Origin of the sequence: Nonomuraea sp. NPDC003709 (genome assembly GCF_040610775.1) — a bacterium.
Classification (GTDB): Bacteria; Actinomycetota; Actinomycetes; order Streptosporangiales; family Streptosporangiaceae; genus Nonomuraea; species Nonomuraea angiospora_A.
On sequence record NZ_JBEXMW010000020.1, the window covers coordinates 137,273 to 191,168 of the forward strand.

Annotated in this window: 57 protein-coding genes, 1 tRNA gene and 1 pseudogene (1 of these 59 only partly in view); 33 read left to right on the top strand and 26 right to left on the bottom strand. The window is 68.7% G+C overall.

The window, feature by feature from the left end; all coding sequences use genetic code 11:
* Window positions 1-672 precede the first annotated feature (672 nt).
* Window positions 673-1,086, top strand: a complete 414-nt coding sequence (locus ABZX61_RS45740) for a Fur family transcriptional regulator (protein WP_185070409.1) — start codon at window positions 673-675, stop codon at window positions 1,084-1,086.
* Between the two features lie 312 nt (window positions 1,087-1,398).
* On the top strand, window positions 1,399-2,337 hold the full coding sequence (locus ABZX61_RS45745) for a folate-binding protein (RefSeq protein ID WP_355204295.1): 939 nt from the start codon (window positions 1,399-1,401) through the stop codon (window positions 2,335-2,337).
* A gap of 125 nt (window positions 2,338-2,462) precedes the next feature.
* Here ABZX61_RS45745 and dtd read toward each other — a convergent pair whose 3' ends face one another.
* Window positions 2,463-2,888 carry a D-aminoacyl-tRNA deacylase gene (gene dtd, locus ABZX61_RS45750; RefSeq protein WP_355204298.1) on the bottom strand — a complete coding sequence of 142 codons (426 nt, stop codon included), beginning with the start codon at window positions 2,886-2,888 and terminating at the stop codon, window positions 2,463-2,465.
* Window positions 2,889-2,948: 60 nt separating this feature from the next.
* Between dtd and ABZX61_RS45755 the strand changes: the two genes are divergently transcribed.
* Complete coding sequence (locus tag ABZX61_RS45755) at window positions 2,949-3,857, top strand: asparaginase (protein WP_355204301.1); 909 nt, start codon at window positions 2,949-2,951, stop codon at window positions 3,855-3,857.
* 7 nt (window positions 3,858-3,864) lie between these two features.
* Here ABZX61_RS45755 and ABZX61_RS45760 read toward each other — a convergent pair whose 3' ends face one another.
* The gene (locus ABZX61_RS45760) at window positions 3,865-5,472 is read right to left on the bottom strand and encodes a DUF2207 domain-containing protein (protein ID WP_355204304.1); all 1,608 of its coding nucleotides are present in this window, start codon (window positions 5,470-5,472) and stop codon (window positions 3,865-3,867) included.
* Window positions 5,473-5,500: 28 nt separating this feature from the next.
* Window positions 5,501-6,589 (bottom strand): FAD-dependent monooxygenase, encoded by a 1,089-nt coding sequence (locus tag ABZX61_RS45765; RefSeq protein ID WP_355204307.1) that lies wholly within the window; start codon window positions 6,587-6,589, stop codon window positions 5,501-5,503.
* A gap of 109 nt (window positions 6,590-6,698) precedes the next feature.
* On the opposite strand from ABZX61_RS45765, the gene ABZX61_RS45770 reads away from it, so the two are divergent.
* Complete coding sequence (locus ABZX61_RS45770; protein ID WP_355204310.1) at window positions 6,699-7,610, top strand: GntR family transcriptional regulator; 912 nt, start codon at window positions 6,699-6,701, stop codon at window positions 7,608-7,610.
* Here ABZX61_RS45770 and ABZX61_RS45775 read toward each other — a convergent pair.
* From ABZX61_RS45775 to ABZX61_RS45800, 6 genes are all read right to left on the bottom strand, one after another.
* Window positions 7,607-8,341, bottom strand: coding sequence for an alanyl-tRNA editing protein (locus ABZX61_RS45775; protein WP_355204313.1), 735 nt, complete (start codon window positions 8,339-8,341; stop codon window positions 7,607-7,609). The genes ABZX61_RS45770 and ABZX61_RS45775 overlap by 4 nt on opposite strands.
* A 25-nt stretch (window positions 8,342-8,366) precedes the next feature.
* The gene (locus ABZX61_RS45780) at window positions 8,367-8,735 is read right to left on the bottom strand and encodes a DUF2516 family protein (RefSeq protein ID WP_192789781.1); all 369 of its coding nucleotides are present in this window, start codon (window positions 8,733-8,735) and stop codon (window positions 8,367-8,369) included.
* A gap of 119 nt (window positions 8,736-8,854) precedes the next feature.
* Window positions 8,855-9,256, bottom strand: coding sequence for a hypothetical protein (locus ABZX61_RS45785; protein WP_355204316.1), 402 nt, complete (start codon window positions 9,254-9,256; stop codon window positions 8,855-8,857).
* Window positions 9,257-9,259: 3 nt separating this feature from the next.
* Complete coding sequence (locus ABZX61_RS45790) at window positions 9,260-9,751, bottom strand: helix-turn-helix transcriptional regulator (protein WP_350733238.1); 492 nt, start codon at window positions 9,749-9,751, stop codon at window positions 9,260-9,262.
* A gap of 63 nt (window positions 9,752-9,814) precedes the next feature.
* Window positions 9,815-10,720: a M56 family metallopeptidase gene (locus tag ABZX61_RS45795; protein ID WP_355204319.1), complete on the bottom strand. Its 906-nt coding sequence runs from the start codon at window positions 10,718-10,720 to the stop codon at window positions 9,815-9,817.
* Complete coding sequence (locus tag ABZX61_RS45800; RefSeq protein ID WP_350733241.1) at window positions 10,717-11,073, bottom strand: BlaI/MecI/CopY family transcriptional regulator; 357 nt, start codon at window positions 11,071-11,073, stop codon at window positions 10,717-10,719. Before ABZX61_RS45800 ends, ABZX61_RS45795 begins: the two co-directional genes overlap by 4 nt.
* A 104-nt stretch (window positions 11,074-11,177) precedes the next feature.
* On the opposite strand from ABZX61_RS45800, the gene ABZX61_RS45805 reads away from it, so the two are divergent.
* Genes ABZX61_RS45805 through ABZX61_RS45815 form a run of 3 tightly spaced genes read left to right on the top strand, consistent with a single transcriptional unit; the run spans window position 11,178 to window position 13,950 of the window.
* Complete coding sequence (locus tag ABZX61_RS45805) at window positions 11,178-11,654, top strand: DUF305 domain-containing protein (RefSeq protein ID WP_350733243.1); 477 nt, start codon at window positions 11,178-11,180, stop codon at window positions 11,652-11,654.
* A 3-nt stretch (window positions 11,655-11,657) separates the two neighbouring features.
* Window positions 11,658-13,430 carry a cytochrome c oxidase assembly protein gene (locus ABZX61_RS45810; RefSeq protein ID WP_355204323.1) on the top strand — a complete coding sequence of 591 codons (1,773 nt, stop codon included), beginning with the start codon at window positions 11,658-11,660 and terminating at the stop codon, window positions 13,428-13,430.
* 16 nt (window positions 13,431-13,446) lie between these two features.
* A complete protein-coding gene (locus ABZX61_RS45815; protein WP_350733246.1) occupies window positions 13,447-13,950 on the top strand; it encodes an O-acetyl-ADP-ribose deacetylase in 504 nt (167 codons plus the stop codon).
* Here the strand turns inward: ABZX61_RS45815 and ABZX61_RS45820 are convergent.
* A complete protein-coding gene (locus tag ABZX61_RS45820; protein WP_355204326.1) occupies window positions 13,923-14,771 on the bottom strand; it encodes a class I SAM-dependent methyltransferase in 849 nt (282 codons plus the stop codon). The genes ABZX61_RS45815 and ABZX61_RS45820 overlap by 28 nt on opposite strands.
* Window positions 14,764-15,507: an SDR family NAD(P)-dependent oxidoreductase gene (locus ABZX61_RS45825; protein ID WP_350733249.1), complete on the bottom strand. Its 744-nt coding sequence runs from the start codon at window positions 15,505-15,507 to the stop codon at window positions 14,764-14,766. The genes ABZX61_RS45820 and ABZX61_RS45825 overlap by 8 nt, the downstream gene beginning before the upstream one ends.
* 161 nt (window positions 15,508-15,668) lie before the next feature.
* Here ABZX61_RS45825 and mshA point away from each other — a divergent pair, with 161 nt between their 5' ends.
* The 4 genes from mshA (at window position 15,669) to ABZX61_RS45845 (ending at window position 19,508) form a co-directional block, all read left to right on the top strand.
* Window positions 15,669-16,907, top strand: coding sequence for a D-inositol-3-phosphate glycosyltransferase (mshA, locus tag ABZX61_RS45830; protein ID WP_350733436.1), 1,239 nt, complete (start codon window positions 15,669-15,671; stop codon window positions 16,905-16,907).
* Window positions 16,908-16,956: 49 nt separating this feature from the next.
* A complete protein-coding gene (locus ABZX61_RS45835; RefSeq protein WP_355204330.1) occupies window positions 16,957-17,436 on the top strand; it encodes a YbjN domain-containing protein in 480 nt (159 codons plus the stop codon).
* A gap of 23 nt (window positions 17,437-17,459) precedes the next feature.
* A complete protein-coding gene (locus tag ABZX61_RS45840; RefSeq protein ID WP_355204332.1) occupies window positions 17,460-18,203 on the top strand; it encodes a phosphoglyceromutase in 744 nt (247 codons plus the stop codon).
* 498 nt (window positions 18,204-18,701) lie between these two features.
* Entirely contained in the window at window positions 18,702-19,508 is an 807-nt protein-coding gene (locus ABZX61_RS45845; RefSeq protein ID WP_355204335.1) for a carbon-nitrogen hydrolase family protein, read from the top strand.
* Window positions 19,509-19,697: 189 nt separating this feature from the next.
* Here the strand turns inward: ABZX61_RS45845 and ABZX61_RS45850 are convergent, their stop codons facing one another.
* Both ABZX61_RS45850 and phoU read right to left on the bottom strand, forming a co-directional pair.
* The gene (locus ABZX61_RS45850; RefSeq protein ID WP_355204337.1) at window positions 19,698-19,973 is read right to left on the bottom strand and encodes a hypothetical protein; all 276 of its coding nucleotides are present in this window, start codon (window positions 19,971-19,973) and stop codon (window positions 19,698-19,700) included.
* A 333-nt stretch (window positions 19,974-20,306) separates the two neighbouring features.
* Complete coding sequence (gene phoU / locus ABZX61_RS45855; RefSeq protein WP_355204340.1) at window positions 20,307-20,951, bottom strand: phosphate signaling complex protein PhoU; 645 nt, start codon at window positions 20,949-20,951, stop codon at window positions 20,307-20,309.
* Between the two features lie 124 nt (window positions 20,952-21,075).
* On the opposite strand from phoU, the gene ABZX61_RS45860 reads away from it, so the two are divergent.
* Both ABZX61_RS45860 and ABZX61_RS45865 read left to right on the top strand, forming a co-directional pair.
* Complete coding sequence (locus ABZX61_RS45860; protein WP_350733258.1) at window positions 21,076-22,257, top strand: ATP-binding protein; 1,182 nt, start codon at window positions 21,076-21,078, stop codon at window positions 22,255-22,257.
* Window positions 22,254-22,946, top strand: coding sequence for a response regulator transcription factor (locus tag ABZX61_RS45865; protein WP_185070431.1), 693 nt, complete (start codon window positions 22,254-22,256; stop codon window positions 22,944-22,946). Before ABZX61_RS45860 ends, ABZX61_RS45865 begins: the two co-directional genes overlap by 4 nt.
* A gap of 63 nt (window positions 22,947-23,009) precedes the next feature.
* Here the strand turns inward: ABZX61_RS45865 and ABZX61_RS45870 are convergent, their stop codons facing one another.
* Window positions 23,010-23,588 (bottom strand): copper chaperone PCu(A)C, encoded by a 579-nt coding sequence (locus ABZX61_RS45870; protein ID WP_350733260.1) that lies wholly within the window; start codon window positions 23,586-23,588, stop codon window positions 23,010-23,012.
* A gap of 275 nt (window positions 23,589-23,863) precedes the next feature.
* On the opposite strand from ABZX61_RS45870, the gene ABZX61_RS45875 reads away from it, so the two are divergent.
* The 4 genes from ABZX61_RS45875 (at window position 23,864) to ABZX61_RS45890 (ending at window position 25,675) form a co-directional block, all read left to right on the top strand.
* Window positions 23,864-24,346, top strand: coding sequence for a CarD family transcriptional regulator (locus ABZX61_RS45875; protein WP_043624891.1), 483 nt, complete (start codon window positions 23,864-23,866; stop codon window positions 24,344-24,346).
* A 17-nt stretch (window positions 24,347-24,363) separates the two neighbouring features.
* Window positions 24,364-24,834: a 2-C-methyl-D-erythritol 2,4-cyclodiphosphate synthase gene (gene ispF / locus ABZX61_RS45880; RefSeq protein ID WP_355204346.1), complete on the top strand. Its 471-nt coding sequence runs from the start codon at window positions 24,364-24,366 to the stop codon at window positions 24,832-24,834.
* 185 nt (window positions 24,835-25,019) lie between these two features.
* Window positions 25,020-25,307, top strand: coding sequence for a GlsB/YeaQ/YmgE family stress response membrane protein (locus ABZX61_RS45885; RefSeq protein WP_350733263.1), 288 nt, complete (start codon window positions 25,020-25,022; stop codon window positions 25,305-25,307).
* A gap of 98 nt (window positions 25,308-25,405) precedes the next feature.
* Window positions 25,406-25,675, top strand: coding sequence for a GlsB/YeaQ/YmgE family stress response membrane protein (locus ABZX61_RS45890; protein WP_355204349.1), 270 nt, complete (start codon window positions 25,406-25,408; stop codon window positions 25,673-25,675).
* 59 nt (window positions 25,676-25,734) lie between these two features.
* Here the strand turns inward: ABZX61_RS45890 and ABZX61_RS45895 are convergent, their stop codons facing one another.
* Window positions 25,735-26,667 carry a DUF2637 domain-containing protein gene (locus ABZX61_RS45895; RefSeq protein ID WP_355204352.1) on the bottom strand — a complete coding sequence of 311 codons (933 nt, stop codon included), beginning with the start codon at window positions 26,665-26,667 and terminating at the stop codon, window positions 25,735-25,737.
* 58 nt (window positions 26,668-26,725) lie between these two features.
* Here ABZX61_RS45895 and ABZX61_RS45900 point away from each other — a divergent pair, with 58 nt between their 5' ends.
* The 8 genes from ABZX61_RS45900 (at window position 26,726) to ABZX61_RS45935 (ending at window position 34,701) form a co-directional block, all read left to right on the top strand.
* Window positions 26,726-27,112, top strand: a complete 387-nt coding sequence (locus tag ABZX61_RS45900) for a PPOX class F420-dependent oxidoreductase (RefSeq protein ID WP_355204354.1) — start codon at window positions 26,726-26,728, stop codon at window positions 27,110-27,112.
* A gap of 64 nt (window positions 27,113-27,176) precedes the next feature.
* Window positions 27,177-28,568: a cysteine--tRNA ligase gene (cysS, locus tag ABZX61_RS45905; protein ID WP_355204357.1), complete on the top strand. Its 1,392-nt coding sequence runs from the start codon at window positions 27,177-27,179 to the stop codon at window positions 28,566-28,568.
* Between the two features lie 1,012 nt (window positions 28,569-29,580).
* A complete protein-coding gene (locus tag ABZX61_RS45910) occupies window positions 29,581-30,648 on the top strand; it encodes an LLM class flavin-dependent oxidoreductase (protein WP_355204360.1) in 1,068 nt (355 codons plus the stop codon).
* Window positions 30,645-31,337, top strand: coding sequence for an alpha/beta hydrolase family protein (locus ABZX61_RS45915; RefSeq protein WP_355204362.1), 693 nt, complete (start codon window positions 30,645-30,647; stop codon window positions 31,335-31,337). Before ABZX61_RS45910 ends, ABZX61_RS45915 begins: the two co-directional genes overlap by 4 nt.
* Before the next feature lie 4 nt (window positions 31,338-31,341).
* Window positions 31,342-32,022, top strand: a complete 681-nt coding sequence (locus ABZX61_RS45920; protein ID WP_350733276.1) for a winged helix-turn-helix transcriptional regulator — start codon at window positions 31,342-31,344, stop codon at window positions 32,020-32,022.
* A gap of 30 nt (window positions 32,023-32,052) precedes the next feature.
* On the top strand, window positions 32,053-33,015 hold the full coding sequence (rlmB, locus tag ABZX61_RS45925) for a 23S rRNA (guanosine(2251)-2'-O)-methyltransferase RlmB (protein ID WP_355204364.1): 963 nt from the start codon (window positions 32,053-32,055) through the stop codon (window positions 33,013-33,015).
* Between the two features lie 20 nt (window positions 33,016-33,035).
* Window positions 33,036-33,108: transfer RNA gene (locus ABZX61_RS45930), tRNA-Thr, on the top strand.
* A gap of 435 nt (window positions 33,109-33,543) precedes the next feature.
* Window positions 33,544-34,701 carry a hypothetical protein gene (locus ABZX61_RS45935; RefSeq protein ID WP_355204367.1) on the top strand — a complete coding sequence of 386 codons (1,158 nt, stop codon included), beginning with the start codon at window positions 33,544-33,546 and terminating at the stop codon, window positions 34,699-34,701.
* Between the two features lie 326 nt (window positions 34,702-35,027).
* Here the strand turns inward: ABZX61_RS45935 and ABZX61_RS45940 are convergent, their stop codons facing one another.
* The 5 genes and pseudogenes from ABZX61_RS45940 to ABZX61_RS45960 form a co-directional block, all read right to left on the bottom strand.
* Entirely contained in the window at window positions 35,028-35,219 is a 192-nt protein-coding gene (locus ABZX61_RS45940) for a hypothetical protein (protein WP_350733286.1), read from the bottom strand.
* A 17-nt stretch (window positions 35,220-35,236) separates the two neighbouring features.
* Window positions 35,237-35,350: pseudogene (locus tag ABZX61_RS45945) on the bottom strand (hypothetical protein); the annotation flags it as partial.
* 45 nt (window positions 35,351-35,395) lie between these two features.
* The gene (locus ABZX61_RS45950; protein ID WP_350733288.1) at window positions 35,396-35,551 is read right to left on the bottom strand and encodes a hypothetical protein; all 156 of its coding nucleotides are present in this window, start codon (window positions 35,549-35,551) and stop codon (window positions 35,396-35,398) included.
* Window positions 35,552-35,639: 88 nt separating this feature from the next.
* Window positions 35,640-36,467: a hypothetical protein gene (locus ABZX61_RS45955; RefSeq protein ID WP_355204371.1), complete on the bottom strand. Its 828-nt coding sequence runs from the start codon at window positions 36,465-36,467 to the stop codon at window positions 35,640-35,642.
* Between the two features lie 562 nt (window positions 36,468-37,029).
* Window positions 37,030-40,524 (bottom strand): WD40 repeat domain-containing serine/threonine-protein kinase, encoded by a 3,495-nt coding sequence (locus tag ABZX61_RS45960; RefSeq protein ID WP_355204374.1) that lies wholly within the window; start codon window positions 40,522-40,524, stop codon window positions 37,030-37,032.
* Between the two features lie 294 nt (window positions 40,525-40,818).
* On the opposite strand from ABZX61_RS45960, the gene ABZX61_RS45965 reads away from it, so the two are divergent.
* From ABZX61_RS45965 to ABZX61_RS45980, 4 genes are all read left to right on the top strand, one after another.
* Window positions 40,819-41,310: a DUF2975 domain-containing protein gene (locus tag ABZX61_RS45965; RefSeq protein WP_355204376.1), complete on the top strand. Its 492-nt coding sequence runs from the start codon at window positions 40,819-40,821 to the stop codon at window positions 41,308-41,310.
* Entirely contained in the window at window positions 41,310-41,531 is a 222-nt protein-coding gene (locus ABZX61_RS45970) for a helix-turn-helix transcriptional regulator (RefSeq protein ID WP_355204379.1), read from the top strand. The genes ABZX61_RS45965 and ABZX61_RS45970 overlap by 1 nt, the downstream gene beginning before the upstream one ends.
* A gap of 904 nt (window positions 41,532-42,435) precedes the next feature.
* Window positions 42,436-43,809 carry an MFS transporter gene (locus ABZX61_RS45975; protein ID WP_355204382.1) on the top strand — a complete coding sequence of 458 codons (1,374 nt, stop codon included), beginning with the start codon at window positions 42,436-42,438 and terminating at the stop codon, window positions 43,807-43,809.
* Between the two features lie 233 nt (window positions 43,810-44,042).
* Window positions 44,043-46,043 (top strand): WD40 repeat domain-containing protein, encoded by a 2,001-nt coding sequence (locus ABZX61_RS45980; protein ID WP_355204384.1) that lies wholly within the window; start codon window positions 44,043-44,045, stop codon window positions 46,041-46,043.
* A gap of 387 nt (window positions 46,044-46,430) precedes the next feature.
* Here ABZX61_RS45980 and ABZX61_RS45985 read toward each other — a convergent pair whose 3' ends face one another.
* On the bottom strand, window positions 46,431-46,892 hold the full coding sequence (locus ABZX61_RS45985; protein WP_355204387.1) for an NUDIX domain-containing protein: 462 nt from the start codon (window positions 46,890-46,892) through the stop codon (window positions 46,431-46,433).
* A gap of 105 nt (window positions 46,893-46,997) precedes the next feature.
* On the opposite strand from ABZX61_RS45985, the gene ABZX61_RS45990 reads away from it, so the two are divergent.
* A complete protein-coding gene (locus tag ABZX61_RS45990) occupies window positions 46,998-47,399 on the top strand; it encodes a hypothetical protein (protein WP_355204390.1) in 402 nt (133 codons plus the stop codon).
* 195 nt (window positions 47,400-47,594) lie between these two features.
* Window positions 47,595-48,737 (top strand): NAD(P)/FAD-dependent oxidoreductase, encoded by a 1,143-nt coding sequence (locus tag ABZX61_RS45995; protein WP_355204392.1) that lies wholly within the window; start codon window positions 47,595-47,597, stop codon window positions 48,735-48,737.
* Between the two features lie 4 nt (window positions 48,738-48,741).
* Here ABZX61_RS45995 and ABZX61_RS46000 read toward each other — a convergent pair whose 3' ends face one another.
* From ABZX61_RS46000 to ABZX61_RS46010, 3 genes are read right to left on the bottom strand one after another with little or no spacing between them, the layout of a single operon-like run.
* Complete coding sequence (locus tag ABZX61_RS46000; protein WP_355204394.1) at window positions 48,742-49,785, bottom strand: hypothetical protein; 1,044 nt, start codon at window positions 49,783-49,785, stop codon at window positions 48,742-48,744.
* Window positions 49,755-50,126: an alpha/beta hydrolase gene (locus ABZX61_RS46005; protein WP_355204397.1), complete on the bottom strand. Its 372-nt coding sequence runs from the start codon at window positions 50,124-50,126 to the stop codon at window positions 49,755-49,757. The genes ABZX61_RS46000 and ABZX61_RS46005 overlap by 31 nt, the downstream gene beginning before the upstream one ends.
* A gap of 51 nt (window positions 50,127-50,177) precedes the next feature.
* Window positions 50,178-51,080 carry an SDR family NAD(P)-dependent oxidoreductase gene (locus tag ABZX61_RS46010; protein WP_355204400.1) on the bottom strand — a complete coding sequence of 301 codons (903 nt, stop codon included), beginning with the start codon at window positions 51,078-51,080 and terminating at the stop codon, window positions 50,178-50,180.
* 61 nt (window positions 51,081-51,141) lie between these two features.
* Between ABZX61_RS46010 and ABZX61_RS46015 the strand changes: the two genes are divergently transcribed.
* Both ABZX61_RS46015 and ABZX61_RS46020 read left to right on the top strand, forming a co-directional pair.
* Window positions 51,142-52,086, top strand: a complete 945-nt coding sequence (locus ABZX61_RS46015; RefSeq protein ID WP_355204402.1) for an AraC family transcriptional regulator — start codon at window positions 51,142-51,144, stop codon at window positions 52,084-52,086.
* Window positions 52,087-52,121: 35 nt separating this feature from the next.
* Complete coding sequence (locus ABZX61_RS46020; protein ID WP_355204405.1) at window positions 52,122-52,712, top strand: AAA family ATPase; 591 nt, start codon at window positions 52,122-52,124, stop codon at window positions 52,710-52,712.
* Here ABZX61_RS46020 and ABZX61_RS46025 read toward each other — a convergent pair.
* Complete coding sequence (locus ABZX61_RS46025) at window positions 52,697-53,419, bottom strand: phytanoyl-CoA dioxygenase family protein (RefSeq protein WP_355204406.1); 723 nt, start codon at window positions 53,417-53,419, stop codon at window positions 52,697-52,699. The genes ABZX61_RS46020 and ABZX61_RS46025 overlap by 16 nt on opposite strands.
* 10 nt (window positions 53,420-53,429) lie before the next feature.
* On the bottom strand, window positions 53,430-53,896 hold the 3' portion of the coding sequence (locus tag ABZX61_RS46030; protein ID WP_355204409.1) for an alpha/beta hydrolase. Its footprint extends 403 nt past the window's final position; 467 of the gene's 870 nt are visible here — the last part of the coding sequence; its start codon lies off the right edge, out of view; it ends in the stop codon at window positions 53,430-53,432.

A 53,896-nucleotide genomic window follows, 5' to 3' on the forward strand; every position in this document is an offset into this window, starting at 1 on the left:
AGGTCTCGGTGGTTGGGTGCGTAACCCGGTCGTGCCGAGGTCCCGGTGGCTGGGTGAGTAACCCCGGTGGCGCTCTGCGGCGGTCGAGGTCTCGGTGGTTGGGTGCGTAACCCGGTCGTGCCGAGGTCCCGGTGGCTGGGTGAGTAACCCCGGTGGCGCTCTGCGGCGGTCGAGGTCTCGGTGGTCGAGGGTGTAACTCGGCCGTGCGGAGGTCTCGGTGGCCGGGTGAGTGGCTCCGGTCGTGTCGAGGTCGCCTCGGTGGCCGGGTGAGTGGTCCCGGTCGTGCTCTTGGAGCCGGTGCCGGCCACGCCCCGAAGCGTCAGGCGGGGCTTTCACGAGTGGGGCGTCCGTCCGGCAAGGTGCGTGCAACGGCTCGGCTTCCCGACGTGGACATGAAGAAGGGCCCCAGGCGAACTCCACCTGCTCGGCAGGTGGGCCGGATGGACCAAAGACGGGATCATGGTCCCGCCCTCCGGCTGCCAGGGGCCCCGGTGGTTGCCTCGTATTCGCATACGTCACGAGACAACAGTCCGCAGCGTTAGCGGACAACCACCTCGCTAGCCCAACTATGATTCACCATTGCTTGGACCACCTCCTTTCCGCGTACCAAAGACGCTATGCGCTTCTGCGCGAAAGGGGCAAGTGAATATCGCCGGGCCGTACACTCAGGGCATGACGGAGACGCAGTGGCATGAGGAACTCCGCGCCAAGGGCTACCGGGTCACCCCGCAGCGCCAGCTCGTCCTTGAGGCGGTCAAGACGTTGGAGCACGCCACGCCCGAGGAGATCTGCGTCAAGGTCCGCGAGACCGCGCGTGGCGTGAACATCTCCACGGTCTACCGGACGCTGGAGCTGCTCGAAGAGCTCGGCATGGTGACCCACACGCATCTGGGCCACGGTGCGCCGACCTACCACCTGGCCGCTGAGGCCGATCACGTGCACCTGGTGTGCCGGGGGTGCGACGAGGTGTTCGAGGTACGGCCCGAGCTGGCGGACGGGCTGGTCAAGGGGCTGGACGAGGAGCTGGGGTTCGTCGCGGACGTGCACCATCTGACCGTCTTCGGACGGTGCCGCAACTGCCGGTAGCGGACGGGAGGACGGCCGCCCTCGGGCGTTGTCGTGACTGCCGGGAGCCGGGGCGGTGGTCGTTAACGGTCGTTGAGCGGCTGCCGCAGGTGGGTGAGTGGGGTGGTCGTTTGCCGCTATTTGGCGACTGCCGTGGATACGCGAGTGGCCGGGCCCGGGTCTCGGGCGGCTGCCTAAGGTACGTGTTTCCGGTTGTCGGGTGGCTGCCGTAAGTAAGTGAGTGGTCGCTTCCGGTTGTCGGGTGGCTGCCGTACGCGGGCGAGTGGGTGGGGGTTTTCGGGCGGTGGCGTGAGTGCCGATAACCTGGAGGGCATGCGTAGCCCTCTGCTCGATCTCCCCGGTGCCGTCGCGGCCGATGGGCCGGATTCCGACGTTGCCGCGCACTACGGCGATCTGTTCGCCGAGCAGCGTGCGCTGGCCAAGGGTGAGGCGGTCGTCGACCGCAGCAACCGTGAGGTGGTCCGCATCTCCGGCGTAGACCGGCTGAAATGGCTCAACGACCTCACCTCGCAGAAACTCGACACCCTGAAGCCAGGCGAGTGGACGCAGACGCTCGATCTCGACCTGCAGGGTCACGTGCTGCACCACCTGACGCTCGTCGACGACGGTGAGAGCATGCTGGCCCATGTCGAGCCGGGCACCGCGCAGAGCCTGATCGACTATCTCGACCGGATGCGGTTCATGCTGCGGGTCGAGGTGTCGCGGGCCGACGACCTGGCCGTGCTGTCCACGGCCACGGAGGACTTCCTGGTGCCGCGCGACGAGCTGCCCGACCACCTGGGCAAGCCGTTGGCGGGGTTGTGGGCGTACGAGGCGCTGCGGATCGAGGCGCACCGGCCACGGCTGGGGTTCGACACCGACCACAAGACGATTCCCCATGAGGTGGGCTGGATCGGTGCGGCCGTACACCTGACCAAGGGGTGCTACCGCGGCCAGGAGACGGTCGCCCGGGTGCACAATCTCGGGCACCCGCCGCGCCGCCTGGTGTTCCTGCACCTCGACGGCAGTGTCGACACGCTGCCGGCGCACGGTGATCCGGTGATCTTCGAGAGCCAGGAGATCGGTGTGGTCGGGTCGGCCGCCCGGCACCACGAGCTCGGGCCGATCGCGCTCGCGGTGGTCAAGCGGACGGTGCCGGTGGACGCGCCGCTGCTGGCCGGTGGGGTGGCGGCCGCGCAGGAGGTCATCGTGCCGCCGGACGCGGGACGCAACGTCTCCATCGACCCGGCCCTCCGCCGCCGCATCCGCTGAGGGCCCTCCCGGCGGCAGACGCCCGGGTGAGGCTCTTCTGGTGACAGGCGCCGAGGTGAGGGCTCTCCGGGTGGCAGGCGCCGAGGTGAGGGCTCTCCCGGGGGCAGGCGCCCGGGCGTGGGCGGTCAGAAGTCGAGGATGAGGGTGATCGGGCCGTCGTTGACGAGCGACACCTTCATGTCGGCGCCGAAGACGCCCGTCTCCACGTGCGCCCCCAGCCGGCGCAGCTCCTCCACCACGGCCTCCACCAGCGGCTCTGCGACCGGCCCGGGGGCGGCTGCCTGCCACGTCGGCCGCCGTCCCTTGCGGGCGTCCCCGTACAGGGTGAACTGGCTGATCACCAGAAGCGGCGCCGACACGTCCGAGCAGGACTTCTCGCCGTGCAGGATGCGCAGGCCCCAGAGCTTGGCGGCGAGTTTGGCGGCCTCGGCCCGCGTGTCCGTGTGGGTGACGCCCACCAGCACCAGCAGGCCGGGCTCGTCGATGGCCCCGACGGTCTGACCGTCGACCATCACCGACGCCGAACTCACTCTCTGCACCACTGCTCGCATGGCAACCCATTCTGGACCAGGAAGAAGGGTTCGTAGACTCATGCCGAAAGGGGAAGCGAAATGTCGATGATTGTGGAAGTTGTCCGGTCCGGGTTCGTGGAGTCCACGCATCAGGCTCGCATGCTGACGGTGGACGCGGGAGGACGCCCGGTCGAGGCGAAGGGCGCGGTGCATGTTCCCGCGTCGCCACGGTCGTCGATGAAGCCGCTCCAGGCGCTCGGCATGCTCCGTTCCGGGCTCGGGCTGGAGGATGAGCTGCTGGCGCTGGCCTGCGCCTCGCACTCGGGCGAGCCGTTCCACGTGGACGGCGTCAGGAAGATCCTCGCGGGCGCCGGGCTGGAGGAGTCGGCGCTGCTGTGCCCCGAGGACTACCCATATGACCGGAGTGCCACGGAATGCGGCCGCGTCTACATGAACTGCTCGGGCAAGCACGCCGCCATGCTGGCCACCTGCGTGCTGAACGACTGGCCCACCGAGTCCTACCTCGAGCCCAGGCACCCGCTCCAGCGGGCGATCCGCGAGACCGTGGAGGACCTGACGGGGGAGCGGGTGGCGGCTTCCGGGGTGGACGGGTGCGGGGCGCCGCTGTTCTTCGTGTCGATGCTCGGCGTGACGAAGGCGTTCAGGGCGTTCCCGATGTCGTCTCCCGACTCGTACGAGCGCAAGATCTTCGACGCGATGAGCACCTACCCCGAGTGGACCTCGGGCACCGACCGCCCCGAGGCCAAGCTGATGCGCGCGCTGCCCGGGCTCATGCTGAAGGCGGGGGCGGAGGCGTTCGACGCGTTCGCGTTCGAGGACGGGCGCGCGGGCACCGTCAAGATCGAGGACGGGTCCCAGCGCGCCCGCGTCCCGGCCACGGTCGCGGCCCTGCGCTCGCTGGGCCTGGACGCGCCGGAGCTGGCCGAGCTGGCCGCCCCGCCGGTGTTCGGCGGCGGCCGGCCGGTGGGTGAGCTCCGGTTCCGATAGAAGGACGTCAGAGGGTGCGGAACTGGCGGGCGGCGGAGATGGCGCCCGAGGTCGTCGTGGTGAACGTCCGCATCGACCCGGCGAACTTGGACAGGTCCCACTCCGCGGGCCCGTGGTACCAGTACAGGTTGTCGGACTGGTGGCCGTTCCCCGTGACCGAGGCCACCACCCGCGACCAGTGCTCCACCCCGTCGAAGATCACCGCATAGGGCAGGTAGCGGGAGAACAGCTCCACCCGGTGCTGCTCCGGCACCTCCCCCAGCTCGCCGGAGAACAGGTACTGCCGGAAGCCCATCGTGTGCGCCAAGGCCGCCGAGCCCTTGGCCGTCTTGGCCGGCATGTACTGCCCGCCGACGGCCAGCGCGCCGCCCGCGATGATGACGGCCAGACCCAGCAGCCCGTACGTGGTGAACCAGGCCAGCCCCGCCGTGGCCAGCACGCCGACCGCGATGAGCACCACGCCGATCGTCGTCCACCTGGTGCGCTCGGTGTCGGGCCGGCGGGCGAACCAGCCCTGCTTGACCACGTCGGCGTACAGGGCGTCGCGCACCTTGCCCAGGTGGGCCGCGAACGAGCCGGACAGCTGCGACAGCAGCACCGCGTCCCGCCCGTCGAAGATGGCGTCGTACAGGGCGCGCTCGTACGGCAGCAGCGCGTTGACCGGCGCGTTCGGCAGCCTGACCAGCATCCAGTCGGGCGCGTCGTACGTCTGGCGCGGCTGCTCGTCGATCCGCAGGTAGCCGCGGACCGCGAGGTCGACGATCGTCGCGGTCACGTCGACCACGTCGGCCTGTTCGTCCACCAAGGTGCCGATCTGGCCGGGCCGTACCCCGTCGGGCGGGGAGAAGTGGCCGTTCTGCACCGGATCGACCGGGCCCTGCGCGTGGCCGGCGGCCCTGGCGTCACGGCCGCGCGTCCAGTAGAGCAGGGCGACGCCGCCGAGCAGCAGCACCAGCAGGCCGGCCAGGGCGCCGCCGGTGACGATGTTCAGGGTGAACGCCGAGGCCAGCGAGAAGCGCCTCTCCAGGATGGGGACGCCGGAGCTGGACCCCTTGGGGTAGCCGACGACCACGGTCAGGGCCTGGCTGGGGGCGATGTTCTCCTGCTCGAAGTCGGCCTCGGTGGCCGAGTGGTCCATGGAGGCCGAGGTGCAGCCGATGGCCGAGGTCAGCTCGCCGGCGAAGCAGGACAGGTTCTGGACCTGCCCGGGGCCGTTCACCTTGACCGTCGCCTTGGCGACCTGCTGGCTCCAGCCGTTCACCGCGAACCAGCGCAGCTCCTCGACACCGCCCGAGGTGGTCACCGTCCCCTTGACGTCGTACTCGACCGTTCCGTCGCCCTTCACGGTGAGCACGTCGCCGGCGAGGGTGCCGCCCTTGACGTTCGAGATCTGGTAGACGCGGTCGTTGCCGTCGTCGTACCGCGTCCTGGTGATGAACGTCCGCTTGAGCTCACCCGACGCCCCGCTGATCTTCTCGACCACGTGCAGGGTGCCGTTCTTGCCGAGGGTCATCGTCACCTCGTCCGTGATCCCGGCGCTCGCCGCGTACGCGGGTACGGCGGTCAACGTCAGAGCGGTGGCTCCGAGGGCGGCCATCGTGAGTCTGATACCCATGGCGGCAAATCGTATCGGTTCGTGACTGTCAGTCCAGCGTGATGCTGGTTGCCGCCCGCTGAACGCTTTCCGGCGAGGCGCCCTGGCCGGGGTTCTCGTGGGCGAGCGCCTGGTTCTGCGCGACGTACGGGCGCATGCGCTCCTCGTACCGGTCGAAGGCCCCGATCGGGTCCCTGCCGAGCTCCTGCGCCAGCACGTACGCCCCCACCAGCGCCAGGCTGGTGCCCTGCCCCGACAGCGGCGAGGCGCAGTAGCCCGCGTCGCCGACCAGCGCGACCCGGCCCTTCGACCAGCGCTCCATCTTGACCTGGGCCATGGCGTCGAAGTAGAAGTCGTCGGCCTTCCACATGGCCTCCAGCAGCTTGGGCACCTCCCAGCGCAGCCCCGAGCAGCGCTCCTGGATCAGGCGCTTCTGCTGCTCGACGTCGCGGTGGTCGTAGTCGATCGGACCCGCGCCGAAGCCCAGGTTGACCCGTATCACGGTGGCGTCCCGGTCGCTGAAGACGGCGCCTCCCGTGTCGCCCTCGCGGAACCAGGTCTGCCAGTGGTCCAGGCCGAGGAAGTTGTCGGCGGTGAAGATGGAGACGTACATGCCGAGGTGGCTGAGGAACTGCGCCTCTGGGCCGAAGGTGAGCCTGCGCACGTTGGAGTGCAGGCCGTCGGCGCCGAACACGTAGTCGTAGCGCCCCCGGCCGCCGCTCTCGAACGTCACGTCCACGCCGTCGGCGTCCTGGTCGAGGGTGGCGATCGAGTCGCCGTACACGTACTCGGCGCCCGAGACCGAGGTGAAGATGGCGGTCAGGTCGTCGCGCATGATCTCGATGTCCGGGCTGTCGAACCGGCCGCCGCTGACCGTCTCCTCATAGCTGCGCATGAGCTCGTTGCCGTCGCCGTCCACCATGGACATGCCGCGCATGGTCGTCCGCAGAGCCTTGATCTGCTCGATGACGCCCATCTTCGCGACCACGTCCAGCGCGGCGCCCCTGATGTCGATGGCCTGACCGCCCTTGCGCGGGGCCGGGGCCCGCTCGACGAGCGTGGTCTCGTACCCGTGCCGCCGCAGCCAGTACGCCAGGACGGGGCCGCCGACGCTCGCGCCCGAGATGAGGACCTTCATGATCTGCTCCTTGTTCGCAGGTGTTGACGTTGTACGCTGAATGTACGAAGTACGGACAGCAGCTCGCAAGGGTAAGATGGCAGGATCTGTACTAGTACAGGAGGATGAGATGGCAGCCCCCTACGCCGAGATCGTCGCCGACATCAAGCGCCGCATAGCCGACGGCCGGCTCCGCCCAGGAGACCGCGTCCCGTCCACCAGACAGCTCGCCAGGGACCGGGGGGTCGCCCTGGCCACCGCCGCCAAGGCGCTCGCCCTCCTGGCCCAGGAGGGCGTCGTGGTCGCCGAGCCGCGCGTGGGGACGATCGTGGCGGAGCCGCGCGGGGGCAGGGCGGCGGCCCGGCGGCCGGATATTTCAGGAAACGAGATGACGCGGGAGCGCATCGTACGGGCCGCCGTCGAGATCGCCGACGCCGAGGGCCTGCCCGAGCTGACCATGCGCGGCGTCGCCGACCGGCTCGGCATGGCCACCATGTCCCTCTACCGCCACGTGGGCGGCAAGGACGACCTGGTCCTGCTGATGGTCGAAGCCGTCGTCGACGAGTTCCCGCTGCCGGGGGAGCCGCCGGACGGCTGGCGGGCCAGGCTGGAGGTGTCGGCGCGCCTCCAGTGGGTCGGCTACCGCGCGCACCCGTGGATGGCCGGCGTCACCTCGCTGACCAGGCCGCTGCCCTCGGCCAGCCTGCTCAGGCACACGGAGTGGGTCATGGCCGCGCTGGCGGGCACGAGGCTCGACGCCACGGCCAAGATGCACGTACACACCCTGCTCTACAGCTACGTGCAGGGCATCGCCGCCAACCTCGAGCTGGAGCGGCAGGCCCAGGCAGCCACGGGGCTCAGCGCCGACGAGTTCATGGCCGGGCAGGAGGAGCACCTGCGCTGGATCGCCGAGTCCGACGAATATCGCGCCTTCGCCGGGGTCGTGGCCGAGCTGAACGGCGACTTCGACCTCGACCTGGACCGGCTCTTCGAGTTCGGGCTCGGGCCGCTGCTCGACGGCCTCGCCAAGGTGATCGACTAGTCGGAGATCTGGATGCGCAGCCGGCGGAAGCCGCGGCCCTTGCTCTCGATCTTGGCCACCTTGATGTGGCCGATCTGCTTGGTTGAGGCCACGTGGGTGCCGCCGTCGGCCTGGGTGTCGAGGCCCACGATGTCGACGATCCGCACGTCCTGGACGGTCTCGGGGACCAGGTTGGTGGCCGTGCGGATGATGTCGGGGATGTCGAACGCCTCCTTGCGGGGCAGGACGCGTACGTCGATGCGCCGGTCGGCGGCGATCTCGGTGTTGCAGGCGTCCTCGACGGCCTCCTTGAACCCGGGGGGCACCTCGGGCAGGTTGAAGTCCATCCGCGCGCTGAGCTCGTCCATGTTGCCGCCGGTGACGAGGCAGCCGTAGTCCCTGAACACCACCCCGCACAGCACGTGGAGCCCCGAGTGCGTACGCATGAGGGCCGAGCGCCGCTCGTCGGCCACGGCCGCCTCGACCACGGTGCCCACCGGCGGGATCGGATCGCCCTCGGCCGGGATCAGCTGGAGATCGTCGCCCTTGCGCACCCCCACGACGCGCGTCTCGACGCCCTGCCAGATCAGCACTCCGTGATCCGCCGGCTGGCCGCCGCCGCCCGGATAGAACGCCGACCTGTCCAGCACGATCCCCTCGGGCGTCGCGTCCAGCACGACGGCCTCGAAGTCGCGGAGAACCTGGTCGGACAGTTCCAACCGCTGCGTGCGCCCGTGGAGGTCGTAGGTCATGTCGGCAGCCTAACGCCCGGGTCGATCACCAGGGGCCGTAGGGACCGTTGTTGCCCCGCCCGCCCATGCCCTTGACGGCCGGCTTGACGTCCACGATGTAGATCGTGGCGGCGATGGCCGCCACGATCGAGAAGAAGCCCAGCGCGCCCAGGCCGATGAAACCGGCGCCGCCGACGATGAGGAAGTCGATGAAGTAGCTCCAGGCGCCGCCCACCGAGAACAGCGTCGCCAGCGCCAGGATCAGCAACCAGATGTTCTTCTGCAGCTTGCCCGCCGAGACGAAAGCGCCGGTCGGCACCCGTAGCGCGTGCACGAGCGCGTACGCCGACATGCCGAAGATGACGGCGGCGAGCACCAGGAAGAGGAGATTGAGGACACTGTTGATCAAATTCATGTTGTTGGCTCCGCACAACGCCGCAATGAAATCGGCTTCAGCCTAATAGGCGACCCTGACAGACGGGCACCCCAAAGCGGAAAGCCCGCCTCCCTCGGGAGACGGGCTTTCGCGTCAGCTCAGGCCCTCGCCTTGGTGGTGCGGGGCTTCCTGGCCGGGGTGGCGGGCTTGGCGGCCTGCGCCACCTCTTCGAGCTCCAGCGCGGCGTCGCCGCTCGTCTTGCTGACGACCCGGCGGCCGCGCGTGGCGAAGTCCTCGTAGGCCTCGGTGGCCCTGCCGGCGAGCTGGTCGGCGTACCCGCGGGCCTTCTCCGGGAACTCCTTGGCGAAGCTCTCGGCCTTGCCGGCGTACACGCGGGCCATCTCCGGCAGGTCCTTGGTCAGCTCGGTGCGGCGCGACTGCAGCTTCTGCAGCTGGTCGGGCAGCTCGCGGAGCTTCTCGACCGCGAAGTCGCCGACACCCGCGACGGCGTAGAACGGCTTGGACTCCGTAAGCTTCTTGACCTCGGTTGCGAGCGTCATGGGTTAACCTTCCTTGGTTTCCTGGGTGACGTTGCCGTTGCCGGAGGTCGCCGTATAGGGCTCAAGAGCGGCGAGAAACTCCTCTGACAGCGGTTCGTCGTCCGATCCGGAGTCGTGCCGGGGGCGAGCATTCTGGGAGGTCTGCTCGTCTTCGGCGCGCTTCTCCTTACGGAACGACTCATAGATATCAATCAGCACCTGGCGTTGCCGTTCGCTGAGGTGCGTGTCGGCCCTGATCGCCGTGATGACGTCGCTCGGCGGCTCGCGGTCCTCGATGAGGCCCGCCTGCACGTAGAGCGCCTGCGAGGAGATGCGCAGACCTTTGGCGATCTGGTTGAGGATCTCCGCGCTCGGCTTGCGCAGCCCACGCTCGATCTGGCTCAGGTAGGGGTTGGAGACCCCTGCCGCCGCCGCGAGCTGGCGCAGCGAGATCTTCGCCTGCTGCCGTTGCTCGCGGATGTATTCACCGATCGAGTCGACCTTGGGTAGTGCCATGCCTCATAGTCTGCCCCGTAGTGCTTGCAATTGCAAACGGAACGGTTAACGCCAGCAAGCACGTCAGAGCTGGAAGACCCACAGGAGAGGCGCCGAGGTGACCAACGTCACAGAGAGTGCGATGTAGCCGTAGCGCACCGGGGCGGCCAGCTCGGGAGCCGGCTTGATCAGGCGGTCGACCCTGGCCATGACGTGCTTGGCGTGCACGCCGAGCATGCCCTGGGGGGTCGGCATGGCGCCCGCCGTACCGAACCTGAGCAACGCCGTCGCCAGCCTGCGCGGCGAGCAGTAGCGCCGGGCACGGTCGTCGGCGGCCATCTCGATGAGCAGCTCCACCTGCGCCTGCGCGTCGGCCACCACCTTCGACCAGGGCAGCGCCCTGCGCAGTGCGGCGAACGGCAGCAGCACCAGGTCGTGCCGCTCGCGCACGTGCGCGGCCTCGTGCGCGAGCACGGCGGCCATCTCGTCCTCCGACAGCAGCTTGAGCGCGCCCTCGCTCACCACGACCTGCGAACGCAGGCCTGGCACGCAGTAGGCGGCGGCGCCGGGGTGGGCGAGCACCCGCACCCCGGGCACGCCGGGGTCGTCGTGGGAGATCAGCGCGAGCAGCATGCGGTGCCTGCGGCGGGCGCGCAGCGCCTGCACCCCCGCGGTGAGCAACACCGCGATCAGCACGGTCAGGGCGGTGAGCCCCGCGATCAGGGCCAGCACGTGCAGCGGGTCCCACGCTTCCAGCGGCGCCTCCCCCCGCGCGAACGCGAACAGTCCGGGCAGCACCCCCTCGCCGTACGGCTGGACCGCGTAGGCGAGCATGGCGCCGGTGGTGGCCAGGCCCCAGGACACCCCCAGGGACTGCCAGACGATGATGGCCAGCCGAGGAGCGCGTGAGGTCCACCGGGCAGTCGTGAAACGCCAGGAGCCAACCGCGCACGCCGTGGCGAGCGCTGCCAGCGCCGCTGCCGTGATCACTCTTCCTCCAGCTCCGTAAGGGCTCTGCGCAGGATCTCCGCCTCCGAGCCCGACACGGCCTGGGCGAAGCGAGTCAGGGCGGCCGATCGGTCGCCCGTCATGTCCAAGGCTTCCAGCATAAGCTCGGCGATGTACGCGTCGCGGCTTTCGGCCGGTTGATATCTCCATGCGCGGCCGTCCCGGGTGCGCTGGAGGAAGCCCTTCCGGGTGAGGCGGTCGAGCACGGTCATCACCGTGGTGGGGGCAAGGTCGCGGTCGGCGATGAGCCTGCCGACCTCACGGGCGGTCAGCGCGCTGCTCTCCGCCCAGAGGATGTCCATGATGCTGCGCTCAAGCTCGCCAAGACCCTTCACGCCCTACAGGCTAGCTCTACAACCTGTCGAGCAGGCATTTGGGGCGTGTGAACCACGTCTCCGTGTCGTGCGTATCTCCGTGCATGCGTTGGAGTACAGCGGTTGTGGCCCTGCTCGGTCTGGTGCTGGCGGCCGGGTGCGCGGCCTCGGCGGACAGCACGTCGACGACACACGATCAGGCTGACGTGGTCTTCAGCCAGGAGATGATCACGCACCACCAGCAGACGATCCAGCTGGCCGAGGTGGCGGCCAAGAGCGGAAAGTCCCCGTACGTCCGTGACCTGAGCACGAAGCTCATCGCGGAGGAGAAGGCGGACATCGACATGATGTCGTCGTGGCTGCAGTCCTGGAAGGAGACGGTGCCGCCGGAGCCGACCGACCGGATGGGCGCGGACCTGAAGGCCGGCTCCGGCTTCGACAAGGAGTGGCTGTCGGCGTTGTCGGGCCATCTGGAGCACGGCGTGATGATGGCCGAGACCGTCAAGAAGTCGGGCAAGCACGGGCCCACGCTCGAGCTGGCCGACAAGATCATCAAGGCTCAGAAGGCGGAGCTGGCCGAGATCGCCAAGCAAGCGGGCTGACCCATGGCCAGGGCGTTCCCATCGGTCCCATCGGTCCCATCGGTCGCGGCAGGGAAGTCGGCCAGGATCTACGCCGGTGCGGCGGTGGCCGCCGGCGTGGTGGTGCTGGTCGTCGTCCTGCGGTTCGGCGGGGCCATCAAGCCGGAGCTTCCCGGGCTGCCCACCGCCGGGCCGTTCACCGAGTGGGGGCTGCCCCTGGCCCGGTTCTGCTTCGACGTGTGCGCGGTCGGCTGCGTCGGTACGCTCGTCGCCGCCCTCCTGGCTCCCGCCTCCTCGCCCGAGTCCCGGTCCTGCCGTCGCGCGGTCGGCTGGTGGGCGCTCGGCTGGGCCCTGGCGACCGGGCTGAGCTACGTGCTCACCCTGTCCAACCTCATCCCGCTGCCCGCCGGAGCCCTGCTCGCCTCGCCTGATCTGCTGGAGTTCGGCACCTCGATCCCGCAGACCCAGGCCCTGCTCGTGGTGCTGGCCGCCACCGTCGTCGTCGGGCTCACCTGGCGGCTGCCCTCGGCGGTCCGGCTGGCGGTCGCCGTGTTCGGGCTGCTGCCGCCCGCCTACGTCGGGCATGCGGCCTCCGCGGGCGACCACGACATCGCCGTCTCCGCCCTCATGTCGCACCTGGTGTCGGTCTCGGTCTGGGTCGGCGGCCTGGTGGCGGTGCTCCTCCACTTCCGCAGGTCCCCGGAGCTGCCGGCGGTGCTGCCCAGGTTCAGCGCGCTCGCGTTGTGCTGCTTCGCCGCCGTGGCCGTCTCGGGCGTGGCCAGCGCCTGGGTACGGCTCAGCGCCCCGTCCGATCTCTGGCAGAGCTCGTACGGGCAGCTCCTGCTGGCCAAGACCGCGGCCCTCGTGCTCCTGGGCCTGTTCGGCTGGACCCATCGCCGCCGCACGGTCGCGGGCATCGCTGACCGGTCCGTACGCCGGACCTTCGTCCGCCTGGCCACCGGCGAGGTGATCGTGATGGCGGCGGCCGTCGGACTGGCCATCGGCCTGTCCCGCACGCCGCCACCGCCCGGTGGCGGCGGCGGTCACGACCAGGCCGCCCTGGAGTACGGGCTCGCCCCCTTCACCCCGGGAGCGCTGATCACCGAGCTCCGCCTGGACCCGACCGTCCTGATCCTCCTGATGCTGCCCGCGATCGCCTACGCGGTCGGCGCGCGCAGGGCGGCCTCCTGGCCCGCCGGCCGCGCGATCGCCTGGTACGCGGGCCTGGCGCTGACGGCGCTGGTGCTGCTCGGCGGGGTCGGGAGCTACGCGCGGGCGATGTTGTCGGTCCACTCGGTCCAGCACACGGTGCTCACCGTCGTCGCCCCGCTCCTGCTCTGCCTGGGCGCCCCGTTCACCGTCGCCGGCCGGTACCGGTTCCTCGCGCATCCCGCCGTCTACTTCGGGGCGTTCGTCCTCCTCTACGGCACGCCCTGGCTGTCGTGGTCGCTGTCCGGCTACGCTCCTCACCTGCTCACCGAGCTCCTGTTCTTCGGCCTCGGGATGCTGGTGTTCGGCGTCCTGGCGGGGGCGGACCCGGAGACGTGGGGCGACCGGGCCCGCCTGCTGGCCGCCGTGACCCTGACCCACCTCGCCGTCGGGACGTACCTCCTGCTCGCGCCCCCGGTCGCGGCCGACTGGATCTCGCTCGTGGCCCCGTCCGGCGCGCCCGGCGTCCTCGCCGACCAGCGCCTGGCCGGAGCCGTGGCCATGCTCCTGCCGCTGCCCGGGCTCGTCCTGCTGGCCGTGCGCATGGCCGGCAAGGGGACCGCGGTGCTGGTGCGGGGCGGCCGTTGATGCCAGTCTCGGTGAGATGCGCATCACGTTGGTGAAAGGCGACATCACCGAGCAGCCGACGGACGCCGTCGTGAACGCCGCCAACTCCTCCCTCATGGGCGGCGGAGGCGTGGACGGCGCCATTCACCGCCGCGGCGGTCCGGAGATCCTCGAGGAGTGCCGGAAGCTGCGGGCCGGCCACTACGGCAAGGGGCTGGCCACCGGAAAGGCGGTCGCGACGACGGCCGGGCGCTTGCCCGCGAAGTGGGTGATCCACACGGTCGGGCCGGTGTACTCCATGTCGGTGGACCGTTCGGAGCTGCTGGCCTCCTGCTACCGGGAGTCGCTGCGGGTCGCCGACACGCTGGAGGCCAGGTCGGTGGCCTTCCCCGCGATCTCGACCGGGATCTACGGCTGGCCCATGGACGACGCCGCGCGGATCGCCCTGGACACGGTCCGGCAGGCGGACACGTCCGTGGAGGACGTTCGCTTCGTGCTGTTCGACAGCGCGGCCTACGCCGTGTTCGAGGCGCGCCTCTGATCGCGGGGATCCACCGCCGAGAACGGGAGGGTCAGCTCGCCGAGCCGCCACCGGGCCGGGCCGCCGAGCGGCGGCCGCCCGGCGATGGGCCAGGAGCCCGACAGCGCGCGCACGGAGGCCAGCCACCGCTGCCGCAGCCCATGGGCCCCGTACGGCGCGCTCACCGCCCACGCGTGGTCGAAGTCGCTCAGGAACGCATGAATCCGCTCGCCCGGCACATTCCGGTGAATGAGGGTCTTCGGCAGCCGGTCGGCCAGGTCAGAAGGCCGCTCGAAAGCATCGAAACGGGCCGAGAACGTGATCGTCTGGGGCCCTTCCGGAGAGAGCCCCACCCAGATCGCGCGCCGCCCGTTCTCGGACGAGGTCCCCTCGACCAGGACGCCGCCGGGGGCGAGCCGGCCTCTGAGCACGTCCCAGTAGTGCCACGCCTCGGACTCGCCGTACTGCCTGAGGACGTTGAAGGCCCGCACCAGCGTCGGCGGGCGTCCGACGGGCAGCTCGAAGCCGCCCAGCCGGAAGCTCAGGCCCTCCCGCTCGTACGGCTTGGCCACCGCCACCCTCGCCGGGTCGATCTCGATCCCGACCACCTCGACGCCGGGGGCCACCCGGCGCAGGCGGGTGAACAGCTCCAGCGTCGTGGTGTGCGACGCCCCGTACCCGAGATCCACCACGAGGGGGCGTTCGGCGGCCCGCAGCAGCCGGCCGTGCGCGGCGGCGATCCACCGGTCGGAGCGCCGCAGCCGGTTGTGCCCGGTCGTGCCCCTGGTGATGGCGCCGACCGGTCTGCCCCCCGCCTTGGCGGCCCCGGCCGGTCTAGCCACTGACGCGGTGCACCTTGTGCTGGGCGGCCTGGGCCCGCGGGCGGATGATCATGCGGTCGATGTTCACGTGGGCGGGGCGGGTCACGCACCAGGCGATCGCGTCGGCCACGTCGTCGGAGGTCAGCGGGCCGGGCACGCCCTCGTAGACGCGCGCCGCGGCCGCCTCGTCCCCGCGGAACCGGGTGACCGCGAACCCCTCGCTCTGCACCATGCCCGGCGCGATCTCCACGATCCGCACCGGCTGCCCGACCAGCTCCAGGCGGAGCGTCTCGACCATCGAGGTCTGCGCGTGCTTGGCCGCGACGTAGCCGCCGCCGCCCTCGTACGACACCAGGCCCGCCGTCGAGGTCACCATCACCAGCACGCCGTCGCCGGACTCGACGAGCTTGGGCACGAACGCCTGGGTCATGCGCAGGGAGCCGAGCACGTTCACGTCGTACATCTGCTGCCAGTCATCCAGGTGCCCCTCCGCGACCGATTCAAGGCCGAGGGCGCCACCGGCGTTGTTGATCAGCACGTCGCACCGTTCGAGCGAGTCCGCCAGCGCGTCGACCGACTCCTGGGAGGTCACATCCAACGTCACCGGCCTGATCGAGGGCACCTCCGCGGCGAGCTTGTCGAGCCGCTCGCGCCGCCGCGCGCCCGCCACCACCTCGAAACCCTCGGCGGCGAGCCGCCGCGCGGTCGCCTCGCCGATCCCACTGCTCGCCCCGGTCACCACAGCCGTTCTCCGCATGCTCCTCATCCTGCCAGCCCTCCCGGGCATGTTGACGACCGCCCTAAATACCCAGTTATGACCATGTGTCGGGAATGTCGCAAAAATCTGGACGGTTATAAGCCTTCTGGAGGTGGTGTCGAGTGAGGCGACGACGGGTCAGCCGGGTCGCGACCATCAGCATGCACACATCGCCCCTGGACCAGCCCGGAACGGGCGACGCCGGAGGCATGAACGTGTACATCGTGGAGTCCGCCAAGCGGCTGGCTCACCTCGGCGTGGAAGTGGAGATCTTCACCCGGGCCACCGCCCGCGACCTCCCGCCCGTGGCCGAACTCGCCCCAGGCGTCCTCGTCCGCCACCTCACCGCGGGACCGTACGAGGAGATGGAACGCAGCGAGCTGCCGAGCCAGCTCTGCGCGTTCCTGTCCGGGGTGCTGCGGACCGAGGCCATGTACGACCCGGGCCGCTACGACGTCATCCACTCCCACTACTGGCTCTCCGGCCAGGTCGGCTGGCTGGCCAAGGAGCGCTGGGGCGTGCCGCTCGTGCACACCATGCACACCATGGCCAAGGTCAAGAACCTCCTGCTCGCCCAGGGCGACAACCCGGAGCCCAAGGCCCGTGTGGTCGGCGAGGAGCAGGTCGTGCAGGTCGCCGACCGCCTCGTGGCCAACACCGTGGACGAGGCACGGGAGCTGATCGACCTGTACGGCGCCGTCGAGGAGCGCGTCGCCGTCGTGAACCCGGGCGTCAACCTCACCGTCTTCCAGCCCGCCTCGCAGGGCGCCGCCCGCCGGCGGCTCGGCCTGCCGCAGGACGCGCACGTCCTGCTCTTCGTGGGCCGCATCCAGCCGCTCAAGGCCCCGGACGTGCTGCTCCGCGCCGCCTCCAGGATGCTCATCGACGACCCGTCGCTGCGCGAGCGCCTGGTCGTGGTCTGCGTCGGCGGGCCCTCGGGCAACGGCCTGGCCAGGCCGTCCCTGCTCACCGAACTGGCCGCCGAACTCGGCATCTCGGACGTCGTCCGCCTCGTTCCTCCGGCTCCCCAGGAGGAACTGGCCGACTGGTACCGGGCGGCCTCGGTGACGGTCGTGCCCTCGTACAGCGAGTCGTTCGGCCTCGTCGCCCTAGAGTCCCAGGCCTGCGGCACCCCCGTGGCGGCCGCCGCCGTGGGCGGGCTGCGCACCGCCGTGCGGGACGGGGTGTCCGGCCTGCTCGTGGACGGCCACGACCCGGCGCAGTGGGCGCAGGCGCTGCGCCGCTTCGTCGTCTCGCCGCGCTGGCGCGACTCGATGTCGGCGGGAGCCCGCGCGCACGCGGCGGCGTTCGGCTGGCAGGCGACCGCGTCCCGCCTGGTGGAGGTGTACGCGGCCGCCATCGCAAACCTCCACAAAACACCCATCGCCCTGAACTTCTAGCCCTTTCCCAGCCCGACCTTTGTTCTGGCGGCCTTCTATCCTTGTCGGCATGCGCGATGTCGTCGAAGCCGCGCTCAAGGCCGCGGACGTCACCTACGACGAGCCGCGGCCGGGCGCGTTCCTGGTCAAACTGCCCGGGCAGCACAAGCTCGCCACCATGACGTGGTTGATCGTGGGGGAGCAGGCGCTGCACGTCGAGGCGTTCTTCTGCCGCCAGCCCGACGAGAACCACACCGAGTTCTACCGCTGGCTGCTCGGCAAGAACGGCGCGATGTACGGCGTGCACTTCTCGCTCGACCCCGTGGGGGACGTCTACCTGGTGGGCCGGGTGCCACTGGCCGCCGTCACGGAGGCGGAGGTGGACCGGCTGCTGGGGTGCGTGCTGACGTACTCGGACGACTGGTTCGACCGGGCGCTGGAGCTGGGGTTCGCCTCGTCGATCAGGCGCGAGTGGGAATGGCGGGCCAAGCGCGGGGAGTCGCTGGCCAACCTGCAGGCGTTCGCCCGATTCGCCGACCCGGACCGGTAATCCCTGACCATAGGATTGGCGATATGGCGACTTTGGTGCTGCTTAGGCACGGCGAGAGTGATTGGAACGCGAAGGGCCTGTTCACCGGCTGGGTGGACGTGAGCCTCTCGGCCAAGGGTGAGGACGAGGCCCGCCGCGGCGGCAAGCTCCTCCAGGACGCCGGACTGCGCCCGGACATCGTCCACACCAGCCTGCTGACCCGGGCCATCCAGACGGCCCAGCTGGCGCTGGCGGAGGCCGACCTGCTCTGGCTGCCGGTGAAGCGGAGCTGGCGCCTCAACGAGCGCCACTACGGCGCCCTCCAGGGCAAGAACAAGGCCCAGACGCGCGAGGAGTTCGGCGACGAGCAGTTCATGCTGTGGCGCCGCTCGTACGACGTGCCGCCGCCCCCGATCGCGGACGACGACGAGTTCTCCCAGGCCGGCGACCCCCGCTACGCCCTGCTTCCCCCGGAGCTGATGCCCCGTACGGAGTGCCTGAAGGACGTGGTCGACCGCATGCTCCCGTACTGGTACGACTCGATCGTCCCCGACCTGTCGGCCGGCCGCACGGTCCTGGTGGCCGCCCACGGCAACTCCCTGCGAGCCCTGGTCAAGCACCTGGACGGGGTCGGCGACGAGGAGATCGCGGGCCTCAACATCCCTACGGGGATTCCGCTGCTGTACGAGCTCGACTCCGACTTCCAGCCTCAGCGGCCGGGCGGCGAATACCTGGACCCGGACGCCGCCAAGGCCGCCATCGAGGCCGTCGCCAACCAGGGCCGCTAAAAGGCGACGTCTTCCACTCAGGGGCGCTTCGCGCTCGGGGTTCCAGACAGTGCTTCCCAGGGGGCTTTAGCCCCCTTCGACCCCTAAAGGCGCGGTCTTCGCAGGCGAGGCGCGCTTCGCGCGAAAGGGCTGTGTTGTGTGGGGGCACGCCCCCACACCCCCGGCGAGGGGACTCCCGTCCCCTCGCGCTCCCCGGGCCTCGGCCATCGTGCAACCAGTCATGGCAGGCTGTGTCACAGGCGAGGGTCGGAATCTCAGAGCCAGCCACGCGTGACCTGACGGCCGGAGATCAACGCCTCCAGCTAAGAATGCCGCCCATCGTCTGGTGAGCTTTGAGCGCATGCCGTGAAGCCCGGTACTGTGCGCCTCAAATGAAGTATGAGTGCTGACGTCGGGATGGCGTGTGCCGATCGAAACCTCGGCTGAGAAGGGTGCTCTGGCGTCCCGACCGGCAGGACCACGCGTGCAACTTCGCGAGCGCTTCGTCGGCGCCGCTGAATGAGAGTGGCAGCGCTCCAGGCGGAGCTCGCGGGATCGGCGGCCGGTGACCTCCCACGGGTGATCGAACAGTGCGAACGAGCCGGGGTGGAGCTGCTCGTCCTGCCAGAGTGCTATTTCGGCAGTATGCCGCCGGACAAACCGGCCGCCGAGGCCGTCGCGATGTCACCCCCATACGCGAACCTGATCTCGGCCCTGCGGGATTGCCCGCCCACGATGACCGTCGTCGCAGGCTTCACCGAGCGTTCAGCCGACGGGCGATTGCACAGCTCAGCGGCGGTCGTCCGCGCCGGGCGGCTGGCCGGAGAGGTCACCCGCAAGCTCTTCCCCCGCGAACCCGCCTTCAGCCCGGGCGAGGACCTGCCCCTGTATCGCCAGGACGACTACGCCTTCGGCGTCGTGATCTGCAACGACGCCAACTTCGTCGAGCCGTCCCGCCTCCTGGCCCTGGCCGGGGCGCGCGTCCTGGCGTGCCCGCTCAACAACGACCTGCCCGTGGACGTCACGCGCGGGTGGGCGGTCAGGACTCGGTCCACGCTCGTCGCCCGGGCGGTGGAGAACGACTGCTGGGTGATCGCGGCCGATGTCGCCGGCACGGCGGGTGGGCGTGCGGGAGGAGGGGCGACCCGGATCATCGCCCCGGACGGCCGGGTAGCCGCCGCAGCGCGAGCGGAGGAGCCAGGCCTGGTCATAGCGGACATCGAGGTACCGGGCCGCTCATTCCTGGAGCGCTGGAACGTGGCGCAGAATCCGGCGGTCCTCAGGAAATGGCTCCACCAGGTGTCCGGACAACGCAGGGGAACTTGACCGGACGGCTCAGATCTCGCTATTGACAGGCATTGCCTGCCTTGTCGAAGCCCCCACTGCGTCTTCCGCTTTGTGGGCTCAAGGCGGGGGCGGGGCTTTGCTGTGCCGCAAGATCGCTGCATCCCTCGCCCGAGGCTGCGCTCGGGACTCGCCTCGCCGCTTTTGACCTTGGTCTCGGGGCACGAGAGCTCAATTGCTGCTCGACGGCCAGCTTCCCCAGGGGCGACCCGACCCGCTCTCCTCGCTGTACTGCTTCGCCTTGGTCACACAATCAGGGCAGATGGGCTCGTCGACAGACCTGGCCACGGCTTCCGGTTTGGCCGGCCGAAGAGAGCCGAGGACCGTGATCCCTGGCGGCATGTGGGTCTCGGGATCGATCAGGAAAGTCACGACTTCTTTCGGGTCGAAGCTGAAGGTGCGCTTGCACGCATAGCACCGACCGGTCGTCTCGCGATGTTCGCTCATGCCTGCCAACCCCTTCCTGCCAGCACGCTACCTGTTGCGGTGAAGGGTCACGCAAGGACGGACTCGGCCCTGTCGACTCTGTGAACTGAGACCAGGCGGAATGCTCCAAGCCAACATCGATACCGAGAGGGCCCAGGCAAGGGGAGCGCGAGGGGACGGGAGTCCCCTCGCCGGGGGTGTGGGGGCGTGCCCCCACACAACACAGCCCTTTCGCGCGAAGCGCGCCTCGCCTGCGAAGACCGCGCCTTTAGGGGTCGAAGGGGGCTAAAGCCCCCTGGGAAGCACTGTCTGGAACCCCGAGCGCGCAGCGCCCCTGAGTGGAAGGCCTTGCTGTTAGCTGGGCCGCGCCCCCGTGACCAGGTAGACGACATCCGCCGCCACCCGCACCGCGTGGTCCGCGTACCGCTCGTAGTAGCGCCCGATCAACGTGATGTCGATCGCCGGCTCCACCCCGTGCTCCCAGTCCTTGGACAGGATGTGGCGGAACAGCCGCCGGTGCAGCCGGTCCATCGCGTCGTCGTCCTGCTCCAGCTCCAGCGCCGAGTCCACGTCCCGTGAGGCGATGCAGCTGCCGGTCTTGGTGACGAGGTTCTCCGCGATCTGGCCCATCTCCACGATGGTCGAGCGCACCTCGGCCGGGATCGCCGACTCGGGGTGGCGCAGGCGGGCGACCTTGGCGACGTGGACGGCGAGGTCGCCCATGCGCTCCAGGTCGGTGCCCATGCGCAGCGCCGTGATGACCATTCGCAGGTCCACGGCCACCGGCTGCTGCCGGGCCATCAGGTCGAAGATCGAGGCCTCGACCTCGGCGAACGTCGCGTTCACTTCCTCGTCCCGGGAAATGACACTCTCGGCGAGCTGAAGGTCGGCGTCGAGGAGCGCCGTGGTGGCACGGGAAATGGCCGAGCGGACAAGCCTGGTCATCTCAACCAGCTTGTCGGTCAGCGAATCAAGTTCTTCGTGGTACGCGTCGCGCATGTGGTCACCGTACGTGCCCCTCGATGAACGAACCCCTACCGTCAGATGAACTTTCCAGGAAAGGGGCCTTCCATCCCTGATGAGAGGGTCTGCGCCTGGGAGAAGGCCACCTACCATCGAAGACATGAGTGAGATGGCCATGAGCTTCGCGGCCCTGGCCGGGTTCGTCGTGGGCGCCCTGGCGGTCCTGTTCTACCGAAACCAGATCGAGGCTCCGAAACGCGTTGCCATGGAGGATGGCACACAGGCCGGGAGCGCGCTGCCGCAGGGCGTCGCGTCCGTGCTGGCCGTGCTTCCTTCCTCCGCCGTGGTGCTCGACGCGCATGACAAGGTGCTGCGCGCCAGCTCGGCCGCGCGGGCGTTCGGGCTGGTCAAGGGTGATCGGCTGATGGCCGCCGAGTTGCTGGCGCTGGCCCGGCAGGTACGCCGTGACGGCGAGATCCGCGAGAGCGAGATCGACGTGGCGGGGCACAAGTTCGGCCAGGAGACCACGAACTTCGCGGTACGCGTGGCTCCGCTCGGCTCGCACGGCCAGGTCCTGGTGCTCGCGGAGGACCAGACCGAGCGCCGCAGGGTCGAGGCCGTACGCCGTGACTTCGTCGCGAACGTCAGCCACGAGCTGAAGACCCCGGTGGGCGCCATGAGCCTGCTGGCGGAGACCATTCAGGACGCCGCCGACGACCCCGAGGCGGTCAGCCGCTTCGCCGGGCGCATGCAGCACGAGGCCGCCCGGCTCAACTACCTCATCCAAGACCTGATCACACTCAGCAGGATCCAGGGCGCCGAGCCCATCCCCACCCCCGGACAGGTCTCGATCGACGAGTCCATCCACGACGCCATCGACCACTGCAACACCAAGGCCGTCGCCAAGGACATCACCCTGGTCTCCGGCGGCACCGAGGGCCTGCGCATCTGGGGTGACGACGAACTGCTCGTGACAGCGTTGCGCAATCTGATCGACAACGCCGTCGCGTACAGTCCGGAGCACACCCGGGTCGTGGTCAGCGTGCGGCCCGCCGGTGACTCGGTGGAGATCAGCGTCAGCGACCAGGGCATCGGCATCCCGGAGGAGGCGCTCGAACGCATCTTCGAGCGGTTCTTCCGCGTCGACGCGGCCAGGTCGCGGGCGACCGGTGGCACCGGGCTCGGCCTGGCCATCGTCAAACACGTCGCCGCCGCACACGCCGGCGAAGTGTCCGTTTGGAGCAAGGAAGGGTCCGGCTCCACCTTCACGCTCCGCCTGCCCGCCTTCGGCGGCACGGCGGTGGCAGTACCACCCTCGATTCCCCTGGAGACAGCCCAATGACTCGCGTACTTGTCGTCGAAGATGAGGAGTCCTTCTCCGACGCCCTGTCCTACATGCTCCGTAAAGAGGGTTTCGAGGTGTCGGTCGCGGCGACCGGGCCCGAGGCTCTCGACACGTTCGACCGCAACGGAGCAGATCTGGTGCTGCTCGACCTGATGCTTCCGGGTCTGCCCGGTACGGAGGTGTGCCGCTCCCTCAGGCAGCGCTCCAAGGTGCCGGTGATCATGCTGACGGCCAAGGACAGCGAGATCGACAAGGTCGTGGGCCTCGAACTGGGCGCCGACGACTACGTCACCAAGCCGTTCTCGTCGCGCGAGCTGGTGGCCCGCATCCGCGCGGTCCTGCGCCGCCAGGGCGACGTGACGGAGGAGTTGGAGACCGCGGTGCTGGCCGTCGGTCCCGTGCGCATGGACGTCGATCGCCACGTCGTCGCCGTGCGCGGTGAGCAGGTGCAGCTGCCGCTGAAGGAGTTCGAGCTGCTGGAGGTGCTGCTGCGCAACGCGGGGCGTGTACTGACCCGTGGCCAGCTCATCGACCGCGTGTGGGGCGCCGATTACGTCGGTGACACCAAGACCCTCGACGTCCATGTCAAGCGCCTGCGCGCCAAGATCGAGTCGGACCCGTCCAACCCGCGCTGCATCCTCACCGTGCGCGGCCTGGGCTACAAGTTCGACGCCACCGAAGAGTAGAAAACCCTTGTTCCGGTACGAGTCGCGTACCGGAACAAGGGTTTCGGCGTTTCCGGGGAAGGGTCAGTGGGCTTCTTCGGAGGCCGACGCGGACGGCGTCGGGGTGGGCGTGGGGGCCGCGGGGGCGTTCGGTGCCGGCGGGTAGTCCTTGAACTCACGGCTGCGCGTCACCACAGGGACGTTCAAGGACACGATCCCGGCGTTGGCGAACTGGAGGTCCAGCTTGATGCTCTCGCCGCCCCTGAGGCTCTTGGGGATCGCCTCGAGCATGAGCTGAGGGGTGGGCTTGCCGGTGTTCACGAGCTGGTGGCTCGGGAGCTGGATCGGGGCCGCGACCTTGACCGTCCCCATGCTCCCCGCGGAGACCGCCTCGAGGGCGTCGGGGGTGCCGCCGGTGTTGAGAATGTTCAGGTAGATCGGGGCGGAGCCGCGCCAGGCGAGCTGCGCACCGGCGTCGGGCCCGAGAATGAACGCCTGCGGGATCTGAATGCCGCGCGTGCCGTAAGCACCGTTCTCGATCAATGCCAGTGCCTCGTTGGGCGCGTACGGCTTGTTGGTGGTGGCGTCGAATCCAGCCCCGCAGCCCGCCAGCATGGGGGCTGCCAAGAACGCGGCGACGACAATCCAGCGACGGCTGGTCACGGGCGGGTTCTCCTTGGTCTTGCGGAGGGCTCACGCATGCGCTAAGCGCAGGTGGCGCGCATGCGTGATGTGCAGCGCCCACCATATCCATCCGAATCCATGGTCATATCCACGCCCCCGCAGGTCATTAGCTATGTCCGGAAATGCCAGACATAGAGTTGAGCACTTGTCAAGCCCTAATATGCGGCCTTGACCTGCAGTTATGAGGATTTCACTGTTCCGGGAGGCTGTGGATGCGTGGTACCCTGGAGTACAGCGGAAGGGGTACTTGTCACATGACTTTCCAGGTCGGCGACACAGTCGTCTACCCCCACCATGGGGCTGCTCGGATCGAAGCAATCACGAAGCGATCCATCAAGGGTGAGGAAAAGACCTACCTGGTGCTCAAGGTCGACAAGGGCGACCTTACCGTCCAGGTGCCAGCCGAAAACGCAGAACTCGTCGGTGTGCGCGATGTTGTCGGCCAGGAAGGCCTTGAGCGGGTTTTCGATGTCCTGCGGATGCCGCACACGGAAGAGCCGACCAACTGGTCTCGTCGCTACAAGGCCAATCTGGAGAAGCTCGCCTCCGGCGATGTGAACAAGGTCGCCGAAGTCGTTCGGGACCTGTGGCGGAGAGACCGCGAGCGCGGCCTGTCCGCGGGCGAGAAGCGCATGCTCGCCAAGGCGCGTCAGATTCTGGTCAGTGAGCTTGCCCTGGCGGAGAAGACCAACGAGGACAAGGCTGAGGCCCTGCTCGACGAGGTTCTCAACTCCTGAACACCAATCTTCCACGGGTGGGCGTCGGAGTCGACGTCCACCCGTTCGCTTCAGGCGCCTCGGGACGTGAGCTCAACCTCGCCGGCCTGCACTGGCCGGGCGAGACCGGGCTCGAGGGCCATTCGGACGGCGACGCGGCCGCGCATGCCGCGTGTGACGCGCTGCTGTCCGCGGCTGGCATGGGTGATCTCGGGCAGCTGTTCGGGACCGCGGACCCGCGATGGGCGGGTGCCTCGGGCGTCGCGCTGCTGGAGGAGACCGCGCGGCAGGTGCGTGCCGCCGGCTACGAGATCGGCAACGTGGCCATTCAGGTGATCGGCAACCGGCCCAAGCTGGCGCCGCGCCGTACCGAGGCCGAAAAGGCGCTCAGCGCCGCCGTGGGCGCGCCTGTGAGCGTGTCGGCCACCACCACCGATGGGCTCGGGCTGACCGGGCGGGGAGAGGGCGTCGCGGCCGTCGCGACAGCCCTGGTCGTCAACCTTTCCTGAACGCCGGGCGTCTTACGTGTGGATGCGTGAGGGTGTCCCGGCGGGTCGTCGCGAAGCCCGCTGTATCAGGAGGCGGCGGTTCGTTACTGGCGCGGTACGGACCGCCGTCTCCCCTTTTTGGTTGTTTTGCCTGCTCTGAGGGTATGTGTCCCCACGACATGTGAACGTTTCGGGGGGAGCAGCACATGATCGGCGCGATAGTTTCCGCGATCGTCATCGGCGCCATCGTCGGCGCCCTGGCCAGGCTGATCGTTCCTGGCAGGCAGAACATGTCCATCGGCCTGACCCTCATCGTCGGCATCGTGGCAGCCCTGATCGGAACGCTGATCGCGCAGGCCGCCGGCGTGGCCGACACGCGGGGGATCGACTGGATCGAGCACATACTCCAGCTCGTGCTGGCGGTCATCGGTGTGCTCCTCGTGACGCGCTTCACCGCGGGACGCACCGGGCGTACGCGCGGAACGCCCACCTGACCTGCTCATTCGTAAAGACCGCGCATAAAAGCGGTAGATCGGGTAGCGAGCATCTCCGTGGGAGTGAACCGCTCACTCTCGCGGGGAGGTTTCGTACCATGACTATCCAGTCCATCCTTGGCGCCATCGTGATCGGCGCCGTGATTGGCGCTATCGGTCGCCTCCTGCTCCCCGGCAGGCAGGCCATCGGCTGGATCCTCACCATCGTCGTCGGCATCGTGGCCGCCCTGGTAGGCACGCTGATCGCTCAGGTGCTCGGCGTCGCGACGACCGACGGCATCGACTGGATCGAGCTGGTGATGCAGGTGGTGCTGGCCATCGTCGGCGTGGGCCTGGTCGCCGGGCTCCGGCGCGGCTCCAGCGTCTAGACGGAAATAGCTGGGCCCGCCCGGGATCGTGCCGGACGGGCCCTCTCACGTCTCACGGCTCAGTCTTCAGGGGGACGTGGGGTGCTGCGGAGGCGTTCGGCGGGGGCCGGGGCGTCGTCGTCGTGGATCACCGGGTGGGGGGCGGTGTCCTCTAACTCGTCCTCCCGCGGGCGCTCGAGATCGTCGGCCAGCTCGGGACCGTGCCCGGGATCCGGTACGTCGTCCTCGATCACGGGGTGCGGCTGCGTGTCCACGTCCTTCTCGTCGACACGCGGGTGGACCAGGACGTCCGTCGGCTTGACCCGGTCGCCCCAGCGGACGGGACGCGTGGGGGGCTCCGGTGCTTCTTCGTGCTGCACGGGCCACTCCGCCACCTGTGCCGCCACCGGGGCAGGGGCCTCTTCGACCTCCTGGACCGGCTCGGGGACTTCCCGGACCGGCTTGGGGATTTCCTGGACAGGCGCCGGCTGCGGCGTCTCGGAGAGCCGTTCCGAGTAGATCTCGACGGGCGGCCGCTCGGGCTCCGGATGGAAGGGGACGATGTCCTGCTCGGCCGCGGTCTCCTCGCTCTCCGCTCGATGTGCCTGTACGTGCTTGATCAGCAGCAGCCAGAGCCACAGGGCCACGGCCAGCATGACCCAGGGCGCCAGGGCCACGCCCACGGCCGTCGCCCGCACGTCGAACGCGAACCGCACCGCCGTCGCCACGTTGGCCGCGGCTGCCGCCACGATGAGCACGACCAGCACGAACGCGGCCTGCGCGCGTACCAGCAGCCGGGCGGAGCGCAGCAGCAGCACGTCGATCAGCGCGATCACCAGGAGCGCGTCGAAGGCCGCCGGATAGAGGAAGGCGAGATCCTGGCCCGCCTCGCCGGTGATGGCCAGCGCGCGCAGGTCGTCGAAGGAGAGAGCGCACGCGGCCCCGGCGAGGGCGGCGACCGCGAGCCCGGCCAGGGCAATGCCCAGGCGGCGCAGCATAGAGGGGGGAGTCACGTCCATGGCGGTTCGAGCCTACAGAAGAATGAGGACCAGGACCGATCAAGGGAGATACATGGCCGAGCTGTCGGAAGATGCGCGCAAACTCTTGGATGCCCCGAATTATGCGACGGTGACCAGCCTCAATCCTGACGGCGGGCCGCAGTCGACGGTCGTGTGGGTACGCACGGACGGTGACGACGTGCTGTTCTCGACTGTGCGGGGGCGCAGGAAGCCGCGGAATTTCGAACGTGATCCGCGGGCGAGCCTGCTGGTCATCGATCCGGAGAATCCGTACAGGTATGTGGAGGTACGCGGGCGCGTGACCATCACCTCCGACCCGGAAGGGGCGCTCATTCAGGAGCTCTCGCACAAGTACCGAGGGCTCCCATGGGAGGACAAACCGGGCGTCGAGCGAGTAATCGTACGGATCTCGCCGGACAGAGTGACGTTGCGAGGCTGATTCATCGGCGTGACGGCGGGATTTATCGGCGTGACTAGCCCTCTGAGGCGTTAGCCTTGCCTTCGTGAGCCTGCACATCTACGACACCAGCACGCGCGCCATCCGTGAATTCGTTCCGGTCGAAGCCGGCCGGGCGTCGATTTACCTGTGTGGGGCGACCGTGCAGGCTCCTCCGCACATCGGGCATATCCGCTCGGGCGTGAACTTCGACGTGCTCCGGCGCTGGCTGACACGATCCGGCTATGACGTGGATTTCTGCCGCAACGTCACCGACATCGACGACAAGATCATCAGGGTGGCGGCCGAGGAGGGCGTGCCCTGGTTCGTCGTGGCCGAGCGCAACCAGCGGGCCTTCACCTGGGCGTACGACACGCTCGGCTGCCTCCCGCCGACCGTCGAGCCGCGCGCCACGGGCCACGTGCCCGAGATGATCACGCTGATGGAGCGGCTGATCGCCCGCGGCCACGCGTACGCCTCCGGCGGCGACGTCTACTTCGACGTCCGGTCCTACGCCGATCGCTACGGCGCGCTGTCCAACCAGAAGCTGGACAACATGCGGGCCGCGGCCGACACCGACGACGAGTCCTGCAAGCGCGACTCCCGCGACTTCGCCCTGTGGAAGGGGGAGAAGCCGGGCGAGCCGACCTGGCCGACCCCTTGGGGCCCCGGCCGCCCCGGCTGGCACCTGGAGTGCTCGGCCATGGCGACGAAGTACCTCGGCCCGGCCTTCGACATCCACGGCGGCGGGATCGACCTGATCTTCCCGCACCACGAGAACGAGATCGCCCAGTCCCAGGCGGCGGGCGACGGCTTCGCGCGCTACTGGATGCACAACGGCATGCTCAAGATCGGCGCGGAGAAGATGAGCAAGTCGCTCGGAAACTCGCTGCTGATCCCCGAGATGGTGCAGAAGGTCCGGCCGGTGGAGCTGCGCTACTACCTGGCGGCGCCGCACTACCGCTCCTCGATCGACTACTCCGAAGAGGCCCTGCTGGAGGCGGCTGCCGCGTACCAGCGCATCGAGGGCTTCGTCACGCGCGCCGCCGAGGTCATCCACGACGTCGACGCGGACGCGCCGCTGCCGCAGGCGTTCGTGGACGCCCTCGACGACGACCTCGGCACGCCGCAGGCGCTGGCGGTCGTGCACGAGGTGGTGCGCGAGGGCAACGTGGCGCTGTCGCGCGGCGACAAGGAGGCCGTGGCCCGGCTGCTCGCCGAGACCCAGAACATGCTGGACGTCCTCGGCCTCGACCCCCGCTCGCCGCAGTGGCGGGGTGCGGGCTCGGACCTCTCGCCGGTGGTGGACGCGCTGGTGGCGGTCGCGCTCGAACAGCGCAAGGCGGCCAGGGAGCGCAAGGACTACGCAGCGGCGGACGCGATCAGGAACCAGCTGGCGGCGGCGGGGATCACGGTGGAGGACACCCCGCACGGGGCCCGCTGGGAGCTCACCCGCTAGGCAGACGTTCTGGTGGCAGTGGCGGCTTTGTGCGGTGTGCACAGGGCCGCCACTGTCGCGTTAGGCGGTGGTTCCGTGCGGTATGCGCGGGCTGCCGCTGTCGCGGGAGGCCGTTGACCAGGGAAGGCGCTGCATCAAAGGGGCAAATCTCTCAGGTCGACGGGCTCGACAAGGCGGATGAAGGCGGGGACCGGGGCGGGCGCCGGCAGTTCCCCCACTGCGGAGCAGGGTGCGGCTGAAGGAGGCCACTCTGGGCCGCTCGCGAGGTGAGCTGAGCTGCAAGGCCTACCTGTCCGCCGACCGGCGATGCCATCCGCACCCCAGGCCAGGCTAGAGAACGCCCCCGCAGTCTGGTCGGTATCAAGGCCGCGGCTCCCCTCAGAAGCTCAGCACCTCCGAGAGAGCTTCTACGTGCGACCCGCCTTTACCGCGCCGGTGTCCAGGAGAGGCTCCCGCGCCGGCGTTCAGGAGAGGCTCCCGCGTCGGCGTTCAGGAGAGGCTCCCGCGCCGGCGTCCAGAAACGCCGTCGCTGGTACACCGCGCCGGTGCGATGGCCTTCTCGCCGCGCGTGCCTACACCGCGCGGAGCGGCTCGTCAGAACCCTCCTCCTTCGATGCTTCCTGAAATTGAATTTGCCGCTTCAAAATTAGGAAGCTCATGGTTAATATTGCGACCATGACATGGCGGAAGGCGAGGTGGCATCCGCACGCACGCCCTCAGACGCACAAGCCAGCACGTCCCGCCGGTCGCGTGCGCGGATTCGGGGCAGTGCGGCCAAACCGCCGACATCTCCGGCATCCGGTCCCCAACAACCGGCTCTGCGGCCATCCCCCATGGCAGCAGGGTCAGTGCGACCTCCGCCGCCCTCGTCCGGGCGCCTGCCCCCCGTAATCCCCTGCGATTTCAAGCACCTCGACCACCGACCAGATCCCAATGACCACCATCTGACGACTCACGGCCCCCACTCACGGCCCCCACCCACGGCCCCCACCCACGACCCGGAGACGATCCCATGAGACCGAAAATCGGCTACTTACTCCCGACGCGCGACTGGACAGTGCTCGGCAACCACAACCTGTCCGCGCTCATCGAGCAGGCGAGGCTGGCCGAGGAATTAGGGTTCGACTCGGTGTGGGCGGGCGACAGCCCGGTGACGCGCCCCAGAGCCGACGCGCTGATGATGCTCTCCGCAGTCGCCGCCACCACGAACCGCATCACACTCGGCACCGCCGTACTGCTCCCCGCCCTCCGCCACCCGCTCCTCCTCGCCCACCAACTGGCGACACTTGACGGCATCGCGGACGGACGGCTGATCGTCGGCATGGGCGGAGGATTCGCCCACCCGAACACCGAGGCCCAGTTCGAGGCGCTCGGAGTCGGCTTCAAGCGCCGGATCAGCCGCATGGAGGAGTCGATCGACATCATGCGACGCCTTTGGACCGGCGAAACGATCTCTCATCAGGGCGGGCATTTCACGTTCCACGATGTGACGCTCGACCCCAAACCCGTACAGGCCGGTGGGCCGCCGATATGGCTGCCGGGCAGCGGTGAACGGGCACTGCGGCGGGCGGCCCGCCTGGCCGACGGCTGGCTGCCGTACCCACCGACGCAGAAGGCCTACGCGGAAGACCTGAACACGCTGACGTCGGTCGGCACGCCCCACGCCTCATCAACAGCCGGCACCCCCGAAGCCTCGTGGGCAGCCTCTGGGGTCTCGTCCACAGCCGACACCCCCGAAGCACCGCCCACGGACGGCATACGCGAGCACGGATCCCCCAGAGCCCCGGCGGCCCACCCCTTCACCCCGGCCCTGTACGCCACCATCTGCCTGGACGAGGACCCCGAACGCGCCCGTCACCGCCTCCGCACCAGCATCGAGCGCTACTACAACGCGCCGCTCGAGTTCGTCGAGAGCATCCAGGCCATGTTCGCCGGCACCCCAGAAGAGGCCGCGAACTGGCTGAACGGTTACATCGAGGCAGGTGCCCGGCATGTGGTGATCAGGCTGGCCGTGGACGATCACCGGGCGGCCATGGAGGAGTTCGCCGCGCAGGTGATGCCCAGGATGGGGGAGAGATGACCACGTTCGTCCTGGTACCAGGCGCCTGGCACGGGCCATGGGCCTGGGACCGCGTCGTACCTCTCCTGGAACGATCCGGCGCCCACACGATCACCCCGGACCTGCCCCACACCCCTGACACCGGCCTGCACGACCACGTCGAACAGGTGCTCACCGCCCTGGACACCGCACCCGAGGACGACCGTACGGTGCTCGTCGGACACAGCTATGCGGGCCTGGTGGTACGCCAGGCGGCCGACCTCCGGCCGGAACGCGTACACCATGTCGTGCTCGTGGACGGCTGGGCAGGCCCGAACGGCGCCGGCATGTTCACCCTCGCCCCCGACACCTTCGTACAGGCCATCCGCGCCTCCGCTGACGGCGGGCTGATCCCCGCCCCCGCGCCGGAGCTCTTCGGCGTCACCGACCCCGCCGACGCTGCCTGGCTCCGGGAGAGACTGCGCCCGCACCCGCTACGTACGTTCACGGACACGACGCGCCTCGGCAGGGCGGTCGACCGAATCCCCGGGACAGGCATCTTCTGCCGCCCCCAGACCTTTCCGTTCGAGCAGTTCGCCAAGTCGGTCGGCTACCGGACGCTCGCGATCGACGGCCCGCACGACGTGATGCTCGAACATCCGGAACCACTCACCCAACTACTCGTCGACGTAGTCGAGGGTTCGAAAAGGGGAAGCCCGAGATTAAGCTGATGAAGTGGATCGGACGTACAACCAGTTCTGCGCCACAGCGCGGACGCTCGACCTCGTAGGGGAGCGCTGGACGCTGCTCATCGTGCGTGACCTGCTGACCGGCCCCAAGCGCTTCTCCGACTTCCAGAACAGCCTCCGCGGGCTCGGCACGGGCCTGCTGGCCGCGCGCCTGAAGCATCTCGAACGTGAAGGACTGGTGCGGAAGGTCACACTCCCGGCGCCCGCCCGCACGCCCGCGTACACGCTCACGGAGGCCGGCGCCGAACTCGCCCCCGCCGTGCTCGCCCTGGCGCGCTGGGGCATGAAATGGGCCATGGGCGAACGCCGGGAGGGCGAGGCGTTCCACGGCGGATGGGCGGTTCTGGGGCTGCGGGCCTGCTTCGACGCGGAGGCGGCGCGGGGGGTGCGGGCGATGTACGAGTTCCGGGTGGGGGACGAGGTCTTCCATGCCCTGGTCCAGGACGGGACGATCGACACCCAGCACGGTCCGGCGCAGCGTCCGGACGCCGTCATCGAGACCGACGACGAGGTGCTGGTGGACATGGCGGCCGGGCGAACGACGTTCGCGGAGGCGGTCAAGGAGCGTCGCGCCGAGGCGTCCGGCGACCCGGCGGCGCTGGGTGCTCTGTACGGAATCTTCCGCATCCCGGCCCCGGAGGAACGCGCCATTCCCGGCGTGGGATAAGGCGCCCGGCGGCCCGAGTACCCTTATTGCATGGCAGCAGGCGGTAGGGCTTCGGGCAGGCCCGCGAAGAAGAAGGGCCCGTCCAAAGGCGCCGGAGGGCAGGGCCGCCGGTCGCTCGAGGGCAAGGGCGCGACCCCGCCTGCCGAAATGCGGCATTGGTACAAGGACAAGGCCCGTACAGAGCGCATCGCCCGCGAGGATCGCGGCGGCACCCGACGTCCCGCTCCGGCGCGGCAGCGGCGCTCCGAGGACGCGCCCGAGTACATCGGCGGTCGCAACCCCGTACTCGAGGCCCTGCAGGCGGGCGTCCCGTCCAACGCCCTCTACGTCGCTCAGCGCATCGACAACGACGATCGCGTACGCGACTCCATCAGGATCGCGGCCGAGCGCGGGATCGCCCTGCTCGAAGTCTCCCGCGACAAGCTCGACCGCCTGTCGGAGGGCGTCGTCCACCAGGGCATCGCGCTCCAGATCCCGGCGTACGACTACGCGCACCCGTCCGACCTCGTGGAGCTCGCGCAGGACGCCGGCGAGGTCCCGTTGATCGTGGCCCTCGACTCGGTCACCGACCCGCGCAACCTCGGCGCCATCGCCCGCTCGGCCACCGCCTTCGGCGCCCACGGCCTCCTCATCCCCTCCCGCCGCTCGGCCGGGGTCACGGGCGGGGCCTGGAAGACCTCCGCGGGCACCCTCGCCACCATGCGCGTGGCCCGCGCGGCCAACTTGACGGCGGCGCTGCGGGAGTACCGCGAAGCGGGCCTGTTCGTCATCGGCCTCGATGGCGCCGGCGAGACCGACATCGGCGACGTCGACCTGCTCGCCGAGCCGCTGGTGGTGGTCGTGGGCTCCGAGGGCAAGGGCCTTTCGCGGCTGGTCCGGGAGCACTGCGACGTGGTGACCCGGATCCCGATGCAGGCGGCCGCCGAGTCGCTCAACGCGGGAGTGGCGGCCGGAGTGGCGCTGTACGAAGTCGCTCGTCACAGGCGCCTCTAGCGTCTACACTGGTAGGCCGCGCCGACGTAGCTCAATCGGCAGAGCATCTGTCTTGTAAACAGAAGGTCAGGGGTTCGATTCCCCTCGTCGGCTCTGCGCTGGGAAGCCTCTGAACAGGTATTACTTGTTCAGGGGCTTTCTGTTTGTCAGGACAATGTCGCGATCTTGCTAACAGGGGCCGCGGCGAACGATCAAGACCTGAAGCGCCACCGGTTCGACGAACTGTCCGCTTGGTTCAGCCGTCAGTAGCGCGTGGGTGAAGCAGGCCGACTCCTCCGCATCAAGTCCGGCCGTGACCGCAGGGCAACGCATGACCGAGGAACGGCGGCCGGTGAACGGACACGCGAAGCCGAGCTTGACACTCCGTCCCTGGCCCGCTGCCGGTTCGCGGTGGGTCGACGGCGTATGAGGTGATTAGAGGCAGCGGACTGTTTACCGTCAGATCTTGGGCTGGCTATTCTGCGGGCATCGTGGCGTTGGAAGCGGGGGTTGCGTCGGGTGGGGCATTCTTGGGATCGGGTTGTATTGATGCGTGTGGGGGTGGCGCTGTTATTTGTGGTCACCCTGGCCCTGGTGTGGCTGCCTCGAAACGAGGAGGAGGCGCCCAGGCGGCCTGCACAGCTTCCCATGTTGCCGCATATCGCACCGGTCAGTGAGGTCTGGCCTGAGGCTGTCAGCGTCGTGCCCGCTGAAAGAAAGGACGGCACGTGGCTATGGCCCATTGGTTCGCTCGGTCAAGATGAGTTGCTCCTGATGACCGATGAGCGTACTCCGGAGTTCATCAGCTTCAATACGCGGACCAAGAGACAGCGGGTCGTAGCGCGAGCCCCAAAGTGGGCAGAGTGCGGTGGATGCTTCGAGATTCAGAAAACTGCACTTGGTGCTACCCAGGTGGCATTGATCGTCAAGGGTTACGTGCCGGGCACCTCTGCCGGTGGGCAACGCCACTACGAGGTGTGGGCAATGCCGCGAGCAGGTGGAACCATGCGTATGGTGGCGCGTCTGCCGCTATCCGTTCAGGCTGAGGGCGCTTATATTGACGGCTTCCAAATCGTCGGCGAGAACGCTGTGTGGTGGGGATACGACGGTGACATCTGGCGGGTCTCGCTCCGCGGCGGAGAGCCTGAGCAAGTGCTTCCGGGCAGGCGGCTTCGCGTGAGCTCGTGGCCCTGGGCGTATGACAGGTACGAGCAGATCGTGATCAATCTTGACACGGGCCAGGAGGCCGAAGTAACCGAGGCTGAAGATCTCGAACATCGTCTTGCCTGCGGGCCTGCCTGGTGTGTCGGGGAGGACTGGCAGGAGCTGTGGAAGGTCACGCGGGCGACCGTGTTGCGCGTGGATGGTTCCGATCGCATCACCGTGCCGGGAGATGCGCTCCTGATGAGGCCTCCGATCCGCGATCGGCTTGCTCTTCTCGGCGTCCCAACGGTCGATGGTGACGACTCCATCCCCAACACCTGGGGAGCCGCAACCCTCGGACATGTGATGCAGGTCTACGATCGCTGCACGCGGAAGGCCGCCCTCCTCGGGTCCTATGCCTTGACGAAGGCCGAGATGCCGTGGGGAGAGATAAAGATCGGCGTGTGGCCGCAGGACGGACCCCTCCTGTATTGGCGAACGACTCGGAATCGGCTGATAGTCGTCGACCTGGCACGCGTCGGCGTGTCTCCTTGCTCCGTTTGAGCTGTCGAAGCGGGCCGCCGCGAGGCGTCCGCTCCTCGGGCCTGGCGGCCCTGCGGTATGGGTCCTCCATCGAAGGTCGTGGTTGAAGTCCTGATCTTGCTAACGCGGTTGCTAACAACGGTCTCGGACGATCGTGGACGACGGTGGATAGGGGAAGAGCTGTGGATGGCTCCGACCAGGAAGCGGCAGCAGCGGCGGACAGTTGTGGACGAGCATGAAGAATCTTGTAAACAGAAGGTCAGGGGTTCGATTCCCCTCGTCGGCTCTGCAACTGAAAGGCCCCTGAACAGGTATTAAGCCATCAGGGGCCTTTCGTTTTCTGATCTTCAACCGGTGTCTTCGGCGCCTTTGGGAGCCACCCTGGGAGCCACCGGGGACTGTTCCCCCAGGAGCGCGCTGGAGGTGGCGGCGCGGCGGTCGCCCTCCAGCAGGCGTCCGTAGACGTTCTTGGTGATCGCGATGCTGGCGTGGCCGAGGACTTCGGAGACGACGTGGAGCGGGGTGCCCTGGGCGAGCATGGCGAGGCGCCGGAGTGGCGGAGTTCGTGCGGGTGCCAGTGGCCGAGGCCCGTCTTCTTGGCCAGGCGGGAGAACAGGTGCGAGAAGGTGTCCGGGTCGGACGGGTTGCCGAAGGCTGTCGGGAACATCAGCCCGTGCGCCGGGGTCCCCGCGCCGCGCTGCGGCCTGGGGGCCGGTCACGGCGCGGGCGCCGCGCGGGGCATCGCCGCACGCCCGCCACGCCGCAACCCAACAAACGCGCCGACCACCGCCACGCCGCCGCATGACTCCAGGACACTCACTCCGAACTCAATCGTCATCTGCAGGAATGTGCTCTTGGCCAGCTCTGCCACGGACAGCCTCCTGATTGGGTCCCCTGCCCCTCTGAAGGGGACGCCGCTCAGGTGGGAAAGATGTACGCGTTGCCTGCCGACGTGCAGGTTAGAAGGGGCCGGTCTCCGGATAGCCGGCCTTTATGACGGCCTTGCGGGTCTTGGCGTTGAGTTTCTTCTCGCTGATGACCTTGCCGGCCGCCGGTGCGGCGATCTTCACCTTGGCGCCCCAGCCCGAATACTTGGTATCGGTGTGGAAGGCCATCTGGTCATAGGCCGTGGTGTCGTCATCCGGGTAGGTGGTCGTGTCGACGACCGTGCGGGTGAGCTGGTTGTGTTCATCGAAGTACAGGTGGAACTCGACGTTGCCTTCTCCGGCGGACTTGTCGTGCCGGAATTCGGCGAGTGTGGCGGTGCCTTGATATTGGCCGGTCGCTACTTCTGATGCGTTGTCCAGCATGAACTGCAGTTCTGCCGGAGTGACGCCCACGTTGAGGAGAGCGTTGTCGCGCCCACTGGCCTTCGACTGGATCCAGGAAAGACCGGAAGGCAGCGCCTTGGCGATGCCGGCGTTGGTCACGTAGGCGTTTCTGCCCTCAGCGATGACCCGGTAGGGAGGGCTGGGCTTTTTCTGGCGTGAGGACATGCGGACACGGAGGTCGGCAGCCGCTACGTTGCCTTTGCCGAAAGCCAGGGTGCCGACCGTGCTGGTGTTCACCTGTACCTGCATAGCCTGGTCGTCGGCGGTGAAATCGAGAGTGATGCCGCTTGATTCGGTGATCTTTACGCCTTTGCCCGGGACCAGTTGGGCCTTCAGGGCTTTCACCGGGTTCACCGGAGCAGCCTGCACGGATGCGACGGATGTCGCCTGAGCGGGTACGGCCACCACGCACACGGCCGCGGCCGTTGCCACGAGGCCTGCGAAGAAAAGTTTCATCAGGGTCCTTGCTTGGGGGATATAGCAGGGAAAAGAGTAAGAGAGTGGGGTTGGCGAGATAAGGGATGTCTTATAACAATCCTGTGCAGATCGGATCCCAAGTGGTAATAGTCTTTGCTGAAGGCGGGCGGGTATTCCTTGCCTCCACTCTCGTATTTTCGGGTTCGGGCTGGCAGAGGTGGCCATCCCAGGCGCGCAAGCCCTGTCTTGCGCGCTGCGGCGAGACATCCAGGGCACTGGTGAGGCTTCACGATGGCCGAACGAGACATGTAGGCGCACATCAGCGCCTGGTCAGCGGCATGATCTCTCAAGGCGCAGCGCGGAGCTCGGGACAGCTTGCCGCTCAGGTCCCGGGCCGGTCAGCGGAAGTCGGTGATGCGGAACACCGCCGTCATGTCCGCTGCCCGGGAGCCGGTCGAGAAGGAGGCTTCCGCGCCGACCCTGCCATGGAAGGCTCCCTTATCGTCGATGATCTGCATGAGCGGCCTGGCGTGAGAGCTGCCGGAGCAGCAGAACTCACCGTGCTCCATCGCCAGGCAGGTGCACCAGTGCCACCAGCTCGCTAGGGCTGCCTGGCCGGGCAGATGTCGCGGTAGGGCACGTCCTTGAGGAAGGAGGCCCAGTCGGCCGGGGAGAGCGTGTGCCCGGCACGGCGGCACACGTCCTGGACGATCCGCTCGGCACCGATCGGGATCTTGTAGACGGAACCCCAGTCGGCGGCGTAGAGGGTGGAGTCGTCCGGGCTGAAGGCGAGCGAGGTGATCTGGGAGCCGTGCAGGTTGAACGCGCCGCCGAGCCGCCGCATGGCGTTGACGTCCCAGACCTGGAGGACGCCGTCCGTGGTCACGCTGGCGAGCAGATCGCCCTTCTGGGAAAAGGCCAGTTCCGCGATCTCACCCGTCGTCCCGCGTAGGACCGGCGTGATCTGGTCCGGCCCCTGGACCTTCCACATCGCGATGCGGCCGGCCGGACCGGCGCTGAACGCCAGCCGCCCCTGGTGGCTGACGGCCACTGCCGAGGCACCGCGTACGACGTCGAAGGCCGCGTCGACCGGCCTGCCGGCGGTGAGATCGATGAACCTTCCGAAAGTCGAGGCGAGGCGTCCGTCCGGCGTGTACGGCCCGCCGTCGATCTGCGAGCTGAACGTGCGCTGGACGCGCCCATTGGCGGTGTCCAGCACGAGTAGCCGGAAGCTGCCCTCCTGGGAGGACGGCTGGAGCGTGAGCGCGATCGTCTTGCCGTCCTGGCTGAAGTCGACACGCTCGGGGTTGTTCGTGTTCGTGTGCGGCGTGGAGATCTGCCAGAGCTTCTTGCGTGTCGCGAGGTCGATCAGCCGCACGCTCGTGATGTCGGCGATGAGCATGCGTGTGCCGGTCCGGTCGAATCCCCATGCCCCAAATTCGCCGAGCGGGAACGTCGCCACCTCCTTGCGGCTGCGCAGGTCCCAGAGCCCGAGGCGGTTCTGATCGGGATCCTCCATCGCCACCCACTGTCCTTCGGGACTGAGCTTCGCCACTCCCTTCCGGACATGGGTGGCGCCGGCTCTCGGCGACAGGTCGAGGCTGATGACCATGTTGTCGTAGAGGTAGCGCAGGGTCCTGCCGTCGGGGTCGAACCGAAGGTCGGTCAGCTCGTCCTCGGCCCGGTAGGTGAGGATCTGCTTGCGATCGGCGACCTTCCACACGCGCAGCTCACGTTCGGCGAAGGCGGCCAGGTAGTCGCCGTCCTGGCTGAAGCGCAGCTTGGCCCCGGACTTCGTGCAGATGTCGCAGGCCCAGTCTTCATCGCCCAGTTTGTGCTCACGGCCGGTCGCCGCGTCGACGAGCGCGATCGTGGCGTTCGCGCAGGCGATGGTCTTGCCGTCCGGGGTGAAAGCCGCCACATCCGAGTGAGTTCGGCAGGGCGCCAGGCGCCGTTCCGGGGTCCATCCCGGCAGCGCCAGCTCGTCGAAGCGCCCACCCGTCATCAGCAGGTGTTTGCCTGTCGGATCGACGAGCGGAGGCTGCGACGGGATCATGCTGCCGTCCGTGTAGGGAGTCTTGCCGAACTGCTTGCCGGTCGCCACGTCCAACAGGTAGACGATTTCGCCTTGGTGCATCACGGTGAGGATCGACTCGTGCTCGCCCCAGATCGCGCCGAACCCGCCGCGTTCCGACAGGGAGCGCCGCACCAGTTGCTTGCCCGAGGTGAGGTCCCAGACGCCGAGCTCTGAACCGATGGTCAGGGCGAGCAGGCGGCCGCTCTTGTTGAGCGCCGGCTCCTGGGGAGTCCCGTCCTTCAGCCTCAGCCCGGCCCAGCCGCCGGTGCGCTTGCCGGTGCGGACGTCGTAGACGTTCACGCCGGCTTCGCTGACGCTGACGAGTGTGCGGCCGTCATGACTGAGGGCGCGATGGGCAAGGCCTTTGACCAGGGGGTCGCGGAAGACCGCCGCCTCCTGCTGCTGCAGGGAGGCGATGAGACTGGATCGGGTCTCCAGCTGCGGTGAGACCTGCCAAGCGGCCACGCTCAGCAGCATCGCCTTGACCGGGTCGGTCGTGCGCATCCGGTCGGCCTCCGTCGCCACCTGCTTGGCGGTGAGGATGTCACGCTGTTCGGTGGCCTGCTGCCGCTGATAGACGGCCAGCCCTCCGGCGACCATGGCCACGACCAGCAGCCCGGCCAGCGCGATCGTGGTCAGCGTCCTGCGACGGGTCCGCTTCCTGGTCAGTTCGGTGCCTGCCCGCAGGAAGTCCCGCTCGGCGGGGGTGAGCGTCACGTGACGGCGGCCGGTCGCCGCCCAGCTGAGCACCTGCTCCAGACGGCTGCCCTGGAGCAGGTCGCCGTCCCGCCTGCCGTTGTCGGACCAGTGCCGTGCCGCCGCGGAGATCTGGCCCAGTACGGCCAGGCCGTCGCGATCGGCGTCGACCCACATGCGTAACCGCGGCCAGGCCCTCAGCAGCGCGGGCCTGGACAGCGAGACCGAGGTGTCCTTCGTGGTCACCACGTACGAGAACGCCCGCAGGATCCGCTCGACCGCCGCGGCCTCGCGCTCTGGGCGCCCGCCGTACAGCTCCTCGCGCGAGGCCCATCGCCCGCTCTCGTACCCGTCCTCGCCCACGGTCACCATCCGCAGGAACACCGCGGCGGCCAACTCGCGCTCCTCCGGCGTGAGCGCCGTGTAGGCGTCCTCCGCGATCGTCCCCAGCTCGGGATCACCCTGGTCGAGCCCGTGCACGCCCTGCGCCGAGCGGCTGCCCGCGGCCAGCAGGCCCCTGGTGTCGGCGGCGTTGCCGCTGACTAGCGCGAGCAGCAGGTCGCGTGCCGCGGGCCTGGCGGCGGGATCCTTCGCCATCGCGGCCGCCACCAGCGGGGCCAGCCGCGGCGGCAACCCCCGCAGATCCGGTGCGGAGGACAGCACCTGGTGCATCATGCCGCCCAGGGTGTCCGCCTTGAACGGGTCCTGCCCCCTGGCGGCGAACACCATGACGGCACCCCACGCGAACACGTCGGCGGGTGCCCCCGCGCGCTCCCCGATGAACACCTCGGGCGCCATGTAGCTGGGCGTGCCCGAGACCTCGCCCGTTTTCGTCAGCGACATGTCCATGGTGCGAGCGATGCCGAAGTCGATCACGCGCGGGCCGTCCGGGCCGAGCAGCACGTTGTCCGGCTTCAGGTCGCGGTGGATGACGCCCGCGTCGTGGATCGCGGTCAGCGCGGTGGCGATCGCCGTCGCCAGCCGGTGGAGATCGTCCTCGGTGAACTTGCGCCCCTCCATCACGGCCTTGCGCAGGCTCGGTCCCGCGACGTACTCCGAGACGATGTACGGCTTGCTCGCCTCCAGGTCGGCGGCGAGCACCCGGGCCGTGCAGAACGAGGCCACCCTGCCGGCCGCGGTCGCCTCCTTGGCGAAGCGGTCGCGGCTGCCGTTGTTGTCCGACGCGTGCAGCACCTTGATGGCGACCCTGCGTCCCTCGGGGTCGTAGGCCTCGTACACGACTCCCTGGCCGCCCGAGCCGAGGCGTCCAGCCAGCCAGTAATCCCCGATGTGCTGCGGATCCCCCGCGCTCAGTGCGTCCACGGCGCGTTAGATGAAGATTCTTTGCCCAAAGTTGTTACATCCGACCGCCTTGTCCCGTCTTGTCGGCGTAGCCCAGGAAACCACGGAGGCTCGCCTCCGAGCTCTACGCCTTTGGTTGGGGTGATCGACTGCCGTGATCGGAAGGGATGATCACGGACAGGGGACAAGGGCCGGAAGTAGGACACAGCGCGTGGCCGTCACGGTGCGAAACCGCTGCCCACCCTCCGCCTCGGCTCTTGCTTAATCTATCGAAATTCGATAGATTCTCATCGCAATTCGATGGAAGGATGGGATATGGGAAAGCTGGCAGTGCGTGCACTGCGTGCCGTGCTTGTGGTGGTGCTCGCCGGCACCGTGCTCGTACAGGCATCGATGGTGTGGGTGTTGGTCAGCGGGAGCGACCCGGAGGACGGGTCGCTCCCGCTGACCGCGCTGCGCATTATCACGATCCTGGGCATGGTGTCGGGCCAGGTCGCCCTGGTCAGCGTGTGGCGGTTGGTGACTATGGTGCGACGCGGAACGGTGTTCTCCCACGCCGCCTTCCGGTACGTGGACGCCGTGATCGGCGCGATCGTGGCGGCCGCCCTCCTGTGGTTCGCGGTCACGGTCCTCAACGCGCCGGGCCAGCGGGAAGACCCGGGTGTCACCGTCATCATGGGCGGGATCGGCGTGGCCATCCTGGGGGTCGCGCTCATCGTGTTCGTGCTGCGGATGCTGCTCGCCCAGGCCGTCGCGCGCGACGTCGAAGCGACGCAGATGCAGGCCGAGTTGGACGAGGTGATCTGATGCCGATCACCGTCGACATCGACGTGATGCTGGCCAGGCGGAAGATGTCTGTGGGCGAGCTCGCGGACCGCGTAGGGATCACGCCCGCCAACCTGGCGGTACTCAAGAACGGCCGCGCCAAGGCGGTGCGCTTCACGACGCTCGCCGCGCTCTGCGAGGTGCTCCAGTGCCAGCCGGGCGACCTGCTGCGCTGGGAGGACGAGGACGCCGCGGGCGTATGACGTGCCCCAGAGCGGGCGTGAAAACGCCTGGCTCCACCGGCCTGACACGGTACGTCGACCGCATGGACGTGAATCGCCGATCGCCCGCAGCGCCGTCCTGACCTCGTTGGGAAGATTCCGGTTGACCTGCACCGCGCCGTCCTGGTCGACGATCGCGACGTAGTCGCTGCCGGGCGACGGCGCGGTGATCACGTAGGTGATCAGATGCGGGGCGTCGGTGTCGCAGGTCTCGGTGAGGTGCACCTTATAGCCGTTCCAGCGCAAGTCGCGCTTGGTGATCTCGTTGGTCTACACGACCGCCAAGGTGCTGGCGGGGCCGACCGACACCAAGCGTGGGCAATTGCTGGGGATGTGGTCGGCGATGCGGCTGATGGCCTACGACCCGGTGCGCCGGCAACGCAGTACAGGCGCTGATGTGGACCCGGACACCCTCGTATGGCACGGTCTCCCCTGCCGTGGGATGTGCTCAACGGGAGGATTTCCTGCATGCGGCAGGAGATGGAGATGACCTGCCTGCGCGTCGGGATCAACGCGGGTCGGCGTGGATGGACCGAGCCACGTCCTAAGCGCGGCGTGCCGCACTTCCGGTTGACGCCCGAACTGGTGCACGGGGTCGCGATCGCCGGTGGCCGACCTCGCCCGGGGTGCCCACGAGCGACGCTCAAGAAGGCGGATTTCCGACTTCCGCTGAAGTCACTGTCCCCTGACGGGTGAATGTGGCGCTGCGGGCCGAGCAGGCAAAGACCGGAGCCGGCGCCAACGAACTCGCCGAGCGCGTCCGTGGCGCGATGTCCCGCCCCTGGCCCTCCGTTGACACATACCCCCACCTGGTATAGAACACTCCCGAGGCTAATACCCCCAAGGGGTATCTGATTCGATGCTTGGTGCCCGGGAGGAGACGGACATGGGATTGTTCGCGATTCGCGACTACCGGCGGCTGTTCAGCGCTCAAGTCATCGCGTTGTTCGGTACCGGTTTGGCTACCGTCGCGCTGGGGCTGCTCGCGTACGAGCTCGCAGGTCCGCGTGCCGGTGCGGTTCTCGCCACCGCGCTGACGATCAAGATGGTCGCGTACGTGGTTGTCGCACCGCTCGCGGCCGCGTACGTCGATCGGCTGCCCAGACGTTGGTTTCTCACGATCCTCGATGTGGTGCGCGCTCTGGTGGTGATCGCGCTGCCGTTCGTCACCGAGGTGTGGCACATCTACGTCCTGATCGGGGTTCTTCAGACCGCGTCAGCGGCATTCACCCCGACGTTTCAGGCGGTCATCCCCGACATCGTGACCAAGGAGGCGGACTACACCCGCGCCCTGTCCGCATCGCAGGTTGCCTACACCATGGAGAGCCTGTTGAGCCCGGTGCTCGCGGCTGTGGCGCTCACCTTCATGTCGTTCAACCTGCTGTTCCTCGGCACCTCCATCGGGTTCGCCGTGTCCGCGCTGCTGGTCCTGTCCACACGCATCCCCAACGCGCGCCCCAGTTCGCACACGAAGGCCTGGGACCGGGCCGTGGCGGGGATCCGCACTTTCGCGGCCACCCCGAGTCTGCGCGGCGTCATGGCACTGAACCTCGTGGTCGCCGCCGTCGGCTCCATCGTGGTCGTCAACACCGTGAACTACGTCCGCGACGTTCTCGGCGGCACTCAATCCGACGTGGCCTGGGTGCTCGCCGCGTCCGGAACGGGGACGCTGCTGGTGGCCCTCGTCCTCCCGCGCGTCCTGGACCGGGTGGCGGACCGGTTCGTGATGCTGATCGGTGCCGCCGTGCTGCTGTTCGCGGTGGGCGCGGCGGTCACGATGTCCGCGGTGAGCATCGCCGCATCACTGCCGACCGGGGTGATCTGGGCGGCGGTCGGCGGCGGGATGGCGCTGATCGTCACGCCGACCGGGCGGGTGCTTCGCCGGGCGGTCGATCCCACCGGAATTCCCGAGGTCTTCGCCGCCCAGTTCTCGCTGTCCCACCTGGCCTGGCTGGTCACCTATCCCATCGCGGGATGGGTCGCCACACACGCGGGCTTCACGACCACCTGGACCGTGCTGGCGGGCCTGGCGGCAATCGGAGCTGTCACGGCGCTGGCGGTCTGGCCGCGCGACGAGAAGGTCGAGGCCGGAGGGCGTACGGCAGCGACGGTCCAGCCACGCATCAGGAAGGCCGAGGCCGGAGGCCGCGCCGCAGCGGCGGTTGCTTCCGCCAGGACCGAAGTCGCCACGCGGGAAGCCGCAGAGGCTGCGGAGGGCACACTCGCGGCAGGCCAGTGCGCCTGCGTTCGCACCGTCTGAGGTCGCTGACCAACACCGCGTAGACAACGACGCAGGTGCGTGGCCATTGCCGGAACGGGAGCTTCGTCCGCCCCTATGAGCGTCGGATCAGCGGGTCCGCTGTGGCAGCAAGCGGCGGCGGCGGGCTGCCGCCCGATCACCTCATCGCGGCCGGCACCGGGACAAGCCGGTGTGGCAAAGGCGTGCGCTTCCTCCGCTGATCTTTGTCAGGGGTGGCGGCTAGCATGCCCGCCATGCCTTCTTCTCGATCGGGCGCGGCCCGCTTTCCGTTCACGAAGAATTCCCGATGGACGTTGGCGTGGACCAGTCGGCCGGCGAGTGACCTGGCGTTCGGCGAACCGGTCGGGGTGCCACGAACCGCCCACACCGATCGGGTGTGGGCGGTTGCGACCGCAGTCGTGGACGGGCGGCCGGTGGCGGTCTCCGGGGGTCGCGATCGGACCCTACGCCTGTGGGACCTGACGTCAGGTCAGCAGATCGCTCAACCGTTCACCGGTCGCGGCGACTACGACTACGTGGAGTCGCTTGCGACCACGGTGATGGATGGGCGGCCGGTGGCGGTCTTCGCCGGTGGCAACACCGGAATCGTACGGGTGTGTGATCTGATGTCCGGTCAGCAAGTCGGCGAGCCGTTCAGAGGTCACACCGATTGGGTCAAAGCGGTTGCGACCACGATGATCGACGGGCGGCCGGTGGGAGTTTCCGGCGGCCACGACAAAACTGTACGCATGTGGGATCTGAGGTCAGGCGAGCAGATCGGCGAGCCGTTCAGAGGCCACACCAATTGGGTCACAGCGATTGCGACCACGGTGATGGATGGACGATCGGTGGCCATCTCCGGCGGCCACGACCGCACCTTACGCTTATGGGATCTGAAGTCGGGCCGGCGGATCGGCAAACCGCTGAGGGGCCACACGTACTACGTTGAGCTGATTGTGACCACGGTGGTGAACGGGCAGCCGGTGGCAATTTCCAGCGGTGCGGACGACGGAACTCTACGCTTGTGGGATCTGAGCTCAGGCCAGCAGATGGGCAAACCGTTCAGTGGCGACACCGGCTTTGTGAAGGCGATTGCGACCACGGTGATGGACGGGCGGCCGGTGGCCGTTACCGGCGGCATCGACGGAACTGTCCGGATCTGGGATTTGGCATCACGCCGGCAAATCGGCAAGTCGCTCACCGGGCACACCGATCAGGTTCGGGCGATCGCGACGACGGTGGTGGATGGGCGACCGGCGGCCGTCTCCGCCAGCGACGATTACACGGTACGGATGTGGGACCTGTCGTCAGGGCGGCGAGTTGATGAGTCCCTCAACCGCCACACCGGCTATGTCTCCGCCGTCGCCGCCACGGTGCTTGACGGACGTTCCGTTGCCGTGTCCGGCAGCTACGACAAGACCGTCCGGGTGTGGGATTTGCCTACCGGCGAGCAGGTCGGTGATCCGCTCACCGGTCACACCGACATGGTTACCGCGGTTGCCACCGCGCTTGTCGGCGGCCGACCGGCGGCGGTCACCGGCAGCTCTGACAAGGCCGTCCGCATATGGGATCTCCGCTCGGGGACACAGACAGGCGGGCCGTTCACCGGTCATACCGACGCTGTCTGCATGGCTGCCGTAGTGGAGTTCGATGGGCAGCCGGTGGCCGTGACCGGCAGCTACGACGAAACGATCCGCATGTGGAACCTGAACACAGGCGAAGAGATCGATGCATCCCGCGCCGGCCGGCGGCGCTGGACGGGCGCAGTCGGCGCCACCACCCTCAACGGCCGACCAGTCGTCCTGACCGTCACCCAAGACGGCACCCTCAAGGTGCTCGACCTCACCACCAACCGGTCGGCCACGACCTCCGCCGCCGATCGGCACGGCGAATCCGTGCAAAACCTCGCCGTCACCACCATCGGCGATCGGCCGGCCGCGATCACCGCTAGCCGCAACAGCTCAGACCCCGTGAAGATATGGGACCTGGCCACGGGCAACGCCCTCGGTGAACTTCCCACCAGAGCCACCGGAGCCGTCGCTGCCGCCACGGTGGACGGTCAACCCATCGCTGTGACCTCCAGTTATCAGACGGTACGCGTGTGGAAACTCACCACCCGCAGGCAAATCGGACCCGACTTGCACTTCCCCAAACCCGTAACAGAGGTGGCAATCAGCGTAGATGGACATGTCATCGTCTGTTTTGACCGTGACATCGCCGTGTTCACCAACACCCCGGCGCCGCGCGAGCATTGAGGTGATCCCAGCGGATAGTTGGGGCTATTGGAGTTTCTTGGCCGCCGTCCGTGGCGTTCCGGCCCTTTCGGGAGGAGTAACCGAAAGTCGGAAAAGTGCTGCGCTGGTTCCGCGGCGAGCACGACGTTCCCAAGCTCGGGCGCGACCCTCGCATCTCCCGGGCCACCGCCTAGCACCACATCCGCGAAGGCATCGAAGTTCTCGCAGCTCAAGCCGCCGATCTGCACGAAGCCCTCGACCGCGCCCAAACCGACGGACTGGCCTACGTCATCCTGGACGGCACTCCGATCCCGATCGATCACGTTCCGCATGACCAAGCGCCAAGTGCGGCAAGTGGCTTCGGCCGAGAAAGCTGGAGCTCCGAGCGCGCCTGGCTCGGAGCAAGGGTCAACCGCGCAGCAGCTCCGCGAGCGGTCCACGCACATCCGCGGGATACAGGTTCAGCTGCTCGAACTCGGCGACCGTCGCCCATCTGAGCTCGAAGCTGTTGTCCGGCCCGTGCTCCGCAGCCTCCTCGCCGGAGAGCGACGGCACGCCGTCGACGTCGCGCATGAGGAAGTAGAAGGCGGGCCGGCCATTGTGTGAGCTGGTGAAGAGCAACCGGTCGATCTTTCCGGTGAGAGTCGTCTCTTCGAGGAGTTCACGGACCGCCGCACTCTCCGACGACTCGCCATCCTCCACATGGCCCCCGGGAAGAACCGCGTAGTGGTGTCCGGGACACTGCGACCCCCGCCGGCCTCCGGCATCGCACATGACGCAGGTGACGCCTGGCCTGCGTCGGAGGAACCGTTTGATGACCAGGACTTGGGTACCGTCGACGACCACGGCGACCGCTCGGGGGATCGGCATGCAGTGGATCATACGATCCGGCCCGGCGGAGTCGGGCGAGTCCGGATGGTGAGCCGGACATCGACGGACCCGGCACTCTGTAGCCCTGCCCGTCAGAATGGGGCTGTGACGAACAGCGTCAAGGCGCACCGGATGCCGGGCACTCTCAAAGCGGCTCAGTTCATCATCACGCTGGAAGTGGCTTTTGGTCTGGTGGGCCTGGCGATCACACTGGCTGGCTTTTTCTCCACCTTTCTGTGGGGCATCCTGCCTGGCCTGATCTACGTCGCAGGAAGCACCGCCCTTCTCGGGTGGCTGTTGAGCCGATGGTCGAGCCGCCGAACGTACTTACGATGGGCAATCATCGCCGCGCACCTGTTGTTGATCGGCGCCGCCATCCTCGACCTGGCTCTTTTCTCCACAGTGACGTGGAAAGCGGTGTTCGGCTCTCACATACTCGCTTGGGCTGTCATAGTCCTGCTCTTTCTGCCTTCGGCTGGGCGCTGGTTCAGCGAGTCCCGCGCCTGATGTAGCAGCTGGCGTTCGTCCACCTGCACGCTGCTGGAAGCCTCCTCCTGGACTCCGCACAGGAGGCCCGGGATCTCCCGTCGAGGCCTGTCTGGGGCTGTCCACGGGCGTGAGTGTGGTGACGGTGTAGAGGTACTGGGCGGGTCGCGTGCAGATGGTCCCGTGGGTGGGGTATGGCCCCTAGCGTCGCTGGATATGCGGACAGTGGATGTACTGGTCGTGGGGGCGGGACTGGCCGGGCTGCGGACGGCTCGGCTGCTCGCGCTGCGAGAGCTGGATGTGATGGTGGTCGACCGCCGCAGGTCGCTGTCGGCGGGCATCCGTACGACCGGGATCTTCGTGCGTCGTACCCTTGACGACTTCGACCTTCCGGACCAGCTGCTCGGGCCTGGCGTAAGGGACGTGCTGCTGTATCCGCCGTCGCGGCGGGCGCCGATCCGGCTGACCAGTGAGCGGGACGAGTACCGCGTGGCTGACATGGCGGCCGTCTACGAGCATGCGCGCCGTGCGGCGGAGTCGGCCGGGGCGCGGGTCTTCCTGGGCGTTAGGTATGTCGGCGCGTCGATGGGATTTGTGCAGTTCGCGGGTGCGGAGCCGGTGCGGGCCCGGTTCGTTGTCGGCGCGGACGGCGCCCGCTCCCGGGTGGCGCGGGATCTCGGCCTCGATGTCAACCGGCGCTTTCTCGTCGGTGCCGAGATCGTCCATCCGGTCGCGTCGGGCACGACCATCCCGGCGTTCCATTGCGTGCTGGACCCTCGGGTCGCTCCGGGGTACCTGGGGTGGGTCATCGACGACGGTCGGCACGCGCACGTCGGCGTCGCGGGATATCCGGGTGCGATGCGGACCGGCGTCCGTCACCTGCTGGACGCTTTCGCCGCGGACGCGCCCGGCCGGGCGGCACCGACCGGTCCGGTCGAGCGCCGCGGTGGTCCGATCCCGGTCGGCGGTGTGCTGCGACGGTTGGCGTGCCCCGCCGGGCTGCTCGTCGGAGACGCGGCGGGCGCGGTGTCGCCGCTGACGGCCGGTGGGTTGGACCCGTGTTTACGCATGGCGGAACTGGCCGCGGCGGTCGCCGCCGGGTACCTGCGTACTGGCGATCAGCGCAGGTTGAGCGTGTACGACGGGGGCGCGTTGCGGGCCCGGTTCCGGGGCCGGCTGTTGTTGCGCCGGGTGTTCGCCGGTATCCGGTCCCCCGCCGCGGCGGAGGCGGCGGTGGCCGTGCTGCGTGGTCGTGCCGGTCGTGCCGTGGCGGCGCGGATCCTGTTCGGTGACGGTTCGTTTCCGGGTGTCGATCCACAGCTTGTGGACGCTGCGATCGACCACTCCTGGGAGCGATGAACGGCTACGCGGCGCTGAAGTGCGGGTAGATCTCGGAGTTCTTGCCGAGCTTGAGCAGGGTCTCGGTCACGCGGCCCGTCAGGTCCATGATCCCGATGCCGGCCGCGGTGGAGATGAGCAGGTGCTTCTCGTCGTACCAGCCGAGGGTTGTGGGACGCGCGCCCCCGACGATGGGAAGTCTCGTCACGGCCTTGCCGGTCGCCGCGTCCCACACGCAGGCGGCTTTCTCCAGCGGCAGGCAGGCGGTGACGAACCGCTTGCCGGACGGGGAGAAGACGCCGCGCCCGTCACCGCCCGGCCTGCCTCGCACCTGGTATTCCCTGGCGGCCTTGCCCTGCAGGTCGTACAGGCGGACGGTCGTGCTGCCGAGCCGGCCGTGCCTGACCAGGAAGCGGGTGCCGTCCTGGTTCCACTCGAAACCGCCGACGGTGACCAGCGCCTTGTGGATCTTGATGAAGCGGGGCGTGAAGTCGGGCAGGTCGAGGATCAGTACTCCTGCCGAGCGGTCGCCCTGCCGGGCCAGACTGACGGTGAACAGCAGCTTCTTGCCGTCCGGCGACCACCGGGGCCAGCGCATCTGGGGATACTGGGTGCCGCCGTTCTCGGTGCTGGCGGGCGTGTACTCGGTGAGCTCGATGTCGATGTCCCGGCTCTCACCGGTGTTCCGGTCGGTGATCCGCAGGCGGTCCTTGACCGGTTCTCTCGGGGACTCCAGGTGCGCGACCGTCCAGCGTCCGCCGGGGGAGACCGCCATCTCCCCGTAGTCGCTCTTGACGAACCGCCGCCGGTCCGGCTGCCAGGCCCACAGCGTGAACGGGTTCCCCTGCGGCTGGAAGTCGGTGGTGCTGTAGGACGTGAACCGGACAGGGCGGCCGTTCAGGTCGGCGGCGACCGCGGCCTGGCCCTTTCTGACCTGGCCGTCTCCCGACCGTTCCGTTACGCCAGGTAACGGGCCTTTCGTCGGCTGGGGCAGGGGCGCGGCAGCCAAGGCTGGGGCTGTGGCGAGTACGAGTGCGCTCACCAGGCTGGACGTGAAACGGCCGAGCATGTGATCTCTCCTGGCTGCCGGGGGATACGGTTGATCATGGTAGGTCCGCCCCGGCGCCCGCGATGGTGGCTTGCGGAGAATCGATGCCTGGCTCCGGCGGCGGCCTCGGTGATCGGGATGCCCCCGTAGGAGTGGCCGAGCAGCACGACCGGTCCGGCGAGCGACGCCAGTTCCGCGGCCAGCATGGCGGCGTCGTCGTGCATGCCCGCGGTGGGATGTTCACCGGCGCTCGGGAGCGCCGGGGTGTGCGTGGCATGGCCGAGCGCGTGCAACTCGGTCTCGAGCTTCGCCCAGGTGGCCGGCTGGTGCCAGGCGCCGTGGACAAGCATCACGGTGGTCATCAATGGTGCTCCATGGTTTTCGTGCGGTACCGGTCGGTGATGCGGCCGCGGTCAGTGGGCCGCTGCCGCTGTGAGCGCGTAGTCCCAGAGGCGGTCCGCGGCGGCCGGGTCCACCGACCAGGCGGCGACGCCCGCGGTCGCGCCCGGCACCTCCTCGGCCTCCTGGTTGTCCGAGGAGAAGTACCGGCCGGTCACGCCGTCCAGCAGCGGGGACGCGGCGAGCAGCACCGAGGTGGAGGCGCCCTGCTCCGGGGTCTTGTAGTAGTCCGGGGTCACCAGGTTCCCCTCGTCGTCCATCGCGCCCGCCGCCCGCATGGTGTCGTCGTCGAGGTGCCGCTGCAGGTTGGTGTGGATGTAGCCGGGTTCGAAGGCGTTCGCGGTGATGCCGTCGGCGGCCCAGCGCCGGGCGGCGCCGACCGCGAGCAGCGCATCGGCCGTCTTCGACTGCGCGTACGCGACCCACGGGTCGTACGGGCGGCGCTCGAAGTGCGGATCGTCGAAGTCGAACGGCGACAGCAGCTGGGCGCCCGAACTCACCATGACCACCCGCGCGTCCCCGGCCTGCCGCAGGTTCTCCCGCAGGCCGGTGATCAGTGCGAAATGCCCGAGAAAGTTCGTCGCCAGCTGCAGTTCCCAGCCATTGGCGGCGACCTGGCGGGTGGGCAACGCCATGATCCCGGCGTTCGCCACGATCGCGTGCACCGGCCCGATCCAGCCTGCCACGAACGCGCGCACCGAGCCGAGATCGCTCAGGTCCAGGGCCCGCTGGTCGCCCGTGGGGTTGCGGGTCGCGACGGTGACCTCGGCTCCTGCACCCCGCAACGCCCGTACGGTCTCCAGGCCGATCCCGGAGGCTCCGCCGGTGACGATGATCCGCCGGCCGGTGAGGTCAACGCCGGCGAGGATCTCGGCGGCCGTGGTCCTGGCGTCGAACGGGGTGCCCATACGTGTCATAACCCGCAACGGTAGGGACCAGGATTTGGACTCGGAATGGTTCAGGATCCAACATAGTTGAGTGAGCGTCCAGCAAGCCGATCCCCTCGAAGACGTCCTCGCCCTCGTCGGCACGAACAGCCGCCTGTCCGTCAGGCTGGTCGCCGGCGGCGAGTGGGCGATGTCGTACGGCCCGCCGCCGGCGGTCAAGTTCGTGGCGGTGCGCCGCGGCCGCTGTCTGCTCACCGTCGACGGCGTACCGGAGCCGATCGATCTGGCCGAGGGCGACTGCTTCCTGCTCACCCAGCCGCGCGCCTTCACCCTGGCCAGCGGCCCGGGGGTGCGGCCGGTCCCGGCCGGCCCGGTCTTCGCGGCGGCCACCGACGGCGTGGCCCGAGTGGGGACCGGCGAGGACGTGGTCCTCATCGGCGGGCGGTTCGACTTCGGCGAGCGGGCCCGCGACCTGCTGCTCGACGTGCTGCCGCCGGTGATCCACGTACCCGGCCGCACCGCCGAGGCCGCGACCGTGCGCTGGGCGCTCGAGCAGATCGACGCCGAACTACGCGACCGGTCGCTCGCCTCGACGCTGGTCACCGAGCATCTCGCCCTGGTCATGCTGATCCACCTGCTGCGCCTGCACCTGGCCGTCGCCGGGCCGGGCGCGGTGTCCGGCTGGATGGCCGGACTCACCGACCCGGTCGTGGCCCCGGCGCTGCGGGCCATGCACGCCCGGCCGGCCCACGCCTGGACGGTCGCCGAGCTGGCCGAGTCCGCGGCGGTGTCCCGGTCGACGCTCGCTGCCCGCTTCAAGCGAACCGTCGGGCAGAGCCCGCTGGACTACCTGACCGGCTGGCGGATCGAACTGGCCACCGACCGCCTGCGGCGTGGGGACGACACGGTGGCGATGATCGCCCGTACGGTCGGCTACGGCTCGGAGAGCGCGCTGAGCAACGCGTTCAAGCGGGTCACCGGCGCGTCTCCGCGCGAGTATCGCCGCCGGATCGGGCCATACACAGCCGTACGATAGGACATGGCTCGGGAGCGGTCTGCCATTGTGTGAGCATGGAACCCACCCCACCGACTCGAGGCCCGGGCCGCGTCATCATTCTCAGCGGGGCCTCCAGCTCCGGGAAATCGACCCTGGCCAAGGCCCTGCAGCGCGCACTCGATGAGCCGTTTCTGTACGTCTCGTCCGACCAGTTCGTGGCGAGCGGCATGCTTCCGGAGCGGCGTGACCACGAAGGTCCCTTCTCGTGGTGGTACGAGATGCGGCCGCGTTTCTTCAACGGCTTTCACCGGTGCCTGCCCGCCCTGGCGAGCGCGGGCAACGACCTGATCGTGGAGCACATCATCGAATTCCCGACGTGGCGCGAGGAGTTGTCACAGCTGCTGGCGGACTTCGACGTGTTCCTCGTCGGGGTGCATTGCGACCTTGCGGAGATCGATCGGAGAGAACGCGAGCGCGGGGACCGCCGCATCGGGGAGGGGCGTGAGCACGTCGAGGTCGACGGCATCCACACGTTCGGTCCGTACGACTACGAGCTGGACACCAGCCAGGGCGTTTCGGACGCACTTGTGCAGTCGGTGATGACCGCCTGGCGATCGAGGGGCACGCGGCGCGTGCTGACCTCGGGAGTTCACGAGATGGCCTGAGCCAGTGCGTTGCCCCCCTCCGGAGTCACCGGTTCGGTCAGGAAGACGGGCGCCTGGGCCATGAACCTCGGCTCGTCGCCCCGGTGCTCGTCGGCGGCGTGGACGGTGAAGGGATGGACCAGGTAGATGTCGCCCGGCCGGCCCGTCGCGTACGCGAGCGGACGGTGTGAACTGGCCGCGTCCACCAGCGGTCCGGCCTCGAACGGGTCCAGCACACGCCCCGCCAACGTCGCGGCCGCGTCCCGGTGTGAACCGACCCTGATCCGGGTCGGCGCGTCGTCGGGGCCGACCTCCGACAGCAGGATCAGCAGCAGCATCGTCTCCGGCTGCCCGCTGCACAGGTAGCCGCCGTCCGGCTGGGCGGCATTGGCATCGATGTGCCAGCCTCTGTCGTCGGCGGGCGGGAGATGCGGGAATCGGATCGGCACCATGCCGAGCGAACCACGCGGCACCCAGCCACCGGCCCCGCAGAGCTCGTCGAGTGCCTCGGCGAGCCGGGGACTCCGGATGAACTCCCCGAGCGCGCCCTCACCCGTGAGGTCCGCGGCCCACACCACCGGTTCCTTCCAGGTGGCCGGGTCCTGCGGTGACAGACCGGTCTGCCGCCACAGCAACGCCCGGGCGGCGTCGCCGACCTCGCGCGGGGCGGCCTCTTCCAGCTTCACGAACCCGTCGGCGACAAAGCGGTCAATGTCAACAATGCCCATGCCAGGGACGCTAACAGCCGTGTCCATCTATTTTTGGGGAGGCCGTCAGGAGCTGTCGTGTCCGGTCCGCGATCAGTCGGGGCTGCTCGGCCTGGATGAAGTGCCCCGAGGCGACGTCCTCGTGGCGCCCGTCGGGCAGGGTCTCGGCGTAGCGGCGCTGGTGCTCGCGGTTGGCGGCGTGCTGACGTTCCCGCCCTCTTTCCGCGCGGGTCACCGACAGCACGATCGTCGAGCATTTCGGGAGTTGGGGCGGCCGGGCGCGGAACTGCGGGATGGCGGCGGCCACCGCCTGGATCTCCTTGCGGGTCTGGGAGGTCCCGGCGGGGGTGAAGTCCTCGGCGAGCATGGTCCGGTAGGTGTCGGCGGAGAACAGGCGCCGCACGTTACCGGTGAACAGGCGTGCCAGAGGAGTGAACCGGCTGAGCATCTGCGTCACCGCCAGCATGCGGTCGATCTTCTTGGAGGTCTGGTCCCAGG

Excerpts from the sequence above, each read along its gene's own strand:
- ABZX61_RS45740 (WP_185070409.1), top strand. The coding sequence starts at position 673 with ATGACGGAGACGCAGTGGCATGAGGAACTCCGCGCCAAGGGCTACCGG.
- ABZX61_RS45745 (WP_355204295.1), top strand. The coding sequence starts at position 1,399 with ATGCGTAGCCCTCTGCTCGATCTCCCCGGTGCCGTCGCGGCCGATGGG.
- dtd (WP_355204298.1), bottom strand. The coding sequence starts at position 2,888 with ATGCGAGCAGTGGTGCAGAGAGTGAGTTCGGCGTCGGTGATGGTCGAC.
- ABZX61_RS45755 (WP_355204301.1), top strand. The coding sequence starts at position 2,949 with ATGTCGATGATTGTGGAAGTTGTCCGGTCCGGGTTCGTGGAGTCCACG.
- ABZX61_RS45760 (WP_355204304.1), bottom strand. The coding sequence starts at position 5,472 with ATGGGTATCAGACTCACGATGGCCGCCCTCGGAGCCACCGCTCTGACG.
- ABZX61_RS45765 (WP_355204307.1), bottom strand. The coding sequence starts at position 6,589 with ATGAAGGTCCTCATCTCGGGCGCGAGCGTCGGCGGCCCCGTCCTGGCG.
- ABZX61_RS45770 (WP_355204310.1), top strand. The coding sequence starts at position 6,699 with ATGGCAGCCCCCTACGCCGAGATCGTCGCCGACATCAAGCGCCGCATA.
- ABZX61_RS45775 (WP_355204313.1), bottom strand. The coding sequence starts at position 8,341 with ATGACCTACGACCTCCACGGGCGCACGCAGCGGTTGGAACTGTCCGAC.
- ABZX61_RS45780 (WP_192789781.1), bottom strand. The coding sequence starts at position 8,735 with ATGAATTTGATCAACAGTGTCCTCAATCTCCTCTTCCTGGTGCTCGCC.
- ABZX61_RS45785 (WP_355204316.1), bottom strand. The coding sequence starts at position 9,256 with ATGACGCTCGCAACCGAGGTCAAGAAGCTTACGGAGTCCAAGCCGTTC.
- ABZX61_RS45790 (WP_350733238.1), bottom strand. The coding sequence starts at position 9,751 with ATGGCACTACCCAAGGTCGACTCGATCGGTGAATACATCCGCGAGCAA.
- ABZX61_RS45810 (WP_355204323.1), top strand. The coding sequence starts at position 11,658 with ATGGCCAGGGCGTTCCCATCGGTCCCATCGGTCCCATCGGTCGCGGCA.
- ABZX61_RS45815 (WP_350733246.1), top strand. The coding sequence starts at position 13,447 with ATGCGCATCACGTTGGTGAAAGGCGACATCACCGAGCAGCCGACGGAC.
- ABZX61_RS45825 (WP_350733249.1), bottom strand. The coding sequence starts at position 15,507 with ATGCGGAGAACGGCTGTGGTGACCGGGGCGAGCAGTGGGATCGGCGAG.
- mshA (WP_350733436.1), top strand. The coding sequence starts at position 15,669 with ATGCACACATCGCCCCTGGACCAGCCCGGAACGGGCGACGCCGGAGGC.
- ABZX61_RS45835 (WP_355204330.1), top strand. The coding sequence starts at position 16,957 with ATGCGCGATGTCGTCGAAGCCGCGCTCAAGGCCGCGGACGTCACCTAC.
- ABZX61_RS45840 (WP_355204332.1), top strand. The coding sequence starts at position 17,460 with ATGGCGACTTTGGTGCTGCTTAGGCACGGCGAGAGTGATTGGAACGCG.
- ABZX61_RS45845 (WP_355204335.1), top strand. The coding sequence starts at position 18,702 with ATGAGAGTGGCAGCGCTCCAGGCGGAGCTCGCGGGATCGGCGGCCGGT.
- ABZX61_RS45850 (WP_355204337.1), bottom strand. The coding sequence starts at position 19,973 with ATGAGCGAACATCGCGAGACGACCGGTCGGTGCTATGCGTGCAAGCGC.
- phoU (WP_355204340.1), bottom strand. The coding sequence starts at position 20,951 with ATGCGCGACGCGTACCACGAAGAACTTGATTCGCTGACCGACAAGCTG.
- ABZX61_RS45860 (WP_350733258.1), top strand. The coding sequence starts at position 21,076 with ATGAGTGAGATGGCCATGAGCTTCGCGGCCCTGGCCGGGTTCGTCGTG.
- ABZX61_RS45865 (WP_185070431.1), top strand. The coding sequence starts at position 22,254 with ATGACTCGCGTACTTGTCGTCGAAGATGAGGAGTCCTTCTCCGACGCC.
- ABZX61_RS45875 (WP_043624891.1), top strand. The coding sequence starts at position 23,864 with ATGACTTTCCAGGTCGGCGACACAGTCGTCTACCCCCACCATGGGGCT.
- ABZX61_RS45885 (WP_350733263.1), top strand. The coding sequence starts at position 25,020 with ATGATCGGCGCGATAGTTTCCGCGATCGTCATCGGCGCCATCGTCGGC.
- ABZX61_RS45890 (WP_355204349.1), top strand. The coding sequence starts at position 25,406 with ATGACTATCCAGTCCATCCTTGGCGCCATCGTGATCGGCGCCGTGATT.
- ABZX61_RS45900 (WP_355204354.1), top strand. The coding sequence starts at position 26,726 with ATGGCCGAGCTGTCGGAAGATGCGCGCAAACTCTTGGATGCCCCGAAT.
- ABZX61_RS45910 (WP_355204360.1), top strand. The coding sequence starts at position 29,581 with ATGAGACCGAAAATCGGCTACTTACTCCCGACGCGCGACTGGACAGTG.
- ABZX61_RS45915 (WP_355204362.1), top strand. The coding sequence starts at position 30,645 with ATGACCACGTTCGTCCTGGTACCAGGCGCCTGGCACGGGCCATGGGCC.
- rlmB (WP_355204364.1), top strand. The coding sequence starts at position 32,053 with ATGGCAGCAGGCGGTAGGGCTTCGGGCAGGCCCGCGAAGAAGAAGGGC.
- ABZX61_RS45935 (WP_355204367.1), top strand. The coding sequence starts at position 33,544 with ATGCGTGTGGGGGTGGCGCTGTTATTTGTGGTCACCCTGGCCCTGGTG.
- ABZX61_RS45940 (WP_350733286.1), bottom strand. The coding sequence starts at position 35,219 with ATGCTCGCCCAGGGCACCCCGCTCCACGTCGTCTCCGAAGTCCTCGGC.
- ABZX61_RS45955 (WP_355204371.1), bottom strand. The coding sequence starts at position 36,467 with ATGAAACTTTTCTTCGCAGGCCTCGTGGCAACGGCCGCGGCCGTGTGC.
- ABZX61_RS45965 (WP_355204376.1), top strand. The coding sequence starts at position 40,819 with ATGGGAAAGCTGGCAGTGCGTGCACTGCGTGCCGTGCTTGTGGTGGTG.
- ABZX61_RS45970 (WP_355204379.1), top strand. The coding sequence starts at position 41,310 with ATGCCGATCACCGTCGACATCGACGTGATGCTGGCCAGGCGGAAGATG.
- ABZX61_RS45975 (WP_355204382.1), top strand. The coding sequence starts at position 42,436 with ATGGGATTGTTCGCGATTCGCGACTACCGGCGGCTGTTCAGCGCTCAA.
- ABZX61_RS45980 (WP_355204384.1), top strand. The coding sequence starts at position 44,043 with ATGCCTTCTTCTCGATCGGGCGCGGCCCGCTTTCCGTTCACGAAGAAT.
- ABZX61_RS45985 (WP_355204387.1), bottom strand. The coding sequence starts at position 46,892 with ATGCCGATCCCCCGAGCGGTCGCCGTGGTCGTCGACGGTACCCAAGTC.
- ABZX61_RS45995 (WP_355204392.1), top strand. The coding sequence starts at position 47,595 with ATGCGGACAGTGGATGTACTGGTCGTGGGGGCGGGACTGGCCGGGCTG.
- ABZX61_RS46000 (WP_355204394.1), bottom strand. The coding sequence starts at position 49,785 with ATGCTCGGCCGTTTCACGTCCAGCCTGGTGAGCGCACTCGTACTCGCC.
- ABZX61_RS46005 (WP_355204397.1), bottom strand. The coding sequence starts at position 50,126 with ATGACCACCGTGATGCTTGTCCACGGCGCCTGGCACCAGCCGGCCACC.
- ABZX61_RS46010 (WP_355204400.1), bottom strand. The coding sequence starts at position 51,080 with ATGACACGTATGGGCACCCCGTTCGACGCCAGGACCACGGCCGCCGAG.
- ABZX61_RS46020 (WP_355204405.1), top strand. The coding sequence starts at position 52,122 with ATGGAACCCACCCCACCGACTCGAGGCCCGGGCCGCGTCATCATTCTC.
- ABZX61_RS46025 (WP_355204406.1), bottom strand. The coding sequence starts at position 53,419 with ATGGGCATTGTTGACATTGACCGCTTTGTCGCCGACGGGTTCGTGAAG.